This window comes from Leisingera caerulea DSM 24564, assembly GCF_000473325.1.
Taxonomy (GTDB): domain Bacteria; phylum Pseudomonadota; class Alphaproteobacteria; order Rhodobacterales; family Rhodobacteraceae; genus Leisingera; species Leisingera caerulea.
Genome location: NZ_KI421513.1, coordinates 283482 through 341152 on the forward strand (window position 1 = coordinate 283482; position 57671 = coordinate 341152).

The following is a 57671-nucleotide window of genomic DNA, read 5'->3' on the forward strand; positions in this document are numbered from 1 at the left end:
TCGACAGCCCAACACCTAAATCAGAAGCCACCTGCTTACGCGTAAGCCCGCTCGTTAATGCGATCCGCACAGCATCTTGGCGGAATTCATCCGTCCGCTTCAGTCCCATAGTTCATCTCCTTTGCTGCAATAAATGCTATCAAAGGAGCGGCATCAAACCGGGACAGGTCCACTGCCCGCATCGACAGTGGGCGTGCTTTACATGACCTACCCGGTTTTCACGCTGGTCATTGCCTGGGCTTTCTTCTCCGATGCACCTACGAAGCGCGCTTTGCTCGCCTCAGGCCTCATTGCGGTAGCGGCCATTATAGCAGGCTCGCCTGCATCGGTGCCCCTGCAGCACATTCCTATGCTTTTGCTGTCGTTGGCAGCCCCCTTCGGCTTTGGCTTCGGTATTTGTGATTTGGTCCACAGGCTGTCCCGCATCCCGCCGCTTGCACGCATTGCCTCCGTTTCCTTGGGATCGGTTCTTGGGCTTTTGCCGCTGATGGCGGGTGCGGACATCGCAGAGTTGCTCCCGGCGGGGCAGTCCGACTGGGTATTAATTGTCGGAATTGGTTTGATCACGGCACTTGTGCCGCAGCTCGTATACACGATCTGTTCGCCCCTGATCGGCGCTTCCCAAACTGCCGTCGTCGGAAGCATCGAATTACCGACGATGTTTGCGGTTGGAGTTATTGCATTTGATGAAGTGATCACAATGCACCAGGCCGTAGCCTGCACCCTGGTTTTGGGTGCGATAGCGATTACCAGGAGCCGGAAGACGCGTACTGTAACAACAGTTATTGCGAGAAAGCCCGAAAAATAAGTTCGGGCCCGAAACTGACCTCGGATGGGGTGCGGCACGTGCGCGATCGCGGTCGTTATGCGATGCAAGGACGGTCCTCACCTGCCATTTGTCAGGGTTCCCGTCGCCGCAGTGCGGCCTCCCCAATGCGGCCGTTCGCAACCAGGTACAGCATTTCTAAACAACCAATGCCTCGGCCGGGACGAAACACTCTTTGGCCACATGTAAACCAAGGCATTTCAGAGCAATCCATGCTACCTTTCCACGGGTAGCATTCTGGTAGCGGGTATTTGTGATGGGACGAGTGCGGCAAGGTTTGAGTGAAGCGCAGGCGCAAGCTTTGGAAGCAGCCTACAAGGCGGCGAAAACCTATCGCCAGGAACTGCCAAGGGCGCCTGCGCGGCCTGCATTGGGACTTGGCGAAGCTGCGAGCCGTTTTCTGAGCCCTCTTCCTGAAACGGGGGTGCCGGAAAGTGAGGTAATCGGGGACATCGTGCGGCGGTCTGAAGGCGGGCTGCACAAAATGGCGGGGCCGACCTTCTTCGGCTATGTCCTCGGCGCATCGCATCCCGTCGGTGTAGCTGCCGACATTCTGGTATCCGCCTGGGGCCAGAACGCGGGTTCATCTTTTGAAACACCAGCAATAACCGGAATGGAACGCGCTGTTTGCAACTGGGTTATCGAGTTGCTGTCACTGCCGTCCGAAAGCGGAGCCGGTCTTGTGACCGGCGGCACAGTGGCGAACATGGTTGGCGTCATGGCAGCACGCAATGCGCTGCTGGCTTCGCAAGGGTGGGATGTTGAAGCTGACGGGCTGTTTTCGGCACCCGAGATTCCCGTTTTGATCGGGCAAGACGCGCATTCTGCCCCATTCGCAGCCCTGCGTTATGCTGGCTTTGGCGCGAGCCGAACAAACATCGTCGCGACAGACGGCGAAGGCAGGATAAAGCCGGATGCTTTCCGGACTGCCCTGGACAGCTGCAGCGGTCCGCCGCTTGTTATCCTCCAGGCAGGTCAAATAAACACCGGCGCCTTTGATCCGTTTGCCGAGCTCATACCAATGGTGCGCGAGCGGAACGGCTGGGTTCATGTGGATGGTGCTTTCGGGCTCTGGCTCGCCGCCGTGCCTGAATTGGCTAACCGGTTGGAGGGGGTCGGTAAAGCAGACAGTTGGGCGATTGACCTGCACAAGTGGCTCAACGCGCCATTCGATGCAGGCATGGTCATCGTGCGCGACCGGGCGCCGCTTGTTGCATCGATGTCTGCCCGCGGCGCCTATCTCCCGGAAACAACAGAGCATTGGGAACCAAGTGATTCAACGCCGGAGCTATCCCGGCGTGCAAGAGGTGTCCCGAGCTATGCGCTACTTCGGCACCTTGGCCGGACGGGAGTTTGCGAACTGGTAGCACGCCATTGCCGCCTGGCGGAGCGAATTGCCCGAACGGTTTCGAACGAGCCCGGCCTGACAGTTCTGAACCAGATCCACAGCAATCAGGTCGCAATCTGCTGCGGCGAGGGGCCGGATGGCGACGATCTGACCATGCGGGTCCTGCAGCGCATTCAGGACAATGGAAAGGTATACCCCACCCATGGCGAATGGGCGGGCCGGAAGATCATTCGAGCCTCTGTTATCGGATACGGTATGAGGGAAGAGGATGCTGATCTTTTGTCATCCGAGATCATTGAAGCTTATCGTCTTTGTGCTGCTGGCGTTCCCTGAGTTGGCCAGAAGTTTTATTGCTGCAGTCAGGCATTAATGAGCTTCAGTGGGCTCGAATGGACCATTCGGTGTCACTCCTTCGACCCGCCTGGCACCCCCTGCGCAGCCGGGCCATAGTGGCCGTTTTCAAGCTCCTTTTATTGCCAGATCGGGAGCTTTTTCTCAAAGTTAGCACCACCTGCGAAGTTTAATGGCCGCCCCATGAATGAGGCGGCCGCTCCCGCATTACTTTCAATGGGTCAGAGAGCCTATCCGCGGCTCAGGATTTCCTCGCCGAGGATCTGCATGATTTTCTGTCCGGCCTCGCTGGCCCAATTGACCGCAAGTTCTGCAAGCAGCGCGCTGGTTGTGGTGAGCTCGACACCGCCTCGCTCCATTTTGCGGAACGCCATCTCATCCGTCAGCGCAGTGGGAGAACCGGAAGCATCGACAACTGCGGTCACGGCAAAGCCCTCTTCGGCGGCACTGATCGCAGGCGGGGCAAGACACACGTCAGTGGTTATGCCTGCCATGATGAAATGCCTGCGCCCGGTGTTGCGGCAGGCAGCGGCAAAGGCGCTGTCATCCCAGCAGTTCACCACGCCAGGGCGCTTGATCCGCGCGGCGAAGGCATCCGGCGCAATCTCTTCCAGCGCGGGCATCAGCGGCCCCTGCATGTTGTCTTCCATGCTGGAAGTCAGCACCAGCGGCATGCCAAGCGCCGCCGCCGTCCGCGCCAAGGCCCGGGTATTGGCTTCGATCAGATCGCGGTCAACGGACTTCGCCCAGTTCATGGTGCCAACCTGATGGTCGATCAGAACAGTGGCTGCGTTTTCGGGGGGCACTTTTTTGGAGGTCATGTTGATGTCCTTTCCTGGTTAAGAGATTTCGGATGCAGGCAGTTCGAAGATCAGGAGCTCAGCGCCGGCTGCAGCCTCAACCGCCACGTCCCCGGCACGGAGCAGTCCCAGCCCATCCCCTTTCCTGAGGGCGCGGCCGGCAGCAGTTGCCTCGCCTTCGATCATAAAGATGTAGAGGCTGCGGTCAGGGCTGGACGGGCTGAAGTTCAGCACGCTGCGGCGGTCGAAGCTGCCGTAACTCAGGCGCACCTCCTGCTGCACGACAAGTGAGCCACCGGCGCCGTCTGGCGACAGCACCAGCTGGAACCGGTTGCTGTGGTCCGCGGTTTCCAGCTCCTTGCTGGAATAAGCCGGCGCCAGGCCTCTGGCCCGCGGCTCGAACCAGATTTGCAGCGCACGCATCGGCTTCGTCCGCGAGTTGTTCACCTCGTTGTGCAGGATGCCTGTACCGGCGGTGATCAGCTGAAGGCCTTTCGACTTCACAGTACCGTTGTGAACGGGCACCACCGGATCGATATGCGACACCTCTCCGCTCACCATGAAGGTGACGACTTCGACATCCCGGTGCGGATGCAGGCCAAAGCCTTGGGCGTCCGGTGCAAGCGTGCCGTCGTCAATTGTGATCAGCGGGCCGAACCGCCGGCGCCCTTCTGCAAGGTGCGGCTTGAACGACAGATGCGCCTGCATGAAGCCGAAGTCCTTGAACTCACGGGTCGCGGCGGGGTGATAGACCATCTCTGTCTGCATTTCTCATCTCCTGGCCTGTTCGCTGAAATAGAATTTAGGGATCTCATTTGTTCTGGAAAATGACCCGTTTGTTAACTATCGTTCGGATTTATGAACGATAGATTCTATTCCTGCGCCAAGGCCCTGGTGGCCACTGTGCGCGCCGGGTCGATGAGCGCGGCAGCGGCGGAGCTGAACACCACGAAGTCGGCGATCAGCCAAAAGCTTGCGCTGTTTGAAGCCGAATTGGGGCTGGTCCTGCTGGACCGGTCTGGGCGGGCGGTGGCCCCGACCGCGGCTGGGCGCAGGATTTTCGAGATTTGCGTCGGCCCGGTGGATGCAGCGCTTGAGGCCGAGGCGCAGCTTGGCTTCGCCCGAAGCGGGAAGATTGCAGGGCGGGTGTCAGTCTCAGGACCCAACAGTCTTCTTTGCACCGCGCTTGTCCCGCTTCTGGCAAGCCTTCGGTCCCGCTACCCGGCTATCGAACTTGAATTGCATGCCGATGATTCAAAATCGGATTTTGCGGTAGAGGACATAGATCTGTCCTTCAGAACCGGTCCTGCAGACAAAGGGCGGTTTATTTCGGCTGCCCTGCCGTCCGCGCAGCGCGCGCCTCTTGCCAGCCCGGCCTTTGCAGAAAGGATGCCCCGTCTCTCCCGGCCTGCTGATTTGGCCAGGTTGCCCTGTGTATTGCGCACACAAGAATCCGGCAAATGGGCGTTTCGAAATATGGAAGGGCATCAGGAGATCATCGAGCCGACGATCGGCCTGCGCGTTAATTCGATGGAGCTTGCATTTGCGGCTGTCCTTGCGGGGCAAGGAGCAGCCCTGCTCCCGTCCTTACTGACAGAGGTGCATATTCAAGCTGGCAATCTCGTGCGCCTGGTCCCTGACTGGTCTGCCGATCCAGTGGCACTGACTTTGCTTTGCCGTCCTGAACGTTTGGCTGCTCCCCAGGTTGCGGCGGTACGGCGCCATATCCTGGATGCATGCGGCAACAGCGGCTTCCTGGGGGGAGAGCTTCAATACGAGAAAGTCTAACAGCTAACCAAAGCCCGGTTTGGCACCGTGGCGATTAGGCCTGCCTCCCTACAAGTCAGCGAAGGAGAACGGCCCGAACCTGCCAATTGCTGAAGTTCCTTACGCCGCTGTGCAGCGTCTCCAAAACGGACTTTGCTGCTGCTTGCCGCGAGACCCGGGTCAGTGCCCAAACTTACCGATGCGCGTAAGGCAAACACCAAGTCAAGTTGCCCCCGTACGAGGCCAACTTTCACCAATTTTGCCCGACAGCGCCTTATGGAGCAGCCAAAGCACCGGCAGGCTGCTGCTGTGTGATGCAGCCGATACCGCCGCCATCGAGCGCGATAAAGGTGCTGTCCACGCCCACGATTCTGCGGCCGGGGAACAGCTCTTCCAATTCGGCGCACGCCTGTTCGTCATCTGCTCCTCCAATCATCGGGGTGATCAACGCACTATTGACGGCGTAGGCATTCACATAGGGCACCGGCATGGGCTCCCCATGGGCAGGATCGGTGTAGGGCAAGCGCGGCATCTCGATCACTTCGAGCTTGCGCCCCTTTGCGTCCGTTGCGTCTTTGAGGCGGCGCAGGTTTTCCTGGCACAGTTCATAGTTCGGGTTCGACGGATCTGTCACCGTCTGGGCCAGCACAACACCGGGCGCGAGGTATTCCACCACGTTGTCGGCATGACCGTCGGTGCCGGCGTCCTCGACCAGCCCCAGCCCCAGCCAGATAACCTTCTCAATGCCGAGGTAATCCCGCAGCATCCCTTCGAGATCGTCCCGCGACACACCGTTATACCGGTCGGCATTGCGCATCACCTGTTCGGTGGTGATCAGCGTGCCTTCGCCGTCGACAGTGATGCCGCCGCCCTCGCAAATGAACGGCGCATGATAGAGCCTGATGCCGAGATGGTCGGTAAGGTGTTCGGCAACGCGCATGTCTTTGTCGCAGGCGTATTTTCCGCCCCAGCCGTTAAACTGGAATTGGACCAGTGCGACTTCGCCGTCATCGTTCTTGACGAAGATCCAGCCGCTGTCGCGCAGCCAGGCGTCGTTGATCGGGATTTCCAGGATCTCGGCATTGCTGCAGCCGGCAAGCTCGGCCCGCGCGCCGGCCGCGTCACTGGGGTCGGCGATCACTGTCACCGGTTCAAATTCCGCCACCGCGCGGACGACACCGGCATATTCCACCCGGGTCCGCACCAGGTCACTTCGGTAGTTCAGCTCGGTCGGCCAGCCGATGTAGGTACGGGCGTGGGGTGCAAACCGGGCAGGCATACGGAAACCGTCAGCGTAGGGTGTTTTTACCATGGATCTCTCATGTGGTGGCAGGGTTGCGGCGGCGCTGGCGCCGCCATTGGGTGATCTGCGGGCGGATCAGAAACCGGCTTTGATCCGCTCGAATTCCTTCAGCATCTTCGCGGCCATCTCGTTGGAGACGCGGAAACCGAACAGGCTTTCAGCCATGAAGCCTTCGGGGTCGGAATAGCCGTAAGCTCTCACAGCCTCCTGATCGGCGATCCCATAGGAACCAGCGTTGGCGTGTGCATAGCCCCAAGCCTCGATCAGGTACTTTCCGCTCTCGGCATCCGACAGCGCGTTCAGGAAGTCATACACGTCCTCATCGCTGCCTTCGCCGTCCTTGAGATGCACATAGCCGCAAGCCCAGCTGGCAACGCCCACTTCAGGGTCACGCACCATTTTCACCGGAACATTATCGAAGATCAGCGCCAGTTCGGTCGCATTCCAGGCCCAGGCGGCGTGGATCTCTCCTGACTTGATGGCCGCATCCAACTGCCCTTGATCGCTCCAGTAGAAACGCACGTTTTTATGGACTGCCCGCAGGAAGTCCGACGCCTCCTGGAATTTCTCATCCGTCATTTCGCTCCAGTCGTTGACGCCAACAGCCAGCGCTGCAAACCCGTAGGCATCTTCGACCACGTCCGGCAGTGAAACCTTGCCGGCCAGCGCCGGGTCCGCCAGCATCTTCAGGTCGATATCGCCTGCGACGAGATCTGTCCGGTAGACGAGACCGGTATTTCCCCAATCAAAAGGCACCATCCAGACTTGGCCGTCCGACGACACTTCCGGCAGTTGAGCCAATGTGGGAAGCAGTTCGCCCCAGGCATCCAAGCGCGCGGTGTCAATCGGCTTGATCAGGTCGGCAGCGCGCATCTTACCGATCAACCCACTGCAGGGATGGGCCAGATCGGCCTTGAAACCGGAACGCAGCTTGTTGAAGCCCTCGTGGTCATCCGCAAAAAACGAGAAGTCGGGGGCGCTTCCATGTTTTTCGACATAGGCGTTAAAGAAGCCTGGATCGTCGTAGCCGGACCAGTCAAACACGGTGATCTGGCCTGCACTGGCGCCAAAGGCGGCCAGCGCTCCCAGGGCCAGCCCGGCAGAAAGAGATTTGATCTTCATGAGTATTCCTCCTCTCAGGACATTCAGTTCATTTCTGGGGAAGGGCGACGGCCGCACCGCCGCGAAAGCCTGACCACACGGCATCACCAATCTCAAAATGGTCAGCCCGTTCGAAATTTGTCACCGAGGCGATCAGCGGATCAGTCCGGCCCTCAAGCTCCAGGTAGTAGTGGATTGTTTCGCCATAGAAGGCCCGGTCGATCACGCGCGCTGGAACGGCCACATCGGCCCCTTCAGGGCGGCCGCTGCCGATATGAACGCGCTCGGGCCGCAGGCCGATCGTGACTGCGGCTCCAATGCCATCCGAAACGCCATGCGCATCGACCGAAAGCTGCCCGAACCGAGGCAATTCAACTTCAAGCCGATTGCCGCCATTGGCCTTGATACTGCCATCGAAGAAGTTCATTCCGCCGATGAAATCCGCGACCTGTTTGGTGTTGGGCTTCTGATAGAGCTCGTGCGGCGTGGCAACCTGTGCGAGCTTGCCCTCGAACATCACGCCGCAGCGGTCCGAGATCGTCATCGCCTCATGCTGGTCATGGGTTACCATCAGGAAGGTGATCCCAACCGAGCGCTGTAATGCCCGCAGCTCCATCTGCATCTGTTCGCGCAGCTTCTTGTCGAGCGCCGACATCGGCTCGTCCAGCAGCAGGACCTTGGGTTCCAGTACCAGGGCCCGGGCCAGGGCCACCCGCTGGCGCTGGCCGCCGGACAGCTCATGCGCGCCGCGCCGGCCCAGCCCCTCCAGGCCGACCTTGGCCAGCATGTCTTCCGCCCTGGCCCGCTTTTCTGATCGACTCAGACCGGAGCGCGCCAGGCCGAAGATGATGTTCTCCTCGACGTTCAAATGCGGAAAGATGGCGTAGCTCTGAAAGACCATATTCGTTGGCCGGTGGTTGGCATCAATCCCGGCCATAGGCAGACCGCCGATGGAGATGGTGCCTTCCGACGGTTCCTCGAAGCCTGCGATCATTCTGAGCAGCGTGGACTTGCCGCAGCCCGAGGGGCCGAGAAGAGAGAAGAACTCCCCCTCCTTCAGCTGCAGGTTCACGTTCCTGACAGCCTGGAAGCTTCCGAAGGACTTGCTGACATTGGCGATATTGACGGCGATCTTATGGTCCATGCCGGTAGGTCCTACTCAGGTTGCTGTGTGAAACGTTCGCTGCGGCGGCGGAAGCGTTCGGCCACCAGCAGGAACAGAATGGAAATAAGGATAAGGAGCGAGCCGAGCGCGATCACGTTCGGCAGCTTCGCCGGGAAGCGCACCTGGCTCCAGATATAGACCGGCAGCGTCGGGCTGTTGCCGGACAGGAAGAAGGCCAAGATGAACTCATCGAAGGAGACCGTAAAGCTGATCAGCAGGCTGGAAATGATCCCCGGCGAGACAACCGGCAGCGTCACCCGCCGCAGTGCGCCCCAGGAGGTTTCGCCGAGGTCAACTGCGGCCTCTTCCAGAGCATCATCGAACTGGCCGAAGGCTGATGTCATGATCGACACGCAGAACGGAATGGTCAGCAGCGAATGGGCCAGGATCACGGTGAACAGCGTGGTGCCGATCCCGATGCCGAGGAACACGATCAGCAGCGAAATGGCGATGATGATTTCGGGCATCACGAGCGGTGCCATGACGATGGTCTGGCTGGTCCGGCGCAGCGGGTAGCGGTGCTTGGTGATCGCGCGTGAGATCAGCGTGCCCAGGCTGGTGGCCACCACTGCAGAAACAACGGCCACGATCAGGCTGTTCTTGAGTGCGTCAAACAACGCCGTCTGTTCAGCCAGGCTCACGTACCATTTTGTTGTGAAACCCGTCAGCGGAAAGCCGAGTACCTTGGAGTCGTTGAAGGAAAACAGCGGCAGCAGCAGGATCGGCAGGTACAGGAACCCGATATAGAGCACAGCATAAGTGGGCAGCAGCCTGCCAATCCGCGAAAGGACAGCAACAACGCGGTTCATTTAAGGCTCCTTTCGATCAGTTTCAGACCCAGCACAAGCAGGCAGGCTGCCGACGTGACGCAGACCACTGCCGACAACGCCAGCGCCGCCCCCAGCGGCCAGTTGTTGGCCTTGCCGAACTGGACCTGGATCATGTTGGCGACCATCGCACCGTCTGAGCCGCCGACCAGCGCCGGGGTGACGTAGTCGCCAACGGTGGGAATAAAGATGATCATGCTGGCGCCGATGATGCCGGGGATCGACAGCGGCAGGGTCACCCGAAGGAAAGTCCGTACCGGGCCTTCGCCCAGATCCTTTGCCGCTTCCAGCAGGCTGCGGTCGATCTTTTCCAGCGATACGAAGATCGGCAGGATAGCAAACGGCGCCCAAGCGTGGGCCAAAGTCACCACCACGGCTTCGGAGTTGTAAAGCAGAGTGTCGATGGGGGTGTCGATGACACCGAGCCAGAGCAGTGCGGAATTGACCACCCCGTTCTGCGCCAGGATCAGCTTCCAGGAAAACACCCGCAGCAGGTAGCTGGTCCAGAAGGGGATGGTTACCAGGAACAGCCACATCGCCTTGTTTTTCTTGACGTTGAACGCGATGTGGTAGGCCACCGGGTAAGCCAGCAGAACTGTCAGCAGCGTCACCATCGCGGCGATCCGGACCGAGCGGAAGATCAGCGTGCGGTACAGCGGGTCGGCAAAGACTTCCTGATAGTTGGACAGGGTGAAGTCGCGCGACACGTCCACAAATTCCTGGGTCCAGAAGGAGTAGGCAACCGTCATCGCCACCGGCGCTGCAATCAGCAGCAGCACATACAGCGTGGTCGGCGTGGCCAGCAGCAGCCCCAGCCTGGCATTCTTGTCCAAAGTCACCGTGCTTCCTCCCTCCGGCTGTCAGCCCGTGCGCCCATCATAGGTGCAGATCGCGCCATAGAGGTCCGGTCGGCGGTCGCGGAAGATCCCCCAGTAACGGCGCATTTCAGCCACCGCATCCAGGTCGAACTCTGCGGTCAAAACCACACCGTCCTCGCGCCCGGCCTCGGCCACTTTCTGGCCAAAGTGGTCGGCAATGAACGATCCGCCGAAGAAAGCCATGCGCAGATTGCCGTCCTCAGTGGCGACTTCCTCGCCCACCCGGTTGCTGGCCAAGACCGGCACCAGGTTGGCCCCGGCGTGGCCGCGCATCACGGTCTGCCAATGGGGAATGCAATCGGCATCCGGGCGGGTCGGCTCGGACCCAATCGCAGTGGGGTAAAGCAGCATTTCGGCGCCCTGCAGCACCATGCAGCGGGCGGCTTCGGGGAACCACTGGTCCCAGCAGATCGCCGCGCCCACGCGCCCGAAGGCGGTGTCCCAAACCTTGAACCCGGTATCGCCGGGGCTGAAGAACTGTTTCTCCTGATAAGCGACGTCATTGGGGATATGCGACTTGCGGTAGATCCCCATGACCGTTCCATCGGCGTCAATCATGGCCAGAGAGTTGAAATAGCTCTGCCCGGCACGCTCAAAGAAGGAAACTGGCAGGACCACCCCCAGCTCCCTCGCCAAGGAGGAGAAATGCCGGATTGCCGTGTTTTCCTCCACCGTGGTGGCCAGCGCGAAATGCTTGTGCGCCTGCTCGATGCAAAAATAGGGTGTCTCGAACAGCTCCTGGATCAGGATCACATTGGCACCGCGGCCGGCTGCGTCGCGCACCAGCGCTTCAGCCGTGGCAATATTGTCTTCCTTGTCCCAGGAACAGCTCATCTGGGTGGCAGCGAGGGTTACGTTACGCATGGGCGGGGGCTCCGGCTTTGGGTTGCTGCTGGGTGATGCAATGGATATTGCCCCCGCCATCAGCGATCGCGTTGGTCAGCACGCCGACTACGATGCGGTCCGGGAACAGGCTCGACAGGACGTCCAGTGCTTCCTGGTCGTGCTCGGGGAAACCGTATTGCGGGACGATCACTCCGCCGTTGACCAGGTAGAAATTGACGTACGACAGGAAGCGACGGCTGCCGTCCGGCTTGCGGTCTACAGGCGGCGAGGTCACCTGGAAAATCGTCAGCGGCTGGCCTGCGGCATCAGTCTCCGCTTCCAGAATGGCGCGGTTGTCCAGCAGGTTCTGATAGTCGGAATCCTCCGGATCGGCGCTGACCTGGCAGAGGACGCCGCCGGGCACAAATGCCGCAACGACATCGACGTGGCCATTGGTCGAGTCATTCTCCAGCGTGCGGTTCAGCCAAATGATCTTGGACAGGCCCAGCTGCTTGCACAGTTCTGCTTCGAATTCTTCCGGGCTTGGCCCGCCATTGCGGGTGCGGTGTTCATAGCATTGCCGCGTGACCACACACGTCCCTTTGCCGTCAATATTGAGCGCACCGCCCTCATAGATCATGGCAGATGGGTTCCGCTTTGCCCCCGCCAGCTCAATGACGCGGGAGGCAACCTTGGCATCTTTCTCGTGGGGCCAATCACCGCCCCAGCCGTCAAAGGTCCAGTCCACACCAGCAAGCGAGCCATCGTCGCCCAGCACGAAGGTCGGCCCGTTGTCGCGCAGCCAACTGTCATCCAGCGGGCAAGAGACCAGCTCAATATTGGCTTGGCCTTCAAGCGCTTCGAGCCCATCGCCGTTTTCCGGGTCATAGAGCATGGCCACAGGTTCGAACTGCGCTATGGCCTTGGCGACATCAGCATATTCGCGTCTCACTTGCGGCAGGCTGTCGCCAAAGGTTCCTTCGGCACAAGGCCAGGCCATCCAGGTGCGCTCATGCGGGACCCACTCGGGAGGCATGCGGTACTGTGTCATGCGAGGTTCACCCCCTGTTTGATGAGATCGTCGGTTGTTTTGCGGATGCCGTCCTCCAGGATGTCGAACATCTGGTCGATCTGGCCATCCGTGATCACCAGCGGCGGCGAGAATACGCACATGTTGATGATCGGGCGCAGGATGAGACCGTTTTCCTGGCAATGTGCATCAATCATCGCACCCACGGTTTTGTCGAGCGCGAGCACATCGTCGGCCGACGCATCTGCTACACACTCGACACAGCCGAGCAGCCCCTTGCCGCGCGCATCTCCGACAAGCGGGAGGTCAGCGAGAGCTCCAAGCCGTGCTTCGAAATGGGGAGTGACATTTCGCACGTGCTCAAGGATGCCCTCGCGTTCGATGATCTCGATATTCTTGAGCGCAGCGGCTGCGCTGACCGGATGGCCCGAGTAAGTGAAGCCGTTCGAAAAGGTCGCGTCCCGGGACTTGTCACCGGAAACGTCGGCAATCAGCCGGTCCGAGATGATGCAGGCCCCCATCGGCACATAGCCTGAGGTCATGCCCTTGGCGCAGGTGATGATGTCAGGAACGATATCGAACACCGCTTCCGAAGCGAACCAGTGGCCCATGCGGCCAAAACCGGTGACAACTTCGTCAGAGATGTAAAGCACATCGTGCCGACGGCACACCTCGAGGCAGCGCTTGTGGTAGCCCGCCGGCGGGACAATCACCCCACCCGAACAAAGGATTGGCTCTGCAATTAATGCCGCCACCTTTTCGGCGCCGATCTGCAGAATGGCGTTCTCCAGATCCGCCACCTTTTCATCCAGAAAGGCCTCGATGCTCTGGCCTTCGGCGCGGACATAAGGGTTCACGTTGGGCAGGAAGTGAGCCAGATGCTCCGCCTGATCCAGCCAGCCCTTGTCGCGCTCCTTGCCGCTCAACGAGGCCGCCAGATAGGTCGAGCCGTGATAGGCCTTCTGACGCGAGATGACGATTTTCTTTTCCGGCCGTCCCAGAATGTTGTTACGGAACTGGATGAACCGCAGCGCGCTGTCCACGGCGGTCGAACCGCCGGTCGTGAAGAACACGTGGTTCAGATCCCCCGGCGTACGTTTGGCTATTTCGTGGGCCAGGCGTGCGGAGGTAGAGTTCGCGTTGTTGAATGGCGAGAAATAAGCCAGCTCGCGCGCCTGTTCCGCCATCGCATCGACGATCTCAGTGTTTCCGTAACCGATCTGCACGCACCACATGCCTGCCGGTCCGTCGATCAGGCGCTCGCCCGTTTCCGTCGTGACATAGATGCCTTCACCGCCTTCGGTGAAGGTCCTGTCATTCTGGCCGATATAGGCCATCCCCTCCCACGGATGAACAAAATGCCCGTTGTCCCAATCGCGGACGGTGTCGAAGTCGGTATTCAGCAGCGTCATGATCTCACCTGCGTTGTAACATTTATCACAAACTGAACATACATACATTCAAAGTCAAGAAAAGCTTTTGCCTTTGAGCCTTGGTTGTGTGAAGTCATTGGAAACTCAAGGTCATTCACTCAATGCAGAGAGGTTCAAAGGAGACGTGCGCGATACCGGCCAGCATGAGGAAGGGCTAAACGCCAGGGAATTCAGCAAGTCGAAGAATCGGCGCCACCTGTTGGATTCCGCCGCGGAAGCCATTTTCAAACACGGCTTCCGGGGCGCAACCATTGCCGCAATCCAGGAGATTTCAGGCCTGTCGCGGGGCATGATCAACCTGCACTTCAAGACCAAGGAAAACCTTCTGCTGGCTGTCGCCGAAGACTTGTCGAACAGTTACTCCGAACGCTGGAACAAGGTGGCCCTGGACCCGGGCTTGCCCGCTGCAGAAAAACTGAGGAGGATCATCCAGCTGGATCTTTCCCCGGACTTTCTGAACCGGCGTGACGTCGCTGTTTGGTTCTCCTTCCGCTCCGAGGTTTACTCGAACCCGGAATACCGCAAGTCTATCGATTCCAGGGATGCGAGCCTGCGGGATGTAATGATTGAGCTCTGCCAAACTCTTATTGACGAGGGGAATTACCTTGATGCCGACGCAGAACTCGCAACTGACGGCCTGATAGCGCTCCTTGAGGGAACGTGGACTGACTTCCACCTGCATGCAGAAGAATTCGACCGCAGCAAGGCAGAGCGCACCTGCCTTTACATTGCAAAGAGCTTATTCCCAGATCATTTTTGATCTCATTCAAGTATGACTGCCACGATCAGTTTCCGGTTGCCGAAGTGCTGAAGGAAAACTCAAACGAATTGGCTGACACGGTCCGATTGGAGACTCTCCCATTCAGTACGCCAGTTCAGCCATTTCGAAGTCAGTGAACCTCTTTTGTTGCACAAATGGCCAATCGCCAGGTTCCATTCATCTTTTCAGTTGATCAGATCGGGGAGTTTTAGCCGGTCGGTCAGGTATGGCAACCGGGATTGGGCCATTGGAACCGCGCCTTTTCCCATGCGTGCCTTCAACAATTCTTCGCCCGTCCCTGCTCTGGCCAAGTCCTGCCCATTGGGCGCGACGACACAGCTGCCCCCGAAATAGTCCATGCCATTTTCATGCCCGCAGGAATTTGCGTAGCAAACGAACACCCCGTTTTCGAACGCGCGCGCAGGGATGACGGTGTTTGCCACCACACCCCATTGCGCGCCCAAAGCGGTGGGAACCAGAACCAGCTCTGCCCCGGCTTGGGCAACCGCCCGGAAGGTTTCAGGGAACTCGGCGTCATAGCAGATCAGTGTGGCAGCTTTGAACCCTTCCAGCTCGAACAGCGTGTAGGTTTCGCCAGGGCTGAAATGGTCCCCTTCAAAGCCAGGAGGCAGCAGCAGTTTGCGGTGGGTTGCCAGCAGGTTTCCATCCTTGCCGATGCACGAGGCTGAGTTAAACAGGTCACCGCCAGATTGCTCCGCAAATCCGTAGTGGATCGCCACCTGGTGCTCCCGGGCGAGTTCCGCGACCACCTGCGCCGATGGACCGTCTGCTGGTTCCGCCCAGTCCGAAACCCGGCTGCCGATGTTATATCCGGTCAGAAACAGCTCAGGCAGCACCAGCAGATCGGTGTGCTGCCCTTGCAGCCGGGTCAGACAGCTGCCAAGCCACGCCAGCCGCGCCTGCGGACCGTCAAGGTCCGCAGGGCTTTGGGCAACTGCGATATTCAGGTTGCCTGTCATGGCTCAGCCCTTGCTCAGCAGGATTTCACGGGGATAGCTGGTGATGTATTCGATACCGGTTTCTGTCACCACAACCGAGTCGCCGATCCGGCCCGCGGTCACGCCGTCCACCGAAATGCCGCCATCGACCGCAAAGGTCATGCCCGGCTGCAGAACAGTCTTGTCGCCTTCCTTCAGCTCCGGGGCTTCCAGATAGGCAACGCCGATGGAACGGCCGGTGCGGTAGCCGGTCTCGTAACCGCGAGTGCGGTAGACTTCGTTGGCGGCAGCGGCCACATCCTCGGCCAAAACGCCCGGGCGCATGGCAGCAATCGCGGCTTGCTGCGCTTCAATGGCAGCTTCCTGCACATCACGTGCCTGGTCGGTCACATCGCCGATGTGGAACATCCGGTCGAAGCCCAGCTTGTACTGCTTGAACTGCGCCATGTTGCAGAAACAGAAATAGACCGGGTCGAATTTCTCGTAGGCTTTGACGCTGGCACGGCGATGCACCATCGAGGCATCGGTGCCGCTCTGCAGGATCTGCAGGTTGTGGATCATCGGCGAGACGAAACGATCCCAGCCCTTGTCCGTCAAGAAGGAGGCCGCCTTGTGCGAGCCTGCTTCGATCACCGCCAGCGCGGATTCGTACTCGCGCGCTCCTTCGCGCAGGCTGTCATGAGCGGCGGCCATCATGGCACCGGCAATCTGTCCTGCTTCCTTCATGACGCTGATTTCAAACGGTGTCTTGATGGTGCGCATGGCGCCAAGCACCGGCGAGATATCCTTGAGCGGCACGCCGGGATAGGTGTCATCAAGGTGGTTGCGCACGATTGCAGGAATGGTGCTTCGTTCGATCCAGATCTCCTTGGGACTTTCGCCCAAGGCATTGGCCAGGGCGCGGCCCCAGCTGCGCGGGCCGATGTCTTCCCAGGTCTGCACATCCTCGACCCAGGTCATTTCCGCCACCATCTCGGATTCCATCAGCGGGGTGATGACAACCGGCGCGTCCTGCGCATCGACCACCAGCATCGAGGGACGGCCGAATTCGATCCCGAGATAGCCCCAGAAGCCCGCCAGGTAGGCGATAGAGCTTTCATCGGTGAACACCGCTTTGCCGATACCTGCCTGGCGCATGCGGTCCTGCAGGATGAGGGTGCGTTTCTTGGCTTCTTCCAGCATGTGCTGACTTCCTTCTGTTAGGTGGATTGAGTGGCGGACAGCGGGCAAATCAGCCCAGCAGCCCGGGCAGGAAAAGGGCTACCGGCGGCACGAAGGTCACGATCAGGACCATCGGCAAATGCCCCAGCAGCAGGAACTTCATCGTCGGGCCGACATAGACCGACAGCGATTGGCGGGTCACACCGCCAGCCATGTAGAGCAGCGGTGCGCAGGGCGGAGAGATGTTGCCCAGGCCAAGGTTGGTGCCGACGATGGCAGCAAAGTGGATCGGGTCCAGGCCGATTTTCTGAGTGACGGGCAGCAGGATGATGGCTGCCAGCACGCCGCCGGACACGTCGTCGATAATCATGCCCATGATCAGCAGTAGCAGGTTGATCAGCAGCAGGATGACAATCTTGTTGTCGGAAATCGTCAGCAGCAGATCGGCAAACTGGGTCGGCACCTTGGCCAGAACCATGCCGCGGCTCATCACGAACAGGAAGAACAGCACCATCAGGATCGCGCCAGTCAGCCGCGCGGCTTCAACCGTGGAGTTGAACAGCGACTGCATCGGCAGCGAGCGGTAGATCGCAATGCCCACGATCAGCGTGTAGACCAGCGCAACCGCACCCGCCTCGGTCGGGGTGGCGATACCGCTGTAGATCCCGCCCAGCACAATCACCGGCATGATGATTGCCAAGCTGGCCTTCTTGCCGGTGCCTGCGGCCTCGGCCAGGGTTTCGCGCAAGGGCAGCTTGGGAGCGGTTGTGATGGTCTGGTTGTTGCGCAGGAAGAAGAAGTTCAGCCCGCAATAAATCAGTGCCAGCAGCACGCCCGGCCCCATCGTGGCGAGGAAGCACTTGGCGACGGACTCCCTGATTGCAATGGCGAAAACGATCATCGGGATCGAAGGCGGGATCATCAGCGCCAGCACCGAGGACACAGCAACAAGCGCGGTGGCATGGCCGGGCGGGTAGCCCTCCTTGATCATCCGCGGCACCATGATCTTGCCAATGGCGGCGATGGCGGCCGAAGCACTGCCCGAAATTGCTCCGAACAGGGCGCAGGTCAGCACGGTCACCGCGCCCAAGCCCCCCTTGGTGCGGCCGACAAAGGAATTGACGAAGTTCAACAGCCGCTCGGAGATGCCGGAGGCGCCCATCAGCGTGCCCGACAGGATGAACAGCGGGATTGCCAGCAGCGAGAAAGCGCTGACCTGAGAATAGCCGTAGCCGGCATGGAAGGAGATATTGGTGCCGGACATCAGCCCGTAGCCAAGCGCCCCGGCGCCGAAGGCGAACCCGACCGGAACCTCGATCAGCAACAGGAAGATGATGGCCAGGAAGGCAATGAGGAAGAAGGTCATGAGGTCAGTCTCCGCCCTGTCCGGTCACAAGCGCGCGCGCTTCGAGAAAAAATTGCAGAACCAGGTAGAGGATCATCAGCGCAAAGCCGGAGACCATGCTGAAATCCCAGATGTACTTGGGCAGCCGCATGTAGGTGCTCTTGCGGTTCAGCGAGAGGTTGTAGGCAGCGAAATCCCAGGCGAACCAGGCAAAGACCAGAACCGTCACCAGACAAGCCAGGGTGCCGAACAGGCGCACCGCCAGCAGGGTCTTGCGGCTCTGCGTCAGCAGGGTCAGCACGCCGCCCTCGATGTGGTCGCGCTCGCGGGTGCAATAGGCCATGCCGATAAAGTAGATCCAAAGGGCCAGCATCGGCGCCAGTTCCTCGATCCCCAGAAAGGGCGAGGAGATCACGTACCGCATGAACACCTGCGCCGCCATCAGCAGCCCCAGCGAGATCATCGCACCGAACAGCATCACCCGCATCAGCAGGGCAACCCTGTCTTCAGCCGCATAGAAAACGCCGAGCCCGCGGTAAACCGGTGCCGCAGCATCGCTGCCTGCCGGCATGATCGGCTCAGGTGTCAGGACGTTGTCCAGGCTGTCCGTGTGCAAAAGTTCTTTGGTCATGCGCCGTCCTCCTCAGCCGGTGCAGTGCCCGGGGCAGCCCCCCGGGCACGGGAAAGCGGGGATCAGTTGGTGCCCGCGGCAGCCTTGATCTGGCCCATCACGTCGGCGCCGATGATCTGCTCCATGTAGGGGTATTCCACTGCGGTCACCTGCTGGCGGTAGGACTCCAGCTGCTCAGGTGTCAGCTCGACAACCTCGATGCCGGCCTCCTTCATCTGGGCAAACCACTTGGGGCTTTCGGCCTCAGCGTTTTCCCAGGCCCAGTTCACCGCCTCATCCGCGGCGGTGCGAATCCAGCCCTGCTGCTCTTCACTCAGGCTGTCGAACCAGCGCTTGTTGGCTGTCCAGAAAGTGTGCTCGAAGTTCTCGCGGGTGAAGACATAGGCGCTGACCACATCCTTGAACAGCAGCACCTCGGACGGCGGTGAATAGGCGCGGCCATCGATGGCTCCGGTCTGCAGGGCTGTATGCACCTCGCTGAAGGCCATAGGGACCGGGGCAAAGCCGGTTGCCTTGTAACGCTCGATCGCCATCGGCATGCCCGGCACCCGCATCTTGAAGCCTTGTGCCTCTTCCGGGAAACTGGTGGGCACATCGACGCCCTTGCGCACCACAAAGCCGGTGAAATCGGTCGGGATCGTGCCCAGCAGCACCATGCCCAGATCGTTCATGATGCCGTCATAGACGGAGTTCATGACCGAGCCCGGCCCATAGACTTCGCGCCCGGTTTCCCAGTCGCTGGCGACATAGCCCAGCACTGACACATCCCACCGCGGGTCCAGCTCAGAATGGTTCCAGGACATGGTCATTTGCACCGCGCCCTGCGACACCTGCTCGACGATCGAGGTCCAATCCCCCAGGTCGCCGCCTGGATGGTAGTCAACGTTCAGCGTGCCGCCGGACAGTTCCTCCAGCCGTGCCGAGAAGCGCTCGGACACCTGATGGAAGATGTGCTGGGTGTCCATCACATGGCCCAGAATGAAGTCTTCAGCCCGCGCCGCAGGCAGCGTGGCAGCCAGAACGCCAGCCGCCGCGGCACCCGCTTTTATCAGTGTTGCGATCCCCACGAAGGTTTCCTCCCTGTTCGTGTTTCAGTCGCGGCTCGAATCGAAACTCCAGCCTTGCAATTTGCTAAGCTGTGTACAGATATTGCGTCAATACTTGATTTTTTCCAAATTTTGGCCTTCAAATTGATATGCTGCATGCACCACCCTCAAGTCACGGAGAGAAAATGTTTGATAAGGGCCGCCACCACCGGGCCAAGATCGGCTTTGTCCTGCTGGCCACGGAACAAACGATTGAGGACGACATGTTCCTCCTGCGCCCCGACGGGGTTGGAGTGCATTTCGCCCGCGCCTGGATCGGGGACAGCATCACGGTCGACAGCCTCAGCCGCCATGCCGGGGATCTGGCCCGCGCTGCCTCAACGCTGCTGCCGGATGGCAGCCTGGATGTGATCTGCTACGGCTGCACTTCCGGCAGCCTGGTTATCGGAGAAGACCGGGTTGCTGAGGAATTGAACAAGGGCGCGCCGCAGGCCAAGGCCACCAGCCTGATAACCGCCGTCCTGGAGGCCCTGCGCGCTGTCGGCGCCAAACGGGTTGCGGTTGCCACGCCCTACCTGGACGAGATCAACGATCAGGAAGTCCAGTACCTGAAACAGGCAGGATTTCAGGTGACGCAGATCCAGGGGCTTCAGCTGGAGAGGGACAGCGACATGGTCCGCGTCAACCCTAAGTATCTGGCCGAGTTTGCCAAGGAGGCAGACACGCCAGACAGCGATGCGTTGTTCATCAGCTGCGGTGCATTGCGGTCATTGGAGATCGCCGACCAACTGGAGCAGCGCCTGGGCAAGCCGGTGATCTGCTCCAACCAGGCGATGATATGGCACGTTCTGCGACTGGCCGGCATCCAGGACCGCATTTCCGGGTACGGCCGACTGTTGCGGGATCACTGAATTTATGTCCTTCTGCGCCGCAGGCTGCCTTGGTATGACACCAGCAACCGCAGCTGCGCAGAAAGGGAAGATTGCTTGGCATCTGGTGAGACATCTATGACCCCTCCCGGATGGGGCGGCCGCAAACCGGGTGTTGAGGATATTCAGCACCTGATCCTGAAACGGATTTGCTTTCTGGACTACACGCCCGGCGACCGGTTGAAAGAGGCGGAACTGGCTGACGAATTCGGCGTCAGCCGCACGCCTGTCCGCGACGCCATTAGCCGGATCAACCACCTGGGGCTGGTGGAAACCATCAACGGTGTCGGTAATGTGGTCATGGAACTGCCGCGGGAGAAGATCACACACGTTTATGACATGCGCCTGCATCTGGCGGGATTGATCGGGGCAACAGCACCTGCGCAAATCGAGGGGAGCCATCTCGAGCGCGCCCGCGGTCTGCTGGCCCAGGCGCATCAGCTCAGCGGGAAAGTCGATTCACGGCAGTATGTCGTCGTGAATGATCAGCTCAACACTCTTATCAGCGATTTGATCGGAAACTCAGTCCTGCGCTCGTTCTGGACGCAGGCCTATTACCAGGCCGCCAGCACGTGGCACAGGGTCGTGGACGGTGCCGGACCGGAAGTTGCCGATGCCCTGGTTGCAGAACTTGTGGACCTCGAAACGGCTTTGGCTGAGCAGGACATTCAGGCTGTCGGTTTCGTGCAGCGGATCCACATTGGTTACGGGTATGCCCGCATCAAGAAGTACCTGTTCAAGGAAACCATTGATCAGATCTAACGTGTTCGCTCGGTTTAAGACAGGCAGCCAGCCCCTCCGGGAAACGCCAATTTGCCCCAATACACCGGCTTGTTTTGCCCAAACGGTCAGTTCACTACTAAAGTAAACATGCGTCGAGTTCTTGCTGCCGTGAAGGTCGGGTATTGCGAGACGTGGCTATCAGTTTTGCTGTTGCGGCGAAATTCCGGTTTCCGCCCCTCCCTGCGGGAGCTGACGAGGGCGAACGGCGGTAGCGGTAGCGGCCGCTTTGGGCTGGGCTTGAGCCGATCACAACTGGCCTGGGGCAGGCTGGTGCTGGATCCTCGGTGCTGTGCCACCGCATGGCGGCAGAGAGCCCTTTGCGGTCACCGACACCCTGTCTGGGAACTGTATACGCATCAGTCCGGTGTCAGCCCTAAGCTGACGGTCGAGCCAGGCGCAGCGAACCGAGCCTGCCAGCCTAGAGAAGGCGACCGATGCGGCCCAGAAACCTTGATGCCAGGACATTGATTTCAGTCGCATCCTAACAGTCGTTGACAAGCTGTCGCCCTCGCGGGAATGTTCCAACGAGCGCATGCTAGGCATTTTCGCAGCCAATTGGCCTAAAGCGCCACAAGTGCCTGTATCGCTTGCGGCTCTCCAATAAGGTTGAGGGCCAACGAGGGGCGCATCAGGACCTAGTTCATTTTGACTGAGTGCGCATCAACGACCTATGGAAGCCATATTGAATCTGAGATCTAAATGAATTGGAAGGTTGTCAGATTCCATAGGCGTGCCACAAGTGGTAGAGCTCGACCTCCAATGGTAACGCTAAGCAACCGTTCAGGTATTCTTGTTGAAGCATACCTGAAGTCACCAGCGTTTCATGACAAAAAATCACCTGCCTGCCTAGAGCGCGAGTGGTTTGCCTCTCATCTGGCACGAGATCTACATCTACCATGTGCCAAAATCGTACCTGTTGAGGTCACCTCGGAACTCATCAGGATGTCTGCTGAAATTTTCGAAGATGATGACGCTTTGTCAATGGGGGCAATTCCAATCTCGCAATCGCTACAGAACGGGCCGGACCTACTGATCGGATCGATTTCCTTGGGAACCGGATGGTCTGAATGGACGCCAGCAGCACCCGCTTCAATTATTCAATTGAGGACCGCCGCCGAAATCTACTTTTTCGACACTCTCGTCCAGAACTGGGATCGCGTGATACCCAATCCGAACCTGTTGATAAAAAACAACTTATATGGCATGATAGACCATGAAGAAAGCTTCGTCGAAGCAGCAGGGCTTGAAAAGGAGCGCAACTATTTGCCCAAACCTTGGATGGAGGATGGTGTGGCCAACCACAGTGGAGAGTTCGAGGAGCATCCGCTCTGGCAAAAAATCAAGAAACGTCGAGCTATTTCATTTGATGGAATAGTGCGAAAGTTTAAGCGCTTACCTCAAGAGAGAATTGAAGCGTACTCCTCGGGAGGAGAGTTCGACACTTGGTCCCGCAGCATCGGAGACAAAATTTCGGAATATCTCCTTGAGGCAATTGAGAACGCTGAAGTGGTTCAAGAAGCAATTGAGGCCAACCGAAGATCATGAACGAAGTTCACTACACATTCTCCGTATTGCAGTATCGCCATGATACGTGGGCTGGTGAAGCCCTGAATGTGGGCGTATTATTGGTGGCTCAGGACGTTAAGTTTTTGGGGATGAAAGTAGCTGCGACTGACGCACGGATCGAGAAGGCCTATCCAGACGTGGATGCATTTAGGGTTCGCAAACTGCTGGAAGCAATTGAACTGCGGATCCAATCAATTGCGAGCCGCACTCAGCGAGGCTTGGTCCCCAAGCATGAGTTGAGTGCTTCAGTGGTTGCGAGCAAATTGCTGCCAGATGATGATAGTTCTTTTCGCTGGCTTGAAGCAGGAGCTGGAGTGGCGTCTTCACCTAGTGAAGAGCTCGATCTTTTATTTTCAAGGTATGTTGCTCGATGGGACCCACAATCAACAGCCTCCGCAGGCTTTGAGGACGAACTGCTCAAACTTCGCAATCACAAACTTAGCATTGAGTACAAGTGGATTTTGCGAGCGTTGTATTATCGACAATCATTTCCGAACGCTTTGCGCGTGGAAGGTCGCCTTGCGATAGAAAGGCGAATGGACTTGCTTGAGCTGGCAGGCCTAGTCGAAAAAACTCCTGAAAGACCTCGACTAACCAGCGAAGGTGTGCGAGCACTAAAGAAAGCATACGGAGCGAGCAAGCCCCCCTTGATCGACTTCAAACAAGACGCCCGTCTACCAGACAAGGGTGATAGCAAGGAGTTCATTGTAGGAAGCTCTCTCGCGAGCTCTTTGGCTCGGGAGGTTAGTGGTGGTGAGTAGTTTAACACTGCAAGCCGGGATGGCGAGTCGCCATCCATTGACCGGACGTACAACAAGCCATTACCGTCACAATTTTCTCGCGGAGCTGCGAAAACTGTGACGGTAATTCGGACAAGTCCTCATTAGGAAAATTTATGCAAATATTTCCTATGATTTTCGGTAACTTCCAGAGCTTCCTACTATGAACTTCTCTGACTTAAAGATCAAATTTGATGATGGCGTAGAAGATGGTCATAAAGATCTTGTTCACCAGTACATTTCTAGGCTTGAAAGCCAGGGCCTTTCGGTAATTTTGTCTCCAGAACATTTTGGACATCTTCTTCAAATTCGATTGGAGCACATCTACGCCATATCCAATTCCCCGCGGCACTTTTACAGAGAGCACCAAGCAAAGAAAAAGGGCGGAGGTACCCGGAAAATATCAGCGCCACTCCCTTTGCTCCTCTTTATTCAAAGATGGGTTCTAAAGAATATTCTCGAGCCTCAGGCCATCCATCCTGCCGCCAAGGCGTATCTGAAGAAGTCTTCCATAAAGCACAATGCACGCTTCCATCGAGGACAGGCGCATCTTTTTAAGAGCGACGTCAAAGACTTCTTCGGCTCCATAAGTAGCGGGTGGGTATATAATCATTTTTTGGGCCTAGGGTATTCCCGTGCCGTCTCGATGCTTCTAACTGCTATTTGCTGTAAAGAAAACTGCCTTCCTCAAGGAGCCCCAACTAGCGGGTACCTAAGCAATATTTACATGACAAATTTCGATCAGGTGGTTTTTTCTCATTGCTTAAAGCGAAAATTTCGCTTTACGCGTTATGCCGATGATATATCCATCTCGGGAAGTGAAATAAACTTTAAAGAACTGTCTACATTTATCGACCGGGAACTTCGAAATATCGATCTCAAAATGCACACCGGTAAAACTCGACTGATCCGATCGCATCAGAGGCAAAAGGTCACAGGCGTCGTTGTGAACGAAAAACTCGGGCCAGGGCGAGACTTTATGCGTAAGCTTCGGCAGGAGTATTACTATATTTCAAAGTTTGGGGTTAACGAGCAAGCGCGGGTTTCCGGGTGGAATAGTTCGACAGCATATCTTAACAATTTCCATGGCCGGGTCACTCACGCCCTCTTCCTCACTGGGCATGACGAGAAGCTATCGGAAATAAAAAACGCGGTAGAGAACCTGCTGCAAAGATCTGAGTACATTCTCGGATAAACACCTGTACAATTAAAGTAGATCCGCTCCCTGCGCTTGGCGGACTTCCGAGGGCAGCTCGACCGAGGTCCGCTTTCTGCGCGAAGCGACGGCGCGGGAAGCACAGGCTGCACCTGCAGCGAATGACCGCAAGGTCCCGCACTGTGTGAGTTCACCGGCTCCAGAACCTCGCGGCCGCAGCGTACGGCAGAAACGGCGGGCTGCACCGCAGCACAAAACCTCGGCTGGCTACGTCACACGGCCGAGTTTGCAAAGGGCGCTATCTGCGCAACGCACTAAATCGCTCCGCGATAGGGGCTCTGCGTGGCAGGCGTTGGGCTGAAGCGGTATTTGTTTCGCGGTTTAGGAGGTCGGGTGTGTGCTGTTGGCCGAGGTGATTTTGCCTCGGTTGATAGAGGGTTTTCCCATGACCAATCAGCACCCTGCACCGGCGACACCCCTTCGGGCGCGCATGATCGCGGATATGTCCGCACGCAATCTCGGACCTGCGTCGCAGACCAGCCACCTGCGGGCCTGCAAGCGGTTTGCCTCCTGGCTCGGGCGATCTCCGGAGACAGCTTCACCGGATGACGTGAAGCATTTCCAGCTGCATCTGATCGAGAGCGGGACCAGTATCTGCACCCGCAACCAGACCATGACCGGGCTGAAGTTCCTGTTCCGGGTCACCCTGCGCCGGCATGACCTTGCGGCCGAAGTGTTCCACCTCAAAAAGCCCGTGAAGGTTCCCCTCGTGCTGAGCCGCAACGAGGTCAGGCGCATTCTCGCCATGGCCCCCGGCCTGAAAGCGCGTGTTATGCTGTCACTCGCCTATGGATGCGGCCTGCGGGCAAGCGAGGTCGTCCGGCTGAAGGTCGGCGACATCGACGGGGAACAGAACATTATCCGCATTGTGCAGTCGAAGGGACGCAAGGACCGCAACGTGATGCTGCCCGTTGATATTCTGAGCCTGTTGCGAGTCTGGTGGACCGAACGCCCGACCGTCAACGACAGGGGGGTGTCCGGGCCTGATCGCGCGCTCTTTCCCGGCTATTGCGGGCGGCATCTTTCGGCCAGACAGATCTCGCGGCTGTTCAAGCAGGCAGTGCTGGCCGCCGGGATCACCAAGCCGGTCACTCTGCACACCTTGCGTCACAGCTTCGCGACGCACCTGCTGGAACGCGGCGTGGATATCCGGATCATTCAGGCGCTGCTCGGGCATGCCAAACTCACCACGACGGCGCACTATGCCAGCGTTGCCACCGGCATGATCTCGGCGGTGGAGAGCCCGCTGGACGGCCTGACCGCGGCGAAGCGCAGGAAAGGCGCCTCATAGACTGCGTTGTCCCGGCCGAAGCTGGAGGTTGCGGATATCTTCCGGGTCCATGGTTCTGCCTGGCGGGCGGCCAATGCAGGCCATATCAGCCTCGACCAGTTGAAAGTGATGCACGCCATCACGCGCTGCCGCACGGCAGCGCTCGGCGGCCATGCCGCGCGGTGTGAAGACTGCGGGCATGAACACATCGCCTATAATTCCTGCCGCAATCGCCATTGTCCCAAATGTCAGGCGGGTGCGGCAAAGGTCTGGCTGGCGGCGCGCGAGGCCGAACTGCTGCCCGTGCGGTATTTCCATCTGGTCTTCACCCTACCGAAGCCGATCGCCGACATCGCGCGCACCAACAAGCGGGAGATCTACAACCTGCTTATGCGGGCGAGCGCGGATACGGTGATCCGGGTCGCCGCCGACCCCAAGCACCTCGGCGCCCGGGTCGGCATCACGTCCGTGCTGCACACCTGGGGCTCAGCAATGACGCACCACCCGCATGTCCACATGATCGTGCCCGGCGGCGGCTTGTCTGCGGACGGGGCGCGGTGGATCGACTGCCGCAGGAACTTCTTTTTGTCCGTCCGGGTTCTGTCCCGCCTGTACCGGCGGCTTATTCTGGACGGACTTGCCCGGCTGCACGATGCCGGAACGCTTCAGTTCTTCGGCGATCACGCCGAGCTCGTCGATCGCGCGGTCTTCAACGCCTTCCTGCGACCGCTGCGCAAGATCGACTGGGTCGTCTATGCCAAGGAACCGTTCGCCGGGCCAAAAGCCGTGTTGGCGTACCTATCGCGCTACACGCACAGGATCGCGATCTCAAACAGCCGACTGATCCGGTTCGATGCACACAGCGTGACATTCAAGGTCAAGGATTACCGCGTCAACGGTCCCGGGAGGCATACCACCATTACCCTGAAGACCGGCGAGTTCATTCGGCGCTTCCTGATCCATGTCCTGCCCAAGGGGCAGCATCGCATCCGCCACTACGGCTTCTTCCGGAATGGCAACCGTGCGGCCAATATCGCCAGGATCAGGGAACTGCTCGGGAACGGACAGCCAGGTCCGGATCTCGGGCACGGCGGCACGGCCGGTGACACCGATGCACCCGCCCGCGTCCTCGCGCTGCCATGCCCCTGCTGTGGCGGGCGGTTGATCATCTCCGAAACCATTGCGCCAGAACGGTACCCCAGAGCGCCGCCAGGAGCAGCGAGGGCCGCTGCATGACACGCGCGCCAAAGACCGGAAGTCCAATTGCCGCTGCTCACGTTACCGCTTGCGGCCAAGCCGGAATGCCTGCAACCCGGATAGCAGTGGTGCGAAGGTTGTCGGCCCCCGCAAGACGCGGCGCATGCCCATCAAAGCTCGCAGAATCCGTACCGAAGCTGCCTGCAACGAGCGCGCTTGGGCCAACCTGCAGAGCAATAACCAAGGCAATCAACCCCTTCAAATCCCCATAGACCCAGCTGGTCTGCCCAATTCCAACACCGCGATTTCCCGCTTGCGCGCTTCTCCGACGCCAGGCAATGCCGCGCATCATTCAAACGTCGCGCGTGGCGTCCGAGAAACCTGCAGCATAGCCGTCGCTCGGTCAACGCCCGAGAAATGACCGCAATCCGCCTAGCTAGCTTAGGAACAATCTGCCTACGGCTTTTCGTGAAAGTAGACCCAGTATCGGCCAAGCCCAAAATACATGTGCCTGAGTGGCTTCCAAAAGGCTGGGCAATGGCTGCATCTTGGCGTCCCGATTGAAAGCCCACTGACAAACTTGTCATTATTGGCAAGCACGACGTGTAGGGAGGCATTGAATGGCCACAACCGGCATAAATCGCAAAGCGGATGCTCAGGGTCCGGCGGAGGGTCAGAATGACGTTATGCGCGTCTGCAATCTGCTTGGCGAAAGCAAGGTCATTAAACGTCCAGTCCGCACCTCATTGGAGGCGCACGACCTGATCGCAGATGGGCTACCGCTTCAGGCTCTCTTATTTTTGATAGACGGGGTGCAGGTGCTTACGACAGGTGACGCACTTCACAAGGCTGTGGGGCTCAGTCATCGCAAGCTTATGCGGCGGAAACCGGGAGCCCAAAGAAAGACGCTTTCAATGGAACTTGGCAGCCGGATCTGGCGCTTTGCCGACATCCTTTCCAAGGCTTCGGACGTTTTGGGAGACCAGAAGCTGGCAAAGGCGTGGCTTCTGGAACCTGCATTCGGTCTCGACCGGCGAAGGCCCATCGACCTTCTGGGGACAGCTGCTGGAACCAAAGCAATTGAAGACCACATCGCCAGAATGGACTATGGGGTTTACTCTTAATCCCATCTTGCCGTTCGTTCTGTCGCCTTGATCATAAACGTGGTGCGCCGCTCATGCTCAATGACGGACGTCTGCCACCTCAATCGCTTCAGTGAAGGCTAGCTTCCGATCGAGACACGCAGGTTCAGCCTGCGCTTGCGTCAACCGACGCCTGTCGCCCTCAACGCGGACAAAAAGTTCCGAAATGCCCTTTGTTTTGGGGGTGGAACACGGCCCAGCCGAGAAACAAAGAGCTGGCGGAGCAATGCTCCGCCAGCTCAATAAGTTCAAAAAGGTGGCCAGAGCTGAGGGCCGAAAGGGCATTCATTTACCCCCTTGACACCCCTTGCGCAGACTTTTGCTTTCGTTTGCGCATTCATTTGCCTTCTCTGACTCTATAACTGCCCGGCCTTCACCCGCACTTCGAATGGCCGCAGCTGCGGCAGGTCATGCAGCCTTCGACCATTTGCATGTCGAACTGGCCGCAACTGGGGCACGCCTTGCCGCGCGGTGCGTTCAGGTTCACCACCTGCGCCTGCGGGTCGGATTTCAGCCCCATGCCCTCGCCTTCCAGGAAGCCGGTCTTGATCATGTGGGTCTCGATCACACCGCCGATCGCCGCCAGGATCGAGGGGATGTATTTGCCCTGCACCCAGGCGCCGCCGCGCGGGTCGAATACCGCTTTCAGCTCCTCAACCACGAACGACACGTCGCCGCCGCGTCGGAACACTGCCGAAATCATCCGGGTCAGCGCCAGGGTCCAGGCGTAGTGCTCCATATTCTTGGAGTTGATGAACACCTCGAACGGGCGGCGGTGGCCGTTGATGATGATATCGTTGATGGTCAGGTAGATCGCGTGCTCGGAATCCGGCCATTTCAGCTTGTAGGTATGGCCCTCCAGCGACTGCGGACGGTCCAGCGGCTCGGACATATAGACGACCTCGGCCCCGTTCTCGTCCACGTCGCTTTCATGCGGCGCCTTGGCGGTCTCGCCCGGCGCGGTGTCGGCACTTTCGCTCACCGACAGGACCGATCCGGTCACGTCGTTCGGGCGGTAGGTGGTACAGCCCTTGCAGCCCTGATCCCAGGCTTGCATGTAGACATCCTTGAAGTCGTCAAAGGAAATGTCTTCCGGGCAGTTGATGGTCTTGGAGATCGACGAGTCGATCCATTTCTGCGCCGCCGCCTGCATCTTGACGTGGGCCGCGGGGCTCAGCGTCTGGGCGTTGACGAAGTAATCGGGCAGCTTCGCGCCGGCGCCGAACTTCTCGCGGTACATCTGCACCGCGTAATCGACCACTTCCTCCTCGGTGCGGCTGCCGTCCTTCTGCAGCACCTTGCGGGTATAAGCATAGGCAAACACCGGCTCAATGCCCGAGGACACGTTGCCCGCGTAAAGGGAAATGGTGCCGGTCGGCGCAATCGAGGTCAGCAGCGCATTGCGGATGCCGTGCTCGCGGATGGCATCGCGCACGTCCTCGTCCATGTTCAGCATGTTGCCGGAGTTCAAATAGGCCTCCGCGTCGAACAGCGGGAACGCGCCCTTTTCCTTGGCCAATTCCACCGACGCCAGATACGCGGCGCGGGCAATTGCGTGCAGCCAGCGGTCGGTCTGACGCGCCGCTTCGTCGGAGCCATACTCCAGACCCAGCATCAAGAGCGCATCCGCCAGGCCGGTGACGCCCAGGCCGATCCGGCGCTTGTTCTTGGCCTCTTCCGCTTGCGCGTCCAGCGGGAACTTGGAGACGTCCACCACATTGTCCATCATCCGCACGGCGGTGGCGACCAGCTCCTGCATCATCTCCTGGTCCAGGTGCGCGTCTTTCTCAAACGGATTAGCTACCAGCCGCGCCATGTTGATCGAGCCCAGCAGGCAGGCACCGTAGGGCGGCAGCGGCTGCTCGCCGCAGGGGTTGGTGGCGCAGATGTTCTCGATGTAGTTGAGGTTGTTGGCCTTGTTGATGCGGTCGATGAAGATCACGCCCGGCTCGGCGTAATCATAAGTCGCCTGCATGATCTTGTTCCACAGATCGCGTGCTTCGACCGTGTGATAGACCTTGCCGTCGAACACCAGCTCCCAGGAGCCATCTGCCTTCACCGCTTCCATGAAGGCATCGGTGACCAGCACCGACATGTTGAACATGCGCAGGCGCGCCGGGTCGGATTTGGCGGTAATGAACTGCTCGATATCCGGGTGGTCGCAGCGCATGGTCGCCATCATCGCGCCGCGGCGGCTGCCGGCCGACATGATGGTGCGGCACATCGCGTCCCACACATCCATGAACGACAGCGGGCCGGAGGCATCCGCCGCCACGCCCTTCACATCGGCGCCGCGCGGCCGGATGGTCGAGAAGTCATAGCCGATGCCGCCGCCCTGCTGCATCGTCAGCGCTGCCTCTTTCAGCATGTCGAAGATGCCCGACATGCTGTCCGGGATGGTGCCCATCACAAAGCAGTTGAACAAGGTCACCTGGCGCGCGGTGCCGGCGCCTGCGGTGATCCGGCCCGCCGGCAGGTATTTGAAGTCTTCCAGCGCGCCGAAAAACTTCTCTTCCCACGCTTCCGGCTCTTTTTCCGCCCGCGCCAGATCCCGCGCAATCCGCCGCCAGGTATCCTCGACGGTCACGTCGATCGGCGCGCCATCGGCCTGCTTGAAACGGTATTTCATATCCCAGATCTGCTCGGCAATGGGGGCGGCAAAGCGGCTCATGTGTCGGTCCTTTGAGTCGTGTGGCGTCTAAGCGTCGGAAAAAGCGGCTCCGGCGCGGGAAATTACCCCCGGCGGCGAATCCGCATATTGTTAATGCTTTCTTGCAGCAAAAGCGTGGAGGAACACAATACCTTGAAGGCAGCGATCAGTAAACTACTATATACTGTCAGAACTCTGGACGACTCTGTGGGGAACCTGTGGATAAACGCGTGAATCTTGTGAAGCTTTCGGTGGGCACCGAAAGCGTCGAAAGCCTGATGGCCTGGCAAGCGATGCGCCGCAAGGATTTGCCCGGCGGCCTGCCCCGCCATGTCACCCGCATGTGGCCCAAGCGCGAGGCCGAAATCCTCAACGGCGGTTCGATTTACTGGGTGATCAAGGGGCTGATCCAATGCCGCCAGCGCATTCTGCGGCTGGATGAGGTGACGGGCGAGGACGGCATCCGCCGCTGCGCTATCGTGCTTGACCCGGAACTGCACCGCACTCACACGGCGCAAAAACGCCCGTTTCAGGGCTGGCGCTACCTGAAGCCCGAAGAATCGCCCGCCGACCTGCCCGCAGGCAAAAGCCAGGAAGAGCCGCTGCCGCCGGAGCTGTCGCAGGCGCTGGCCGAGATTGGCGTGATCTGATCCGGCCGCTGCGGCGGCCTGGGCAGGCGGCAACCCGCCTGCCCCGCCTGCCCCGCCTGCACTGTCAGATTATTTCAGCAGTGCCAGCAGCTCTTTTGCAGCGGCTTCCGACGACGCCGGGTTCTGGCCGGTGACCAGCTTGCCGTCGACCTCGACGTAAGAGGCCCAGTCATCGCCCTTGCGGTAGTCGGCGCCTTTGTCCTTCAGCATGTCCTCGACCAGGAAGGGCACCACATCGGTCAGGCCCACGCCCTCTTCCTCGCCATTGGTAAAGCCGGTCACGCGGCGGCCCTTGACCAGCGGCGCGCCATCGCTGCTCTTCACGTGGCGGAAAACCCCCGGCGCGTGGCAGACGGCCCCGATCGGCCGGTCTGCGGCGGCAAAGCTTTCCAGCAGCTTACGGCTGTCCGCACTCTCGGCCAGATCCCACAGCGGGCCGTGGCCGCCGGGATAAAAGACCGCATCAAACTCGTCCGCTTCGACGCCGGACAGTTTCACCGTATTGGCCAGCGCCTGCTGGGCGGCATCATCCTGCTTGAACCGGCGGGTGGCATCGGTCTGGGCGTCCTCAGAGTCCGACTTCGGGTCCAGCGGCGGCTGGCCGCCCTCGGGCGAGGCCAGAGTGATCTCGGCGCCGGCATCGCGCAGCACGTAATAAGGCGCGGCGAATTCCTCCAGCCAGAACCCGGTTTTTTCCCCGGTGTCCCCCAGCTGATCGTGCGACGTCAAAACCATTAGAATCTTCATAGCCTGTCCTTTCAGTTGGAGTGTACCCACCCCAGCTAAGGCCGGCGCCGCGGATTTAAACCCGGGCGCCGGAGAAAGGCATCACGCGGTGATCACGGTTTCTTGAGCGTGCGGCACCGGCCGTGAAGACACGGCCGCCGCGCTCAGACGCGCTTTTCCAGGAAATCCAGCAGCGTATTCAGCGCCGCCTTGTCCTCGGCCGCGTATTTCGCCACCCGGCTGCGCCACAGGGTTGCCTGCGACTTCAGCACCAGCCCGTCGCTCAAGAGCTTCAGGTGGTTGGCCCGCAGGGTTTCGCCGGTGGATGTGATATCTGCCACCATCTCGGCGGTTTCATTCTTCACCGTGCCTTCGGTCGCGCCCTGGCTGTCCACCAGCTTGTAATCCGCAACCCCGGCATCGGTCAGGAATTCCCGCACCAGCCGGTGGTACTTGGTGGCAATCCGCAGCCGGTGGCCATGCTGGGTGCGGAAGGCCGAAGCCACCGCATCAAGGTCATCCAGCGTATCCACGTCGATCCAGAACTGCGGCACTGCCAGCACCAGGTCGGCGTGGCCGAACCCCAGCTCCGCCAGGCTCTCCACCTGCTGCTCGAACCGCGGCAGCTTCTCCTGCACCAGATCGGTGCCGGTGACGCCCAGGTGAATGCGCCCCGCCGCCAGCTCGCGCGGGATCTCGCCCGCCGACAGCAGCACCAGCTCCATATTCGACACACCCTCGACAGCGCCGGCGTACTCCCGGTCGGATCCGGTCCGCGACAAGGTCACGCCGCGCTTGGCGAACCAGTCAAAGGTTTTTTCCATCAGCCGCCCCTTGGACGGCACCCCCAGCTTCAAGGTCATGCGCGTGCCTCCTCCAGCTGCAGCATCAGGTCCGGGCGCAGCACGCCGCCCACTGCCGGGATCTCCTCGCCGCCACCCAGCTGCCGGGTCAGCGCGTCATAGCGCCCGCCGCTGGCCACCGGCGGCAGATCAGGCCGCGCCTCGGCATAGAAGCCAAAGACAAACCCGTCGTAATATTCCATCGAGGTGCGCCCGTAAGAGGCCTCGAAATCGAGGTTCTCCACATCCACCCCGCGCGCCTTCATCGCCGCGGTGCGCCCGTCCAGCCGGTCCAGCGCCGCATTGATCTGCGGCAGGTCCACGGCAATGTCGCGCATCTGCTCAGTGGCAAAGGGCACCGTCTCCCGCACCGCCATCAGCGCCTCCAGCGCCAGCAGCTCATGCTCAGCAATCGGCGGCGCCTTGGCATCCTCGCGCAGCGCATCGACCCGCGCCTGGACTTCGGCCGCGCGGCGCTTGCCCAGCTCCACAGCCGAACCGGTCAGATCGCCCTCGGTTTCCAGCAGCTTTTTGCGGCTTTCCGGCACCGGGGCGCGGCCCGCAAAACGGTCCAGCAAGGAGCGGAACCGGCGCGGCCGCCAGATGTGGCGCATCAGCGCTGCCTTGCGTTTCTCCGTGGTGTTCAGCCCCTGCACAGCGGCCATCAGAATTCCGATGTCACCGGTTGCCGCCCGCAAGGGCAACCCGCGCACCTGCAGCGCAAACAGCGAAAACACCTCCGCATCCGCAGCCGCCGCATCGTTGCGCTCAAACACCTCATAACCGACCTGCAGGTATTCGTTGGGCCGGTCCGGAAAATGCTCCTGACGGCGGAAAACCTCGCCCGAATAGGTATAGCGCGCAGGCTCGGCACCGTGGCGCATATGCGCTTCTACCACCGGCACGGTGAAATCCGGGCGCAGCATCTGCTCGCCGCGCAGCGCGTCCGAAGTCACATAGGCGCGCGCCCGGATGTCCTCGCCGTAAAGATCCAGCAATGTGCCGGCCGGCTGCAGCAGCGGCGTATCCACCACCTGCGCGCCAGCGGCCTCGAAGCGGACCCGCAGCTGCGCTGCGCGCGCCTGAATGTCAGAACGAACCGCCATGATCAGCCCTGCCCGTCCAGGATTTCACGCACCTTGGCAACCAGCTCCGTGCGCGGCACTTCAAACTGGCTCGGGCGTTCCTTCCATTCTTCCAAGGTGGCGCTTTCGGCGATCTTGGCGCCCAGGATCAGGTCCTTGATCTGCACAACGCCATTGGCCTTCTCATCACCGCCTTCGATCACGGCGACCGGGGAGTTCCGCTTGTCCGCATATTTCAGCTGGTTGCCGAAGTTCTTGGGATTGCCCAGGTAAACCTCGGCCCGGATCCCCGCATTGCGCAGCTCCGCCACCATCGCCTGGTAATCCGCCATCCGGTCACGGTCCATCACGGTGACGACCACCGGTCCGGTGGCCTCCGCCGTCAGCCGCCCCTTGGCGTGCAGCGCCGCCAACAGCCTGTCGACACCAACCGAGACCCCCACCGCAGGCACTTCCTGCCCGGTGAAGCGTTTGACCAGACCGTCATAGCGCCCGCCGCCCGAGACCGAACCGAACTGCCGCTTGCGGCCCTTTTCATCCAGGATCTCAAAGGTCAGCTCTGCCTCGAACACAGTACCAGTGTAGTAGCCAAGACCGCGCACCACAGATGGGTCGATCACAATTCGGTCAGCTCCATACCCCTGCGCAGAAAGCAGCTCAGCAATCTCTCCAAGCTCCTTAATCCCCTGGGCACCGATTTCTGACGAACCAATGGCAGCTTCAAGATTGCCCAAAGTGTCTTTGTCTGTCGCGCCCTTCGCCAAAAGGAATGAGACAATGGGTTCTATTGCGTGTTCAGTAAGACCAACGCCTTCGATGAACGCACCAGAGGCATCCTCCCGCCCTTCTCCCAGCAACTCTATAACGCCTTCAATGCCGACCTTATCAAACTTATCAATAGTTCTCAAAATGTTGGCGCGCCACTCTCCAAGATCGTCCCAATGACCTGGAGCCTCGCCTTCTGGCCGAGGCATTGCAGCCTCTGCAGCCTCCAGCACGCCGTTCAGAACCTTGCGGTTGTTGACCCGCACCAGGTAATCGCCGCGCGGAATGCCGACGGTTTCCAGCGTGTCGGACAGCATCGCGCAGATCTCGGCGTCAGCGGCCATAGAGGCGCTGCCCACGGTATCCGCATCGCACTGATAGAACTGGCGGAAGCGGCCCGGCCCAGGCTTTTCATTGCGCCAGACCGGCCCCATCGCATAGCGGCGGTAAGGCGTCGGCAGGTCGTTGCGGTGCTGGGCATAAACACGCGCCAAAGGCGCCGTCAGGTCATAGCGCAGCGCCATCCAGTCGCCGTTTCCTTCGTCCTCGGTCTCCTGCCAGGCAAAAACACCCTCGTTCGGACGGTCCACGTCCGGCAGGAATTTGCCCAGCGCCTCAACGGTTTCCACCGCCGAGGACTCCAGCGCTTCAAACCCGTAATGATGATACACACCCGCGATGGCCCGCAGCATCTCGCTGCGCTGGGTCACCTCCGCACCGAAATAGTCACGGAACCCCTTCGGCGTCTGCGCCTTGGGGCGGGGCTGTTTCTTCACTTTGGCCATATCAGGCCTCCTCACGGGTAGCGGTTTCACTCGCCCGGCGGTCTAGCGGAAGCAGGCCGCAACAGCAAGACGAAGGCGGCGGAGGCAGTTCCGCAGCTCATTATTAAGGCATAGGGGCTGTGCCGCCCCGTGGGGGCGGACTGGCGCGGCCCGGCCTCACGTCCGGGCGGGACTTTGCATTTGAACGTTGCTCCTTTAAGAGCCCCATCAGACCTAAGGAGACACCTCATGCAGCATCTGGAAGAGCAAATCGCCCATCTGACCCGCAGCGTGGAGGAAATGAGCGACGTGATCGCCCGCCAGCAGAAGGAGATCGACGTGCTGACCCGCCGCGTTGCGATGCTGATGCAGCGCGAAGCCACCCGCGAGCAGGACGGCACCGGCGGCGTGGTCTTCGGCGACGAACGCCCGCCGCATTACTGAGGCAGCTCAGGGTCGCGACGCCGTCGGCAGGACGCGCCCCCTGCACTAGCCCGGCTCAGGCGCGGCTACCGGTCGGCAGGTGCTGCGCAGCTTTGCGGCCTACGCAAAACCAAAGTCCTGCCCCACGATGCGCGACGCAAGTTTCACATGTTCGGCCTGCCCCTCAGCCTCGGCAAGGGCAGCAAGCGGAACGTCCAGCTCATAGACAAGCTTTTCGCCGTCCACCGTCCGGCGGGCCGTTCCCTGCAGCATTGACGGGACAATCTGCGTCAGGAGACGGGTGCCAAATCCGGTCCGCCCGGTGCCGGCCCCGTCCAGAGCCTCCTCCGGCAGCCGGGGCACGTCTTCCTCCCAGCGCAGCTGCAGCCGTTTCTCACCGGCGCTGTCTCCGCTGAGCGACCATGAAACGCGGATACGTGCGTCTTCGGCGTTCAAGGAGCCGTACTTTTGCGCATTGGTTGCCAATTCGTGCAGCGCCAGGCTGATCTGCTGCGCCGCCTCCTGGCCTGTGGCCACTTCGGGGCCTTCAACCGACATCCTGTCGCCGAAGGTCAGCAGCACCGGCTCCAGCTGTGACCGCACAATGTCAGCCAGATCAGCCGACGCGCCGGTCGGCTCTTTCATGACAGTCTGTGTTGCAGAGGCAAGCGCATTGAGCCGCCCCGTGAAGGTATCAATGAATTGGCTCACGTCCGACACGCCGCGGGCGCTCTGCCGTGCCATCGAGGAGACCACAGCAATCATGTTGTGGCTCCGGTGGACAGCTTCCCGCGCCGTCACGGCAAGCTTCGCGTTGACGTTCCTGAGCTCGGCCGTTCTTTCTTCGACCTGAACTTCAAGCTCATGCCGGGCCTGCCGCAGGACGTTAAGGGTCGCCTCATGTGCAGCCACTTCGTCCAACAGCTTGCTGTTGGCAAGTTCCAGCTCGCGGCGGCTCGGTATCGCGACGAGGACCGGAATCAGCTTGAACAGCACCACCGCGGTGGATGCCGATACCAGCGCCGTGGCGAGCTTGACAAAGCCATGCACCGGATAAATCGGCCACCACAGCGTCACAATGGACAGCGCATGTGTCAGGCCGCAAAGCAGGATGAAGGAGGCGAAAAGCCAGACCAGCCCGCGGTGCTTCAGATCGGTGCGCTGCCGAAGAACTTTGAGCAGGGCCAGCGGAATGGCGAAATACGCAAGGAAAATCAGCATATCCGACCCGGCCCAGAGGATCAGCAGCCAAGGTTCCCAAAGCAGGCACATGCCGTGCGGCATATATTGCGTGAAATCCAACAACGTCTGCAACGCGGCAATCTCCAGTCCTGCAGGGGAACCGATGTCGGCCGGAACCATTTATGCGTTTATTGCGGTCAGACCGTGATACTTTGTTATTTGAATTCCACAAGGCAAATCGCACCGCAGGCTGGGGCGCTCCACCGCGGTCAGACAGAGTGATACCCCGCCCTCAAATCTCCTCCACATCCATCACCCCGTCCAGCGATTTCAGCGCGCCCTTGATCTGCGGGTTGATCGGAAACGGTTGGCCCAGATCCATCTCCACATCGCCGGGCAGGCCGGGGTCCTGCAGGTACATATAGACCTCGCCGCGGGCGGCATTGCGGGCCGCTGCCTTGGCGTCCTCCAGCACCTGCGCCACGGTGCCCACGGCAGCCGCATCGCTCAAGTACACCCGCAGGGAGCTGCGGCCGGCATCGGCAATCGCGCTGTCCACCGGCCCGACTGAGCGCACCAGCAGCTTCAGCTGGTCGCTCTCCATCGTCGCCTCGGCGGTGATCACCACCTTGGCGCCGGTCTCCAGAAACTCGCGGGACTTCTCCAGCACCTCGGAAAACAGCGTGACTTCAAAAGCGCCGGAAGGGTCCGACAGCTGGGCAAAGGCAAAGCGGTTGCCGCGCGCCGACTTGCGCTCCTGCCGCCCGGCCACCACACCGGCCATCTTGGCCATAAACGGGCCGCGCTCGGCCTTGGCGGTCACTTCGTCCAGCGTCATCACATCCTTGCGTTTCAGCGCCGGCATGTAGTCGTCCAGCGGATGTCCCGACAGGTAAAAGCCGATCGCCTTGAACTCCTCGCTCAACCGCTCGGCGGGCAGCCAGTCCGGCACATTGGGCAGCCGCGGCTCCGGCAGGTCCTCGCCCGCCTCGCCGAACAGCGACACCTGGCTGGAGTTGCGCTGATCATGCACGGCGGCGGAGTAATCGACCAGCGCACCCAGGCTTTCAAACACCCTGCGGCGGTTGGAGTCCAGCTGGTCGAAGGCCCCCGCCCGCGCCAGCATTTCCAAGGGCCGCTTGCCGACCTTTTTCAGGTTCACCCGGCGGGCAAAGTCGAAGACATTGACAAAGGGTTTTTCCCGCCCGTCCTCGTTGCGCGCCTCGGCAACCAGCCGCATCACGTCCAGACCGACGTTCTTCAGCGCGCCCAGCGCATAGACCAGCTCACCGTTGACCACGTTGAACGTCGCCAGCGAGCGGTTGACGCAAGGCGGCACATATTTCAGCCCCAGCCCCTTCTTCACTTCCTCGAAGTAGATCGCCAGCTTGTCGGTCAGATGGATATCGCAGTTCATGACGCCCGCCATGAACTCCACCGGGTGGTTCGCCTTCAGCCAGCCGGTCTGATACGACACCACCGCATAGGCCGCCGCGTGCGACTTGTTGAAGCCGTAGTTGGCGAATTTCTCCAGAAGGTCGAAGACCTCAGACGCCTTCTTCTTGTCGACCCCGTTCTCCGCCGCGCCCTTTTCGAACTTCGGGCGTTCGGCGTCCATCGCCTCCTTGATCTTCTTACCCATCGCCCGGCGCAACAGGTCGGCGCCGCCAAGCGTATAGTTCGCCATCACCTGGGCGATTTGCATCACCTGCTCCTGATAAACGATGATGCCCTGGGTTTCCTCCAGGATATGGTCGATCAGCGGGTGGACCGAGGTGATCTCGCGCTGGCCGTTCTTCACCTCGCAGTAGACCGGGATGTTCTCCATCGGACCCGGGCGGTACAGCGCCACCAGCGCCACGATGTCCTCGATACAAGTAGGCTTCATGCGCTTCAGCGCATCCATCATGCCGGTGGATTCCACCTGGAACACGGCGACCGTCTTGGCGCGTGAATAAAGGTCATAGGTGACCTTGTCGTCCAGCGGGATGGCGTTGATCTGGTTCTCCGCGCCCTCGGGCGGGTCATAGAGCTGGGTGCCATCGGCGGCGATATGCAGGTCGCGGCCCGATTGGAAAATCAGGTCCATCGCGTTCTGAATGACGGTCAGGGTTTTCAGGCCGAGGAAGTCGAACTTCACCAGCCCCGCCTGCTCCACCCATTTCATGTTGAACTGGGTTGCCGGCATGTCGGAGCGCGGATCGCGGTAAAGCGGCACCAGCGCGTCCAGCGGCCTATCACCAATCACCACACCCGCTGCGTGGGTACCGGCGGACCGCAACAGGCCTTCCACCTGCTGCCCATAGGTCAGCAGACGGTCCACCACCGGCTCGTTCCGCGCCTCCTCGCTCAGCCGCGGCTCTTCCTTCAGCGCGTCGGCGATGGACATCGGCTTCACGCCCTCGACCGGGATCAGCTTGGACAGCCGGTCCACCTGGCCATAGGGCATCTGCAAGACCCGCCCCATATCGCGCACCGCCGCCTTGGACAGAAGCGCGCCAAAGGTGATGATCTGCCCCACCTTGTCGCGGCCGTATTTCTCCTGCACGTATTTGATCACCTCTTCCCGGCGGTCCATGCAGAAGTCGATGTCGAAGTCAGGCATCGACACCCGTTCCGGGTTCAGGAAGCGTTCGAACAGCAGTGAATACCGCAGCGGGTCAAGGTCGGTAATCGTCAGCGCATAGGCCACCAAAGAGCCCGCACCGGAGCCCCGCCCCGGCCCCACCGGAATATCGTGATCCTTGGCCCATTGGATGAAGTCGGCAACGATCAGGAAGTAACCGGGAAACCCCATGCCCTCAATGATGCCCAGCTCGAAATCGAGCCGCTCCTGGTATTCCTCGACGCTCACCGCGTGCGGGATCACCGCCAGGCGTTTCTGCAAGCCCTCGTTAGCGATGCGGCGCAGCTCGGCCACCTCGTCGTCGGCGAACTTCGGCAGGATCGGGTCGCGCCTATAGGCCATGAAGGCGCAGCGCTTGGCGATCTCCACCGTGTTTTCAACCGCCTCGGGCAGGTCGGCAAACAGCGCAACCATCTCCTCCTGGCTCTTGAAGTAATGCTGCGCGGTCAGGCGGCGGCGCGGCTCGGCCTGATCGACATAGGCGCCCTCGGCGATACAGATCATCGCGTCGTGCGCTTCATACATCTCCGTGTTCGGGAAATAGACGTCATTCGTCGCAACCAGCGGCAGGTCCATGGCATAGGCCATCTCCACATGGCCACGCTCGGTCTGCTTCTCCGACTCCGGCTGGCCGTGCTCGCCTGGGTGGCGCTGCAGCTCGACATAGAGCCTATCCGGGAAAATCGCCTTGAGCTGCTGCATCAGCGCTTCCGCCGCCGGGCGCTGGCCCATCTGCAAAAGCCGCCCCACCGGCCCGTCCGGCCCGCCGCTGAGGCAGATCACACCGCCGGAGTTCGCCTCAAGCTCCTCCAGCGTCACATGCGGCAGCTCGCCCCCCTGCCGCAGGTACAGGCAGGAGTTCAGCTTCATCAGATGCTCATATCCCGCCTCGCTCTGGGCCAGCAGCACCAGCGGTGCGGGCGGCTTGGGCCGCTCGCCGGGCGCCGGTTCGGTGAACCGCAGATCCACCTGGCAGCCGATGATCGGCTGCACCCCGGCGCCGCTCGCTGACACGGAAAATTCCAGCGCCGAGAACAGGTTGTTGGTATCGGTCACCGCAATCGCGGGCATACCGTGCTTCTTGCACAGGTCCGGCAGCTTTTTCAGCCGCAGGGCGCCTTCCAGCAGCGAGTATTCGGTATGGGTGCGCAGATGAATGAATCGGGGAGAGCTTGTCATGCCGCCACGCTACCGTATTGCCGCAACGGGGTGAAAGAGTGAACTGCGCGGCCTGCCTCCCGGAATAGCGGAACGAACCACAGGCATTTTCAGGATTTTTTTGAAGCTGTTTCGCACCGCAGCCGGTCCGTCCGTAAAGGTACAGCTAAAAAGCATAAAAAATAACAACATAACCCTAAATGCCGCAATTTTCTTGCGCCGCAAAATACTGCACCGCAGCGGCGGTTTTCCTTGCTTTGACAAAGGGATGCTCCCTAGGCTGGTATCAGCAAGCAAAAAACAGCCCGCCTCTCCTTCTACGCCGCATCGAAGGGAGGCACACCGGGTCAACGGGGTAACGCGGCGGGTCTCGGGAAGATGGCACTCACCTTTCGTCTGAACGGTGAAACGGTCCGCATCACGGACGCAAGCCCATCAGTAACGCTGCTGGACTGGCTGCGCGAAGAAAAGGGCCTCACCGGCACCAAAGAAGGCTGCAACGAAGGCGATTGCGGCGCCTGCACTGTCATGGTCACCGATTCACGTGGATCCAAGGCCTTGAACGCCTGCATCCTGTTCCTGCCGCAGCTGCAGGGCAAGTCGGTGCGCACCGTCGAAGGTGCCTCCGGCCCGGACGGCAGCCTGCACCCGGTGCAGCAGGCCATGGTCGATCACCACGGCAGCCAATGCGGCTTCTGCACCCCCGGTTTCATCATGTCGATGGTCACCGCCCACGCCAACGGCGCCACGGATTTCGACGACCAGCTGGCAGGCAACCTCTGCCGCTGCACCGGCTACGCTCCGATCATCCGCGCCGCCGAGGCCGCAAAAGACGACCCCGTTCCCGACTGGATCGCCCAAGAAGGATCCTTCATCTGGCCGGAAATATCCCGGGGGGAGGCCGCAGGCCGGGGGGCAGAGCCCCCTTCCGGCAAACAGGCGGCAGCGCCCCCGCTCCTGCCAGCCTCATCCGACGAACTCGCCGAACTCTACAGCGCCCACCCCGAGGCCACCCTGATTGCAGGCGCCACCGATGTGGGCCTCTGGGTCACCAAGCAGCTCCGCCACCTGCCGCAGATGATCTTCCTCGGCGGCTGCGATGACCTGAAGGGCATTGAGGTCACGGACAGCGCCGTCCGCATCGGCGCCATGGCCGACATGAACGCCCTGCGCGACGCGATGGATCCGCTGCACCCGTCTTTCGCCGAAATGCTGCGCCGCTTTGCCTCCCAGCAGATCCGCGCCGCCGCCACCATCGGCGGCAATATCGCCAACGGTTCCCCCATCGGCGACACCCCGCCCGCGCTGATTGCCCTCGGCGCAACCCTGCATCTGCGCAAGGGCGGCGACCGCCGGGAACTGCCGCTGGAGGATTTCTTCCTCGACTACGGCAAGCAGGACCGCCAGCCGGGTGAGTTCGTCGAGGCCGTCAGTTTCCCGCGCCAGCCCGACGCCCTGAAGGTCTACAAGCTGTCGAAACGCTTTGACCAGGATATCTCCGCCGTCCTCGGCGCCTTCAACGTGACCCTGATGAACGGCAAGGTCTCCGCCGCCCGCATCGCCTTTGGCGGCATGGCCGGCATTCCGAAACGCGCCGCACACGTCGAGGCGGCCCTGGCTGGCCAGCCCTGGACCGAAGCCACGATCGGTGCCGCCGCCAAGGCCTTTGATCAGGACTTCACCCCGATGTCCGACATGCGCGCCTCTGCCGAATACCGGCTGGAAACCGCGCGCAATATGCTGACCCGCTATTTCGCCGACCTGAACGGCCAGCCGGTCTCGGTGCTGGAGGTGCGGCCATGAGTGTCAGCAAACCCCTCCCCCATGACTCCGCCCGGCTGCATGTAACCGGCGCGGCCCGTTATACCGATGACATCCCCAGCCCCCACGGCACGCTGCATCTGGCCTTCGGCGTTTCCCCTATTGCCCGCGGCCATATCACTGGCATGGACCTGAGCGAAGTGCAGAACAGCCCCGGCGTGGTGGCGGTGCTGACTGCCAAGGGGCTGCCTTTTGCCAATGACGTCTCCCCCTCGATCCATGACGAGCCGCTGCTGGCGGCGGGTACCGTCAACTATGTTGGCCAGCCGGTGTTTGTGGTGGTGGCCGACAGCCATCTGAATGCCCGCATCGCCGCCCGCAAGGGCAAGGTCGACTATCAGGAAGAACCTGCCCTCCTAACCCTTGACGCCGCGCTGGCCGCCGACAGCCGTTTCGAGGAAGGCCCGCGCATCTACCGCAAAGGCGACGCTGCTGCCGCCATTGATGCCGCCCCGCACACCGTCGAGGGCACGTTTGAACTGGGCGGGCAGGAGCACTTCTATCTCGAAGGCCAGGCGGCCATGGCGCTGCCGCAGGAGGATGGCGGCATGCACGTCCACTCCTCCACCCAGCACCCGACCGAGATTCAGCACAAGGTGGCAGAGGCGATCGGCCTGCTGATGCACGCCGTCCGGGTCGAGACCCGCCGCATGGGCGGCGGCTTTGGCGGCAAGGAAAGCCAGGGCAACGCGCTGGCCGTCGCCTGCGCCGTCGCTGCCCGGCTGACCGGCAAGCCCTGCAAGATGCGCTATGACCGCGACGACGACATGGTGATCACCGGCAAGCGCCACGCCTTCCGCATCTCCTACCGTGCGGGATTCGGCGAGGACGGCCGCCTGCAAGGCGTCGAGTTCCTGCATCTGGTGGATTGCGGCTGGGCGCAGGACCTGTCGCTGCCGGTCGCTGACCGCGCCATGCTGCACGCCGACAACGCTTACCTCATCCCCAATATCCGCATCGAAAGCCACCGCCTGCGCACCAACCGGCAAAGCGCCACCGCCTACCGCGGCTTTGGCGGCCCGCAGGGCATGGTGGGGATCGAACGGGTGATGGACCATATCGCGCATGACCTGGGGATGGACCCGGCTGAGCTGCGGCAGCGCAACTACTACGCGCCGATGCAATCACCAGACGCGCCCGCAGGCGAACCGCAGGACACCTCCGGCCAGCCGCTGGACCCGGACGCCGATCTCGCCTCCCGCGGCGCACCAGTGCAGCCCGCCAAAACCAGCCTGCCGCCCAAGGACGTGCAGACCACGCCCTACCACATGCCGGTCGAGGACTTTATCCTGCACGATCTGACCGCGCAGCTGCTGAAATCCTCGGACTACGCGGCGCGCAAGGCGGACATTGCCAAGTGGAACCAAGGCCAGACCCACCTGAAGCGGGGCATCGCCTTTTCGCCGGTGAAGTTCGGGATTTCTTTCACCCTGACACATCTCAACCAGGCCGGCGCGCTGGTGCATGTCTACCAGGACGGCTCGGTGCATCTGAACCATGGCGGCACCGAGATGGGCCAGGGGCTGTTCCAGAAGGTGGCGCAGGTCGCCGCCAGCCGCTTTGGCATCCCGCTGGAGAAGGTGAATATCACTGCCAGCGACACCGGCAAGGTGCCCAACACCTCGGCCACCGCCGCCTCCTCCGGCTCGGACCTGAACGGCATGGCAGTCAAGGCCGCCTGCGACACCCTGCGCAGCCGCATGGCCGAGCATCTGGCACTGCAGCATCAGGCAAGCCCCGGCGACGTGGTTTTTGATAACGGCATGGTGCGGATCGGCCAGGATGAGATGACATTCGAAAAGGCCGCCATGACCTGCTACCAGGGCCGCGTCAGCCTGTCGGCCACCGGGTTCTACAAGACGCCCAAGGTCGAATGGGACCGGATCAAGGGCCAGGGCCGCCCGTTCTACTACTTCGCCTACGGCGCCGCGGTGACAGAGGTGGCGGTGGATGCGCTCACCGGCGAGAACCGCATCCTGCGCGCCGACATCCTGCATGACGCCGGCGCCTCGCTGAACCCGGGCATCGACATCGGCCAGATCGAGGGCGGCTATGTCCAGGGCGCGGGCTGGCTGACGACCGAAGAACTGGTCTGGGACGATACAGGCCGCCTGCGCACACATGCGCCCTCCACCTACAAGATCCCCGCCTGCTCCGACCGGCCGGATGTGTTCAACGTGAATCTTTTCGACGGCCAGAACCGCGAGGACACGATCTACCGCTCCAAGGCAGTGGGGGAGCCGCCGTTCATGCTGGGCATCTCCGCCTGGCTGGCCCTCAGCGATGCGGTCGCGGCCTTTGGCGAGGCCTACCCGGCGCTTAACGCGCCTGCCACCGCCGAAGAGGTCTGGCGCGCGGTCCGGAGAGTGCGCGATGGGATTTGATGTCGAGGAGCTGCGCCGGGCGGTTGCCGCGCATGGCCGCGTGGTGCGGGTGGTAATTGCCGCCATCCGCGGCTCCTCCCCGCGCGAGGCGGGCACCGCGATGCTGGTCTGGCAGGACGGCCAGTCCGGCACCATCGGCGGCGGCACCCTGGAGTATGAGGCGGCAGAGGCCGCCCGCGGGCAAGTGGCCCCCAAGCAGATCAGCACCCACGCGCTGGGGCCGGATCTGGGCCAGTGCTGCGGCGGTGCGGTGACGCTTTTCAGCGAAGTCTACGAGGCCGCAGACCTGGCCGCGCTGGACGCGGACATCATTGCCCGCCCGGCCAGCCCGGCGATGATGCCGATGGCGGTGAAGCGGCTCCTAGCGGACGCCCGCAGCCAGGGGCTGGCGCCGGCGCCGCAGCTGGTGGATGGCTGGATGATTGAACCGGTGCACCAGCCGCAGCTACCAGTCTGGATCTGGGGCGCGGGCCATGTCGGCCGGGCGCTGGTCAATGTGCTGGCGCCGCTGCCGGACCTGCAGATCACCTGGGTGGACACCGACGCCGCGCGGTTCCCGGCAGAGATCCCCGCCGGCGTCACCGCGGTTCCGGCAGCTGACGTTGCGCTCCTTGTGCGCCATGCGCCTGAAAACGCTGCGCATTTGGTGCTGACCTATTCCCATGCGCTGGATCTGGCGCTATGCCACGCGCTGTTGAGTCATGGCTTTGCCTTTACCGGGCTGATCGGCTCCAAAACCAAATGGGCGCGGTTCCGCTCGCGTCTTGCCGCCTTGGGGCACTCTCCCGGGGCAATCGCAAGGATCACCTGCCCGATCGGCGATCCGGAACTTGGAAAACATCCGCAGATGATTGCGGTCGGTGTTGCGGCGCAGCTGCTGCGGCATGGAAAAGAAGACGAACAGAGAGAGGACCGGCGCGCGTGAGTGTACCACTGTTGAGCCTGCAAGGCCTGACCAAGGCCTACCCCGGGGTTGTGGCCAATGACACCGTTTCCTTTGACATCGGCGAGGGAGAGGTTCACGCCCTGCTCGGCGAAAACGGCGCCGGGAAATCGACGCTGGTCAAGATGATCTATGGGCTGGTGAAGCCCGACAGCGGCCAGATGCTCTTGCGCGGGGAGCCCTTTGCCCCGGCTGAGCCGCGCGCGGCACGCGCTGACGGCATCGCCATGGTATTCCAGCATTTCTCCCTGTTCGACGCTCTGAACGTGGCCGAGAACATTGCGCTCGGCATGGAGAACCCGCCGGAGATGCGCGACCTCGCCGCCCGGATCCGCGAGGTGTCGGAAACCTATGGCCTGCCGCTGGACCCGTTCCGCACCGTCGGCGACCTGTCCGCGGGCGAACGCCAGCGGGTCGAGATCATCCGCTGCCTGCTGCAGGACCCGAAACTGCTGATCATGGACGAGCCGACCTCGGTGCTGACGCCGCAGGAAGTCGATATCCTGTTCGAAACCCTGCAGAAACTGCGCTCCGAAGGCACCTCGATCCTTTATATCTCGCACAAGCTGGAGGAAATCCGCACCCTGTGCGACCACGCCACCATCCTGCGGCTGGGCAAGAATGTGGGCGAATGCACCCCGGCTGACACCTCGGCCCGCGATATGGCGGAAATGATGGTCGGCAGCACCCTGCAAACACCCCAGCGCGAAGCCCGCGAGTTCGGCCCCGTCGCGATGGATATTTCGGGACTGTCGGTGCCGGCGCCATCCGCCTTCGGCACCGCGCTGAAGAACGTGCATCTGACCGTGCGCAAGGGCGAGATCCTCGGCATCGGCGGCGTTGCCGGCAACGGCCAGGACGAATTGCTGGGCGTCCTCTCCGGCGAAACCCTGACCGAGGCGGATGCGGTGAAGCTGCATGGGCAGCCCATCGGCAAGCTGGGCCCCACGGCCCGGCGCAAGCTCGGCGTGCTGGCAGCACCCGAGGAACGCCTCGGCCACGCCGCCGCGCCTGATATGAGCCTGACGGAAAACGCCATGCTCACCGGCTCGGTGCGCGAGGGGCTGGAGAAGAACGGTTTTCTGGATTGGGGCAAGACCAAAGACTTCGCCGAGCGCATCATCAAGGCGTTTGACGTGCGCACCCCCGGCCCCGGCAATGCGGCGCGGTCGCTGTCGGGCGGCAACCTGCAGAAATACGTGATCGGCCGCGAGGTGCTGCAGAACCCCGAGGTGCTGGTGGTCAACCAGCCGACCTGGGGCGTCGATGCCGCCGCCGCCGCCGCGATCCGCCAGTCGCTGCTGGATCTGGCCGCCAAGGGCGCCGCAGTGATCTGCATCAGCCAGGACCTGGATGAGCTGATGGAAATCTCCGACAGCTTTGCCGCCCTGAACGAAGGCCGCCTCAGCGCGCCGCGCAAGGCTGCGGGGCTGACGGTGGACGAGATCGGCCTGATGATGGGCGGCGCGCATGGGATGGAGGTGGCGCATGTCTGAGAGTTTGCGACGCCTCCCCGCCCGGCGGCCAAGCCGCCTGCCGGGCAGCGGGCGGGAGTATTTTTGGAAAGATGAAAAGGGAGCCGCTTGAATGATCCGGCTTGAGAAAAGGCCGCAGCCGTCGCGGGCCTGGTCGATGGCGACGCCGCTGGTGGCGGTGCTGGCGACGATGTTTTTCGGCGGGCTGCTGTTTGCCGCGCTTGGCAAACCGCCGGTTGAGGCGATCCGCACCATCTTTTGGGAGCCGCTGTTTGGCGAGTTCGCCTTCTACTACCGCCCGCAGCTGCTGGTGAAAGGCGCGCCGCTGGTGCTGATTGCCATCGGCCTGTCGCTGGGCTTTCGCGCAGGCATCTGGAACATCGGCGCCGAGGGCCAGTACATCATGGGCGCCATCTTCGGCGCCGGGGCCGGCCTTGCCTTCTACCCCTCCGAGTCGTTCCTGATCTTCCCCTTCATGGTCCTTGCCGGCGCATTCGGCGGCTGGATCTGGGCGATGATCCCGGCGATCCTCAAGACACGCTTTGGCACCAACGAAATCCTGGTCTCCTTGATGCTGGTCTATGTGGCCGAACAGTTCCTCGCCTCGGTCTCCTTGGGCCTGTTGAAGAACCCCGAGGGTTTCGGCTTCCCCGGCTCACGCAACCTGCAAGCCTGGGACAGCGCCCATAACGCCGAGCTGATCGCGGGCACCGGCATGCACTGGGGCGTGGTGGCGGCGCTGATTGCAGTGATCTTTGCCTATGTGCTGCTGAACCGCCACATGACCGGCTACCACATCCGCCTCACCGGCGAAGCGCCGCGCGCCGCCAGGTTCGCCGGCGTGAACCCAACCCGGCTGGTGCTGTTCTGCCTTGGCACTTCTGGTGCTCTGGCAGGTCTTGCCGGCATGTTCGAGGTCTCCGGCCCCTCCGGCCAGATCAGCATCGACTTCAACGTCGGCTATGGCTTTACCGCGATCATTGTGGCCTTCCTGGGCCGCCTGCATCCGGTGGGCATCCTGCTGGCAGGCGGGCTGATGGCGCTGACCTACATTGGCGGCGATATCGCGCAGTCGAACCTGCAGCTGCCGGCCGCAGCCATTCAGGTTTTCCAGGGGATGCTTCTGTTCTTCCTGCTGGCCTTTGACCTGCTGACCAATTTCCGGATCGCAATCGGCAAGCCGGAGGTGGCGTAACATGGATCTTTCTGCAATCAACCCGGTCCTGCTCATCGCCTCGCTGATGGTGGCGGCAACCCCGCTCCTGCTGGCGGCCATCGGTGAATTGGTGGTCGAGAAATCCGGCGTGCTGAACCTTGGGGTCGAGGGGATGATGATCGTTGGCGCCATCGCGGGCTTTGCCACCGCAGTGGAAAGCGGCTCGCCCCTCCTGGGCTTCATTGCCGCTGCCATCGCAGGCGCGGCGCTGTCGGTCCTGTTTGCGATCCTCACCCAGTTTGCCCAGGCCAACCAGGTGGCCTCCGGCCTGTCGCTGACACTGTTCGGGCTGGGCCTGTCGGCGCTGATGGGGCAGTCCTATGTCGGTGTGAAGCCGCCGCAGATGGGCGATGTTCACATCCCGGTGCTCAGCGACCTGCCCGTCGTTGGCCCGATCCTGTTCGGCCACGACATCATCCTCTACTTCGGCATCGTCCTGACCGCTGCCGTCTGGTGGGTGCTGAAATACTCGCGCCTCGGCCTGGTGCTGCGCGCGGTGGGCGAGAACCACGATGCTGCCCATGCGCTGGGCTACAAGGTGATCAAGATCCGTCTGATGGCGATCATGTTCGGCGGCGCCTGTGCGGGCCTCGGCGGCGCCTACATCAGCCTGATCCGGGTGCCGCAGTGGACCGAGGGCATGACCGCCGGCATCGGCTGGATTGCGCTCGCCCTTGTGGTCTTTGCCAGCTGGAAACCCTGGCGCGCGCTGCTGGGTGCCTATCTGTTTGGCGGGGTCACCGTGGTGCAGCTTAATCTGCAGGCGGCAGGCGTTGCCATCCCGGTCGAGTATCTGGCAATGTCGCCCTATCTGATTACCATCCTGGTGCTTGTTATCCTTTCCGCGGACAAAAGCGGCGCACCCGCTGCGCTTGGCCGCAATTTCCACGCCTCCCGCTAGTGCGGGGGGCCTCATTGACCGCCCCGGCTGCCGGGGCCAACCAAAACCAACTGGGGAGTCCCTTTGATGAAACTGACCAACCTCCTGACCAGCGCCGCCGTGGCGCTTGGCCTGGCCGCGGGCGCGGCGCTGGCCGAAGACAAGACCAAAGTGGGCTTTGTCTATGTCGGCCCCGTCGGCGACGGCGGCTGGACCTATGAGCACGACCAGGGCCGCAAGGCGGTTGAGGCCGAATTCGGCGACAAGGTCGAAACCGTCTATGTGGAAAACGTGGCCGAAGGCCCGGATGCCGAGCGGGTGATGACCCAGATGGCGCTGGAAGGCGCCGACCTGATCTTCACCACCTCCTTTGGCTACATGGACCCGACCATCAACGTCGCCAAGAAATTCCCGAACGTGAAGTTCGAGCACGCCACCGGCTACAAGCGCGCGGACAACGTCTCGACCTATTCCGCCCGCTTCTATGAGGGCCGCGCGGTGCAGGGCACCATCGCGGGCCACATGACCGAGAGCAACATCATCGGCTACATCGGCTCCTACCCGATCCCGGAAGTGATCCGCGGCATCAACTCAGCCTATATCCACGCCAAGAAAGTGAACCCCGACGTCGAGTTCAAGATCGTCTGGGCCTTCACCTGGTTCGACCCGGCCAAGGAAGCGGACGCCGCCAAGGTGCTGATCGAACAGGGTGCCGATGTGATCCTGCAGCACACCGACTCCACCGCGCCGCAGGCGGCTGCACAGGCCGCGGGCAACGTGATCACCTTCGGCCAGGCGTCCGACATGTCGGAATATGCGCCTAAGCCGCGCGTCTCCTCGATCATTGATGACTGGGCACCTTATTACATTGCCCGCACCAAGGCTGTGATGGACGGCACCTGGGAGTCGGTTGACACCTGGGACGGCATCGGCGCCGGCATGGTGGGCATCGGCGAAATTTCTGACGCTGTTCCGGCGGACGTGAAAGAGGCTGCTCTGGCTATCAAGGACTCGATCGCGGACGGCTCCTACCACCCCTTCACCGGCCCGCTGAAAAAGCAGGACGGCAGCGACTGGCTGGCAGAGGGTGAGACCGCCGACGACGGCACCCTGGCTGGCATGAACTTCTATGTCGAAGGCCTCGAAGGCGACATTCCGCAGTAAGCGGCCCCCTTACGAGACTCACAAAGGCCCGCCACCCGGCGGGCCTGTTCTGTTGCGGCAGGGTGTCGGATGCCAGCAAAGCCTGCTGACACGCCCTGTCACTCTCCTGTTGTAGACCCCGCTCCACCGGCCGCCCGCCAGCATACCTGGCCCGGCCAACCGGGAAGCTGTGAAGCACATTGGAGAGAACCATTGAAACTGAACTACGCCGTTGTTGGCACCAACGACATGGACGCGTCGGTCAAATTCTACGACGCCCTGTTCGAACACTCGGACCTTGCGAAGATCCGTCCGAGCGAGAGAATGACCTACTGGCTGATGGACGATTTTGCCTTTGCCGCCGCCCTGCCTTTCGACGGCGAACCGGCCACCAATGGCAATGGAACCATGGTGGGGTTCAGCCTCGGCTCTGCCGCCGAAGTCACCAGGCTGCACAGCAAGGCGATTGAGCTGGGCGGCACTTGCGAGGGCGCGCCAAAGCAGCGCGGACCGCGGTTTTCCGCATATGTGCGGGACCTGGACAGAAACAAAATCTGTTTCGCCGACTAGGGTCAGGAGCAGACAACCGGCGCCGCCAGCTTTTGCGCGGCGCCGTCGACCCGCCGCACCAGCGCCGGACCGGTCACCGTGCAGCCGGCCAGCTGCGCCGCATATTCGGTCAGCTTCTCCAGCTGCTCCCTGTCGGAGGCAAAGAGATGCTTCAGCGGCAACCGGATCTTGTTCAGCACGGCAAAACTGCTGCCATCCACAGTCACGATCCGGAAACGGGTCCTGGCCTCCCCCAAACCGGTCTGAGCCGCATAGGGGGATTTCCATTTCGAGCTGGAATAAGCCATGGCTGACTGCGCTGCAGCCCGGCCGGCCTGCGGCTGGCCACCGCCCTGGTAGCTTGCGGAATGAAAGACCAGCCAGGGCGCGCCGGTGCGGGTCTTGTGCAGGCCCGGGCGCATGGCGCTGGTATAGTATCCCGCCTCTGCCAGGGCCGCTGTCCGGTAATCCGGCCCGCCGGTCTCAACCCCGGCCGCCGGCTGCGCGCCATAGCCGGTGCGGGTTGCCGACCAGTAATCCGGCTTTTCCGGCGCCGCGCAGGCTGCCAGCAGGGCCGCTGCCCCGATCATCAGAAACTGTTTCACTTTCCCTCTCCGTTCCGCTGCACCGGCTATCATGGCAAGGAAACCGGGCCGGATTATGGCACTGCTCACGGGTTGCGGCAGACCGCGGAAACCGCCTTTCCCTGCTTGCCCCCCTGTGCCAAGCTCCGCGCCATGACCCAGACCGCACGCAAGATTCTGACCGCCCCCGACGGCGCCCCGGCCAGCCGTTTCGCCTTTGGCACCATGCAGTTCGGCGGCCGCGCCGATGAGACGCAATCGGCCCGGATGTATGCCGCCTGCCGCGCCGCCGGGATCAATCACTTCGACACCGCCTGGGTCTATACCGATGGCCGGTCGGAACAGATCCTGGGCCGCCTGATCAAGGACGACCGCGACCAGCTGCTGATCGCCACCAAGGCGGGCTACACCGGCGGCGCGGGGGCTGCCAACCTGCGCGCCCAGCTGGATGAAAGCCGCCGCCGTCTGGGGCTTGATACGGTCGACGTGTTTTATCTGCACCGGTTCGACCCGGACACCGACCTGCGCGAAACCACGGACTGTTTCGCCGCGCTCAAGGACGAGGGGGTGATCCGCTACGTTGGCCTGTCAAACTTTGCCGCCTGGCAGGTGATGAAGGCGCAGATGGCGGCGCTGGCCTCCGGCACCGGCGTGGACATCCTGCAGCCGATGTATTCGCTGGTGAAACGCCAGGCTGAGGTCGAGATCCTGCCGATGTGCGCCGACCAGGGCATCGCCGTGGCCCCCTACTCCCCCTTGGGCGGCGGGCTCCTGACCGGCAAATATGCCGGCGGCGGCAGCGGCCGCATCACAGAAGACGACCGCTACCGCGCCCGCTACGGCGCTGAGTACATGCATGCAGCCGCCCAGCGCCTGTCGGCCCTCGCGGCGGAGCGCGGCACCGATCCGGCCACACTGGCCGTGGCCTGGGCCGCGGCGCACCCTGCGTTTCCGATGCCGATCATCTCCGCCCGCAGCGTGCAGCAGCTGCAGCCCTCGCTGGCAGCGCTGGATTTTGAAATGGACGCAGAGCTTTATAATATAATCGAAGCCTTCAGCCCGCGGCCTGCGCCCGCGACTGACCGGCTGGAAGAACAGGATTAGACCCATGCAGGATTTCATCGTCATCGGCGGCGGTATGGCCGGCATCAGCGCCGCCGCCCGGCTTGCGGACCTGGGCAGCGTCACCCTCCTGGAGATGGAGGACGCGCTTGGCTACCATTCCTCCGGCCGCTCTGCCGCGCTGTTTGAGGAAAATTACGGCCACGGCCCCACCATCGACCTGAACCGCGCCAGCGCCGCCTACCTGCGCGAGAACGGCTACCTGTCGCCGCGCGGGCTGATGCTGGTCGGGGCCAAGGACGATGGCGCCGGTTTTGCCCGCGATGTGGATGAACTGGGCATGGCCACGCTGGAGCTGGAGGAGGCCCTGGCCATGGTGCCGATCCTGAACCCCGGGACCGTCGGCTATACCGCCATAAGCGGCGCGGCAGAGGATATCGACACCGACCGGATGCTGCAGGATTTCGCCAAGGCCTTGCGCGCCGCGGACGGCCGGACCGTGACCAAGGCGCCGGTGACAGCCATCACCCGTATCCAAGACGGCTGGGAGGTCACCGCGGGCGGCCAGACCTATCAGGCCCGTCAGCTTGTCAACGCCGCGGGCGCCTGGGCGGATCAGGTCGCGGCGCTGGCCGGGGTGGCAGCGATCGGCCTGCAGCCCAAACGGCGTTCGATGGCGCGGCTGCCGGCGCCTGGCGGCCATGATGTCAGCGGCTGGCCGATGCTGCTGGGCGTGGGCGAGACTTGGTACGCCAAGCCCGATGCAGGCAAGCTGCTGGTTTCCCCCGCGGACACCGGCCTGGTGGACCCGCATGACGCCTATGCCGACGACATGGTGCTGGCCGAGGGGCTGGCGCGCTATGAGGAAATGGTGACCGAGCCGGTCACCCGGGTCGAAAGCAACTTTGCCGGGCTGCGCAGCTTTGTCCGCGACGGCACCCTGGTGCTGGGTCCGGATCCGGATCAGCCCGATTTCATCTGGTGCGCAGGCCAGGGCGGCTATGGCATCATGACCGCACCCGCCGCCTCGCAGCTGATTGCCGACCTGGTGGCGGGCCGCGCGCCGGTGCTGGATGCGGACACGGTGGCGGCCCTGTCGCCCGCCCGGCTGCGCTGATGCCGGTGCGCCCGGTTCCCGGTGCGGCCTCGGTGGCGGCACCGGAGGACGGCAAGCTGTTTGCCCCCGCCGCCGCCCGCAACAGCGGCGTGCTGTGCGATCTGCTGGCAGAGGTGGCCCCCGCCACGGGCCGCGCGCTGGAACTGGCCAGCGGCACTGGCCAGCACGCGGCGGCCTATGCCGCCCGGCTGCCCGGCCTGACATGGCAGCCCAGCGAGGTGGAGGAGGTCCGGCTTGACAGCATCCGGGCCTATGCCGAAGAGAGCGGCCTCAGGAACATCCTTCCGCCGGTGCAGCTCGACGCCACCGCCCCCGGCTGGGGCGCAGCGCATCCCGGCCAGGATCTGATTGTGCTGGTGAACCTGCTGCACCTGATCAGCGAAGACGAGGCCCGCGCCCTGATCCGCGAGGCCGCCGCCGCCCTCGCCCCCGGCGGACGCTTCGTGCTCTACGGCCCCTTCTTGCGCGGCGGTGAGCTGACCAGCGACGGCGACCGGGCGTTTCACGCGGCGCTCTCCGCCCATGACCCAGAGATCGGCTACAAGGACGACTTCGACGTCATCGATTGGCTGCACGGCGCCGGGCTGGAGCTGCTGCACGCGGTGGAGATGCCCGCTAACAACCTGGCGCTAATCGCGGAAAAACCGGCCATCTGACCTGGATCAAAGCTGCGCGACCCCGCCGCCCATACACCTTCAATAATCCGAATGTATTATTGAGGGAACAGCAGATGGACTGGCACGAGAAACTGGACGGGACCCGCAAGGGCCTGCGCAATCTGAACGGGGCGATCCCGGAAACCGCCCAGGCATTTGGCGCGCTTGGCAAGGCGGTGAAACAGGGCGGTGTCCTGGAATTCAAGCAGAAAGAATTCGTTGCCCTGGGCATCGCGGTGGCGCTGCGCTGCGAGGATTGCATCGGCCTGCATGTGGAGGCGCTGGTCAAGGCAGGCGCCAGCCGCGCCGAGGTCGGGGATGTGCTGGCGATGTCGATCCAGATGGGCGGCGGCCCGGCGATGATGTATGCGGCCAAGGCGATGGAGTGTTTCGACCAGCTGACCCGCTGAAGCCCGGCGCGGACTTCGGGCCGGTAAACACGCTTTTTCCAGCTAAAATTCCGGGTTGGAATTTTGCCCCTATCCGGCAGCCCGCACCGCATGCAGCCCCTGCAGCGCCTGGCGGATATGGGGCAGGCCCGGATTGTCCGGCAGGTACAGTGCCTTGCAGCCCAGGTTGATCTCTGGCGCTGCCTCCACAGCGTGGATCTGCCCCGCCGCCAGCGCCTCTGCCGCCATATAGGCTGGAAAATACCCCATGCCGCCCCGCTTCATCAGGTAGCGCAGACCCATCAGCGCATTGCCCAGAACGATGTGCTGACGGCTGCGGCGGGGCAGAACATCACGCAGCTGGGCGTCGTACTCGCTGCCGAATTCCAGGTTGATGAACAAGGGCAGCGCATCGCGGCCCAGCCGCAGCGGCTGGTCTGACACCAGCACCAGCCGCTCCGGCGGCAGCTCCTCCGCCGCCAGACCGCTGCCCGCGGGCACCTCGTTGACGATCGCCAGGTCCAGCAGCCGCCGCGCCACCGCCTCGCCCATATTCATCGCGTGGTCATAGTTCAGCGTGAACGGCACCGTGCCCTGCTCCGCCTCCAGCCAGACCGCAACATCCACCAGCACCGGATCCCAGACCGACAGCTGCGCCCCCAGCCGCAAAGGCACCCGCCCGGCCAGGCTCGCCTTCAGATCGCCGGAGACGAACTCCCAGGTCCGCACCATCTGCTCAGCATATGGCATGAACTGACGCCCCGCCTCGCTGAGCCGGGTGCCGCCGGGCCCGCGCTCAAACAGCGCCACGCCCAGGCGGTCCTCCAGCGCCTTGATGCGGGCGCTGACCGTGGTCTGGGCGACATTCAGCACCCGCGCCGCGCCGTGAAAGCTGCCGGTGACCTCAATCGCCAGGAAGGTCTCGAAAGAATTGATCTGCATGTTGATCAATATTCCCAATCAGTCTGAGCAAATCAATTCGTTTTCCTGCTCACCCGGGACTCGTTAGTCTGCCAGCAGATCAACCAAAGGACCGCGCCAATGCTGGACAAAAGCCACAAGCCCACCTGGACCAGTTTCACCGAAGCCACGCCCGAAGACTGGGCCGCGGTGGAAAAATACGAGGAGGCCTATAACGCCGCCCTGCCCGACCGGATCCTCGATGCCATCCGCTCACTGGACGAGGACTGGACCCCGTACCCGGTGAACCGCTACCAGCACAGCCTGCAGGCTGCGACCCGCGCCTGGGAGGACGGCGCCGATGACGAGATCATCGTGGCGGCGCTGGTGCATGACACCGGCGACATCCTGTCGCCCTACAATCACGGCGAGCTGTCGGCGGCGATGATGAAGCCCTATGTCAGCGAGAAGACCTATTGGATCCTCAAGCATCACTGCGTGTTTCAGGGCTTCTATTACAACCACCACTTCGGCGGCGACCGCAACGCGCGGGACAAATACCGCGACAGCCCCTATTGGGAGGACTGCCGGTATTTCTGCGAAAAGTACGACCAATGCGCCTTTGACCCGGAGTATCCCACCAAGCCGCTGGAATTCTTCGAACCGATCCTGCGCCAGGTGCTGTCGCGCGGCTGGGGGCATATGGAACTGGCGGAAACGGCGAAAGACTGACCCGCGTACACCGGGACAGCCTTCCGCAAAGAAAATGAGGGGCCTGATGGCCCCTCAATAAAACAATGGTGCGGTTAGTCCCACCAGCCTTCGTCGACCGACGGCAGTTCTTCCAGCTGCTCTTCGGTATAGCGGGTGACGATCACGTAGCGCTTGTCATCGACCGGGGCCAGACGCATGTCTTCCACCGGGATCATCACGTGCTTGTCGCCGACATCCAGGAAGCCGCCAACCTCGGCCACAACGCCCTTCATCATGCCATTGCGGTCCAGGATGATGTCTTCGATTTCACCGATGTCGTTCCAGTCCGGGCCAACGCCGTCAGCTTCCCAGTTGCCCCAGGTGTCTTCGTCCATCGGGCCGTTCAGGGTGTAAATGTCACCGCCGGTGATATCGCGGGTGCGGATCAGATCCTTGGTGTCCATAGCGGTTTCTGCAAGAGCGGGCGCAGCGGCCATACCAGCAGCCAGGGCGATCATTGCGATGCGTTTCATGGTGCATTCTCCTTTTC

At 61.7% G+C, this 57671-nt stretch carries 53 protein-coding genes (1 of these 53 only partly in view); 27 read left to right on the forward strand and 26 right to left on the reverse strand.

Annotated features, from left to right (window positions below; all coding sequences use genetic code 11):
• Positions 1-109, reverse strand: a protein-coding gene (locus CAER_RS0108560) for an IS3 family transposase (protein WP_154667758.1) (it extends 1021 nt beyond the left edge of the window). Within the gene, positions 1-109 belong to an annotated coding region that runs on past the window's edge; the region does not span the whole gene.
• A gap of 93 nt (positions 110-202) precedes the next feature.
• Here CAER_RS0108560 and CAER_RS27825 point away from each other — a divergent pair.
• Complete coding sequence (locus CAER_RS27825; protein ID WP_245597340.1) at positions 203-808, forward strand: DMT family transporter; 606 nt, start codon at positions 203-205, stop codon at positions 806-808.
• A gap of 274 nt (positions 809-1082) precedes the next feature.
• A complete protein-coding gene (locus CAER_RS0108575) occupies positions 1083-2507 on the forward strand; it encodes a pyridoxal phosphate-dependent decarboxylase family protein (protein ID WP_084299504.1) in 1425 nt (474 codons plus the stop codon).
• Positions 2508-2755: 248 nt separating this feature from the next.
• Here the strand turns inward: CAER_RS0108575 and CAER_RS0108580 are convergent, their stop codons facing one another.
• Together CAER_RS0108580 and CAER_RS0108585 are read right to left on the reverse strand one after the other, a co-directional pair.
• Entirely contained in the window at positions 2756-3346 is a 591-nt protein-coding gene (locus CAER_RS0108580; RefSeq protein ID WP_027234962.1) for an isochorismatase family protein, read from the reverse strand.
• An 18-nt stretch (positions 3347-3364) separates the two neighbouring features.
• Entirely contained in the window at positions 3365-4093 is a 729-nt protein-coding gene (locus tag CAER_RS0108585) for a pirin family protein (protein WP_027234963.1), read from the reverse strand.
• A gap of 90 nt (positions 4094-4183) precedes the next feature.
• Between CAER_RS0108585 and CAER_RS0108590 the strand changes: the two genes are divergently transcribed.
• Positions 4184-5113 carry a LysR family transcriptional regulator gene (locus CAER_RS0108590; RefSeq protein WP_027234964.1) on the forward strand — a complete coding sequence of 310 codons (930 nt, stop codon included), beginning with the start codon at positions 4184-4186 and terminating at the stop codon, positions 5111-5113.
• A 253-nt stretch (positions 5114-5366) separates the two neighbouring features.
• Here the strand turns inward: CAER_RS0108590 and CAER_RS0108595 are convergent, their stop codons facing one another.
• The 8 genes from CAER_RS0108595 to CAER_RS0108630 form a co-directional block, all read right to left on the reverse strand.
• The gene (locus CAER_RS0108595; RefSeq protein WP_027234965.1) at positions 5367-6404 is read right to left on the reverse strand and encodes an agmatine deiminase family protein; all 1038 of its coding nucleotides are present in this window, start codon (positions 6402-6404) and stop codon (positions 5367-5369) included.
• 66 nt (positions 6405-6470) lie between these two features.
• Positions 6471-7517: an extracellular solute-binding protein gene (locus tag CAER_RS0108600; RefSeq protein WP_027234966.1), complete on the reverse strand. Its 1047-nt coding sequence runs from the start codon at positions 7515-7517 to the stop codon at positions 6471-6473.
• A gap of 28 nt (positions 7518-7545) precedes the next feature.
• On the reverse strand, positions 7546-8640 hold the full coding sequence (locus tag CAER_RS30625) for an ABC transporter ATP-binding protein (RefSeq protein ID WP_027234967.1): 1095 nt from the start codon (positions 8638-8640) through the stop codon (positions 7546-7548).
• 11 nt (positions 8641-8651) lie between these two features.
• Positions 8652-9470, reverse strand: a complete 819-nt coding sequence (locus CAER_RS0108610; RefSeq protein ID WP_027234968.1) for an ABC transporter permease — start codon at positions 9468-9470, stop codon at positions 8652-8654.
• Entirely contained in the window at positions 9467-10321 is an 855-nt protein-coding gene (locus tag CAER_RS0108615; protein ID WP_027234969.1) for an ABC transporter permease, read from the reverse strand. The genes CAER_RS0108610 and CAER_RS0108615 overlap by 4 nt, the downstream gene beginning before the upstream one ends.
• A gap of 27 nt (positions 10322-10348) precedes the next feature.
• Positions 10349-11230, reverse strand: a complete 882-nt coding sequence (aguB, locus tag CAER_RS0108620) for an N-carbamoylputrescine amidase (protein ID WP_027234970.1) — start codon at positions 11228-11230, stop codon at positions 10349-10351.
• Complete coding sequence (locus CAER_RS0108625; RefSeq protein WP_027234971.1) at positions 11223-12242, reverse strand: agmatine deiminase family protein; 1020 nt, start codon at positions 12240-12242, stop codon at positions 11223-11225. The genes aguB and CAER_RS0108625 overlap by 8 nt, the downstream gene beginning before the upstream one ends.
• Positions 12239-13633 carry an aminotransferase gene (locus CAER_RS0108630; protein ID WP_027234972.1) on the reverse strand — a complete coding sequence of 465 codons (1395 nt, stop codon included), beginning with the start codon at positions 13631-13633 and terminating at the stop codon, positions 12239-12241. The genes CAER_RS0108625 and CAER_RS0108630 overlap by 4 nt, the downstream gene beginning before the upstream one ends.
• Positions 13634-13778: 145 nt before the next feature.
• On the opposite strand from CAER_RS0108630, the gene CAER_RS0108635 reads away from it, so the two are divergent.
• Complete coding sequence (locus tag CAER_RS0108635) at positions 13779-14414, forward strand: TetR/AcrR family transcriptional regulator (protein ID WP_027234973.1); 636 nt, start codon at positions 13779-13781, stop codon at positions 14412-14414.
• A gap of 185 nt (positions 14415-14599) precedes the next feature.
• On the opposite strand, the gene CAER_RS0108640 is transcribed toward CAER_RS0108635, so the two are convergent.
• The 5 genes from CAER_RS0108640 to dctP form a co-directional block, all read right to left on the reverse strand.
• Complete coding sequence (locus CAER_RS0108640; protein ID WP_027234974.1) at positions 14600-15394, reverse strand: carbon-nitrogen hydrolase family protein; 795 nt, start codon at positions 15392-15394, stop codon at positions 14600-14602.
• 3 nt (positions 15395-15397) lie between these two features.
• The gene (locus CAER_RS0108645; protein WP_027234975.1) at positions 15398-16555 is read right to left on the reverse strand and encodes a M24 family metallopeptidase; all 1158 of its coding nucleotides are present in this window, start codon (positions 16553-16555) and stop codon (positions 15398-15400) included.
• A 49-nt stretch (positions 16556-16604) separates the two neighbouring features.
• Positions 16605-17900, reverse strand: a complete 1296-nt coding sequence (locus CAER_RS0108650; protein ID WP_027234976.1) for a TRAP transporter large permease — start codon at positions 17898-17900, stop codon at positions 16605-16607.
• 4 nt (positions 17901-17904) lie between these two features.
• Positions 17905-18510, reverse strand: a complete 606-nt coding sequence (locus CAER_RS0108655) for a TRAP transporter small permease (protein WP_027234977.1) — start codon at positions 18508-18510, stop codon at positions 17905-17907.
• Positions 18511-18572: 62 nt separating this feature from the next.
• Positions 18573-19577 (reverse strand): TRAP transporter substrate-binding protein DctP, encoded by a 1005-nt coding sequence (gene dctP, locus CAER_RS0108660; protein ID WP_027234978.1) that lies wholly within the window; start codon positions 19575-19577, stop codon positions 18573-18575.
• A 164-nt stretch (positions 19578-19741) separates the two neighbouring features.
• On the opposite strand from dctP, the gene CAER_RS0108665 reads away from it, so the two are divergent.
• The 8 genes from CAER_RS0108665 (at position 19742) to CAER_RS0108700 (ending at position 28420) form a co-directional block, all read left to right on the forward strand.
• Positions 19742-20467 (forward strand): maleate cis-trans isomerase family protein, encoded by a 726-nt coding sequence (locus tag CAER_RS0108665; RefSeq protein ID WP_027234979.1) that lies wholly within the window; start codon positions 19742-19744, stop codon positions 20465-20467.
• A gap of 96 nt (positions 20468-20563) precedes the next feature.
• The gene (locus tag CAER_RS0108670; RefSeq protein WP_245597341.1) at positions 20564-21247 is read left to right on the forward strand and encodes a GntR family transcriptional regulator; all 684 of its coding nucleotides are present in this window, start codon (positions 20564-20566) and stop codon (positions 21245-21247) included.
• Between the two features lie 780 nt (positions 21248-22027).
• A complete protein-coding gene (locus CAER_RS0108675) occupies positions 22028-22813 on the forward strand; it encodes a HipA family kinase (RefSeq protein ID WP_027234981.1) in 786 nt (261 codons plus the stop codon).
• Positions 22810-23595, forward strand: coding sequence for a DUF3037 domain-containing protein (locus CAER_RS29220; protein WP_084299506.1), 786 nt, complete (start codon positions 22810-22812; stop codon positions 23593-23595). The genes CAER_RS0108675 and CAER_RS29220 overlap by 4 nt, the downstream gene beginning before the upstream one ends.
• A gap of 181 nt (positions 23596-23776) precedes the next feature.
• The gene (locus CAER_RS27830; RefSeq protein WP_084299507.1) at positions 23777-24808 is read left to right on the forward strand and encodes a reverse transcriptase family protein; all 1032 of its coding nucleotides are present in this window, start codon (positions 23777-23779) and stop codon (positions 24806-24808) included.
• Between the two features lie 406 nt (positions 24809-25214).
• A complete protein-coding gene (locus CAER_RS0108690; protein WP_027234983.1) occupies positions 25215-26120 on the forward strand; it encodes a tyrosine-type recombinase/integrase in 906 nt (301 codons plus the stop codon).
• Between the two features lie 6 nt (positions 26121-26126).
• Positions 26127-27335, forward strand: a complete 1209-nt coding sequence (locus tag CAER_RS0108695) for an IS91 family transposase (protein ID WP_027234984.1) — start codon at positions 26127-26129, stop codon at positions 27333-27335.
• 581 nt (positions 27336-27916) lie between these two features.
• Entirely contained in the window at positions 27917-28420 is a 504-nt protein-coding gene (locus CAER_RS0108700; RefSeq protein ID WP_036797184.1) for an antitoxin Xre/MbcA/ParS toxin-binding domain-containing protein, read from the forward strand.
• A gap of 391 nt (positions 28421-28811) precedes the next feature.
• Here CAER_RS0108700 and CAER_RS0108705 read toward each other — a convergent pair whose 3' ends face one another.
• Positions 28812-31109, reverse strand: coding sequence for an adenosylcobalamin-dependent ribonucleoside-diphosphate reductase (locus CAER_RS0108705; protein ID WP_027234986.1), 2298 nt, complete (start codon positions 31107-31109; stop codon positions 28812-28814).
• Between the two features lie 197 nt (positions 31110-31306).
• Between CAER_RS0108705 and CAER_RS0108710 the strand changes: the two genes are divergently transcribed.
• The gene (locus CAER_RS0108710; RefSeq protein ID WP_027234987.1) at positions 31307-31738 is read left to right on the forward strand and encodes a DUF1489 family protein; all 432 of its coding nucleotides are present in this window, start codon (positions 31307-31309) and stop codon (positions 31736-31738) included.
• A gap of 69 nt (positions 31739-31807) precedes the next feature.
• On the opposite strand, the gene CAER_RS0108715 is transcribed toward CAER_RS0108710, so the two are convergent.
• From CAER_RS0108715 to hisS, 4 genes are all read right to left on the reverse strand, one after another.
• Positions 31808-32485 (reverse strand): type 1 glutamine amidotransferase domain-containing protein, encoded by a 678-nt coding sequence (locus tag CAER_RS0108715; RefSeq protein ID WP_027234988.1) that lies wholly within the window; start codon positions 32483-32485, stop codon positions 31808-31810.
• 143 nt (positions 32486-32628) lie between these two features.
• Positions 32629-33327 (reverse strand): ATP phosphoribosyltransferase, encoded by a 699-nt coding sequence (hisG, locus tag CAER_RS0108720; protein ID WP_027234989.1) that lies wholly within the window; start codon positions 33325-33327, stop codon positions 32629-32631.
• Complete coding sequence (locus CAER_RS0108725; protein ID WP_027234990.1) at positions 33324-34412, reverse strand: ATP phosphoribosyltransferase regulatory subunit; 1089 nt, start codon at positions 34410-34412, stop codon at positions 33324-33326. Before CAER_RS0108725 ends, hisG begins: the two co-directional genes overlap by 4 nt.
• Positions 34413-34414: 2 nt before the next feature.
• Complete coding sequence (gene hisS / locus CAER_RS0108730) at positions 34415-35941, reverse strand: histidine--tRNA ligase (protein ID WP_027234991.1); 1527 nt, start codon at positions 35939-35941, stop codon at positions 34415-34417.
• Between the two features lie 228 nt (positions 35942-36169).
• Here hisS and CAER_RS0108735 point away from each other — a divergent pair, with 228 nt between their 5' ends.
• Positions 36170-36364: a SlyX family protein gene (locus CAER_RS0108735; RefSeq protein WP_027234992.1), complete on the forward strand. Its 195-nt coding sequence runs from the start codon at positions 36170-36172 to the stop codon at positions 36362-36364.
• Positions 36365-36463: 99 nt separating this feature from the next.
• Here CAER_RS0108735 and CAER_RS28890 read toward each other — a convergent pair whose 3' ends face one another.
• Positions 36464-37645, reverse strand: coding sequence for a sensor histidine kinase (locus CAER_RS28890; RefSeq protein ID WP_161631085.1), 1182 nt, complete (start codon positions 37643-37645; stop codon positions 36464-36466).
• Between the two features lie 172 nt (positions 37646-37817).
• Complete coding sequence (dnaE, locus tag CAER_RS0108745; protein WP_027234994.1) at positions 37818-41330, reverse strand: DNA polymerase III subunit alpha; 3513 nt, start codon at positions 41328-41330, stop codon at positions 37818-37820.
• Positions 41331-41687: 357 nt separating this feature from the next.
• Here dnaE and xdhA point away from each other — a divergent pair, with 357 nt between their 5' ends.
• From xdhA to CAER_RS0108785, 8 genes are all read left to right on the forward strand, one after another.
• Positions 41688-43112, forward strand: coding sequence for a xanthine dehydrogenase small subunit (xdhA, locus tag CAER_RS0108750; protein WP_027234995.1), 1425 nt, complete (start codon positions 41688-41690; stop codon positions 43110-43112).
• Entirely contained in the window at positions 43109-45514 is a 2406-nt protein-coding gene (gene xdhB / locus CAER_RS0108755) for a xanthine dehydrogenase molybdopterin binding subunit (protein ID WP_027234996.1), read from the forward strand. Before xdhA ends, xdhB begins: the two co-directional genes overlap by 4 nt.
• Positions 45504-46439 (forward strand): xanthine dehydrogenase accessory protein XdhC, encoded by a 936-nt coding sequence (gene xdhC, locus CAER_RS0108760; protein ID WP_027234997.1) that lies wholly within the window; start codon positions 45504-45506, stop codon positions 46437-46439. Before xdhB ends, xdhC begins: the two co-directional genes overlap by 11 nt.
• Entirely contained in the window at positions 46436-47953 is a 1518-nt protein-coding gene (locus tag CAER_RS0108765; protein ID WP_027234998.1) for an ABC transporter ATP-binding protein, read from the forward strand. The genes xdhC and CAER_RS0108765 overlap by 4 nt, the downstream gene beginning before the upstream one ends.
• 91 nt (positions 47954-48044) lie before the next feature.
• Entirely contained in the window at positions 48045-49127 is a 1083-nt protein-coding gene (locus CAER_RS0108770; RefSeq protein ID WP_027234999.1) for an ABC transporter permease, read from the forward strand.
• Between the two features lies 1 nt (position 49128).
• Positions 49129-50049, forward strand: coding sequence for an ABC transporter permease (locus CAER_RS0108775; RefSeq protein WP_027235000.1), 921 nt, complete (start codon positions 49129-49131; stop codon positions 50047-50049).
• 66 nt (positions 50050-50115) lie between these two features.
• Positions 50116-51192: a BMP family ABC transporter substrate-binding protein gene (locus CAER_RS0108780; protein WP_027235001.1), complete on the forward strand. Its 1077-nt coding sequence runs from the start codon at positions 50116-50118 to the stop codon at positions 51190-51192.
• A gap of 192 nt (positions 51193-51384) precedes the next feature.
• Positions 51385-51741, forward strand: a complete 357-nt coding sequence (locus CAER_RS0108785) for a VOC family protein (protein ID WP_027235002.1) — start codon at positions 51385-51387, stop codon at positions 51739-51741.
• Between the two features lie 2 nt (positions 51742-51743).
• Here the strand turns inward: CAER_RS0108785 and CAER_RS0108790 are convergent, their stop codons facing one another.
• Positions 51744-52325, reverse strand: coding sequence for a hypothetical protein (locus tag CAER_RS0108790; protein ID WP_027235003.1), 582 nt, complete (start codon positions 52323-52325; stop codon positions 51744-51746).
• A gap of 132 nt (positions 52326-52457) precedes the next feature.
• Between CAER_RS0108790 and CAER_RS0108795 the strand changes: the two genes are divergently transcribed.
• From CAER_RS0108795 to CAER_RS0108810, 4 genes are all read left to right on the forward strand, one after another.
• Positions 52458-53408 (forward strand): aldo/keto reductase, encoded by a 951-nt coding sequence (locus CAER_RS0108795; protein ID WP_027235004.1) that lies wholly within the window; start codon positions 52458-52460, stop codon positions 53406-53408.
• Between the two features lie 4 nt (positions 53409-53412).
• Positions 53413-54483 (forward strand): NAD(P)/FAD-dependent oxidoreductase, encoded by a 1071-nt coding sequence (locus CAER_RS0108800; protein ID WP_027235005.1) that lies wholly within the window; start codon positions 53413-53415, stop codon positions 54481-54483.
• Complete coding sequence (locus tag CAER_RS0108805) at positions 54483-55139, forward strand: DUF938 domain-containing protein (RefSeq protein ID WP_027235006.1); 657 nt, start codon at positions 54483-54485, stop codon at positions 55137-55139. The genes CAER_RS0108800 and CAER_RS0108805 overlap by 1 nt, the downstream gene beginning before the upstream one ends.
• Before the next feature lie 74 nt (positions 55140-55213).
• Positions 55214-55549, forward strand: a complete 336-nt coding sequence (locus tag CAER_RS0108810; protein ID WP_027235007.1) for a carboxymuconolactone decarboxylase family protein — start codon at positions 55214-55216, stop codon at positions 55547-55549.
• 69 nt (positions 55550-55618) lie between these two features.
• Here CAER_RS0108810 and CAER_RS0108815 read toward each other — a convergent pair whose 3' ends face one another.
• The gene (locus tag CAER_RS0108815) at positions 55619-56470 is read right to left on the reverse strand and encodes a LysR family transcriptional regulator (protein ID WP_245597343.1); all 852 of its coding nucleotides are present in this window, start codon (positions 56468-56470) and stop codon (positions 55619-55621) included.
• A 99-nt stretch (positions 56471-56569) separates the two neighbouring features.
• Here CAER_RS0108815 and CAER_RS0108820 point away from each other — a divergent pair, with 99 nt between their 5' ends.
• Positions 56570-57160, forward strand: coding sequence for an HD domain-containing protein (locus tag CAER_RS0108820; protein WP_027235009.1), 591 nt, complete (start codon positions 56570-56572; stop codon positions 57158-57160).
• A 74-nt stretch (positions 57161-57234) separates the two neighbouring features.
• Here CAER_RS0108820 and CAER_RS0108825 read toward each other — a convergent pair whose 3' ends face one another.
• Positions 57235-57654 carry a PRC-barrel domain-containing protein gene (locus CAER_RS0108825; RefSeq protein ID WP_027235010.1) on the reverse strand — a complete coding sequence of 140 codons (420 nt, stop codon included), beginning with the start codon at positions 57652-57654 and terminating at the stop codon, positions 57235-57237.
• Between the last annotated feature and the right edge of the window lie 17 nt (positions 57655-57671).

What these genes read in the sequence shown, in the direction of transcription:
- CAER_RS0108795 (WP_027235004.1), top strand. Translation starts at nt 52,458, where the DNA reads ATGACCCAGACCGCACGCAAGATTCTGACCGCCCCCGACGGCGCCCCG.
- CAER_RS0108670 (WP_245597341.1), top strand. Translation starts at nt 20,564, where the DNA reads ATGACCCCTCCCGGATGGGGCGGCCGCAAACCGGGTGTTGAGGATATT.
- CAER_RS0108715 (WP_027234988.1), bottom strand. Translation starts at nt 32,485, where the DNA reads ATGAAGATTCTAATGGTTTTGACGTCGCACGATCAGCTGGGGGACACC.
- CAER_RS30625 (WP_027234967.1), bottom strand. Translation starts at nt 8,640, where the DNA reads ATGGACCATAAGATCGCCGTCAATATCGCCAATGTCAGCAAGTCCTTC.
- CAER_RS0108770 (WP_027234999.1), top strand. Translation starts at nt 48,045, where the DNA reads ATGATCCGGCTTGAGAAAAGGCCGCAGCCGTCGCGGGCCTGGTCGATG.
- CAER_RS0108805 (WP_027235006.1), top strand. Translation starts at nt 54,483, where the DNA reads ATGCCGGTGCGCCCGGTTCCCGGTGCGGCCTCGGTGGCGGCACCGGAG.
- CAER_RS0108705 (WP_027234986.1), bottom strand. Translation starts at nt 31,109, where the DNA reads ATGAGCCGCTTTGCCGCCCCCATTGCCGAGCAGATCTGGGATATGAAA.
- CAER_RS0108645 (WP_027234975.1), bottom strand. Translation starts at nt 16,555, where the DNA reads ATGCTGGAAGAAGCCAAGAAACGCACCCTCATCCTGCAGGACCGCATG.
- CAER_RS0108630 (WP_027234972.1), bottom strand. Translation starts at nt 13,633, where the DNA reads ATGACGCTGCTGAATACCGACTTCGACACCGTCCGCGATTGGGACAAC.
- CAER_RS0108800 (WP_027235005.1), top strand. Translation starts at nt 53,413, where the DNA reads ATGCAGGATTTCATCGTCATCGGCGGCGGTATGGCCGGCATCAGCGCC.
- CAER_RS0108815 (WP_245597343.1), bottom strand. Translation starts at nt 56,470, where the DNA reads ATGCAGATCAATTCTTTCGAGACCTTCCTGGCGATTGAGGTCACCGGC.
- CAER_RS0108585 (WP_027234963.1), bottom strand. Translation starts at nt 4,093, where the DNA reads ATGCAGACAGAGATGGTCTATCACCCCGCCGCGACCCGTGAGTTCAAG.
- CAER_RS0108725 (WP_027234990.1), bottom strand. Translation starts at nt 34,412, where the DNA reads ATGGCGGTTCGTTCTGACATTCAGGCGCGCGCAGCGCAGCTGCGGGTC.
- CAER_RS0108655 (WP_027234977.1), bottom strand. Translation starts at nt 18,510, where the DNA reads ATGACCAAAGAACTTTTGCACACGGACAGCCTGGACAACGTCCTGACA.
- xdhB (WP_027234996.1), top strand. Translation starts at nt 43,109, where the DNA reads ATGAGTGTCAGCAAACCCCTCCCCCATGACTCCGCCCGGCTGCATGTA.
- hisG (WP_027234989.1), bottom strand. Translation starts at nt 33,327, where the DNA reads ATGACCTTGAAGCTGGGGGTGCCGTCCAAGGGGCGGCTGATGGAAAAA.
- CAER_RS0108665 (WP_027234979.1), top strand. Translation starts at nt 19,742, where the DNA reads ATGTTTGATAAGGGCCGCCACCACCGGGCCAAGATCGGCTTTGTCCTG.
- CAER_RS29220 (WP_084299506.1), top strand. Translation starts at nt 22,810, where the DNA reads ATGAACGAAGTTCACTACACATTCTCCGTATTGCAGTATCGCCATGAT.
- CAER_RS0108580 (WP_027234962.1), bottom strand. Translation starts at nt 3,346, where the DNA reads ATGACCTCCAAAAAAGTGCCCCCCGAAAACGCAGCCACTGTTCTGATC.
- CAER_RS27830 (WP_084299507.1), top strand. Translation starts at nt 23,777, where the DNA reads ATGAACTTCTCTGACTTAAAGATCAAATTTGATGATGGCGTAGAAGAT.
- CAER_RS0108700 (WP_036797184.1), top strand. Translation starts at nt 27,917, where the DNA reads ATGGCCACAACCGGCATAAATCGCAAAGCGGATGCTCAGGGTCCGGCG.
- CAER_RS0108825 (WP_027235010.1), bottom strand. Translation starts at nt 57,654, where the DNA reads ATGAAACGCATCGCAATGATCGCCCTGGCTGCTGGTATGGCCGCTGCG.
- dnaE (WP_027234994.1), bottom strand. Translation starts at nt 41,330, where the DNA reads ATGACAAGCTCTCCCCGATTCATTCATCTGCGCACCCATACCGAATAC.
- CAER_RS0108820 (WP_027235009.1), top strand. Translation starts at nt 56,570, where the DNA reads ATGCTGGACAAAAGCCACAAGCCCACCTGGACCAGTTTCACCGAAGCC.
- CAER_RS0108780 (WP_027235001.1), top strand. Translation starts at nt 50,116, where the DNA reads ATGAAACTGACCAACCTCCTGACCAGCGCCGCCGTGGCGCTTGGCCTG.
- CAER_RS0108595 (WP_027234965.1), bottom strand. Translation starts at nt 6,404, where the DNA reads ATGGTAAAAACACCCTACGCTGACGGTTTCCGTATGCCTGCCCGGTTT.
- xdhC (WP_027234997.1), top strand. Translation starts at nt 45,504, where the DNA reads ATGGGATTTGATGTCGAGGAGCTGCGCCGGGCGGTTGCCGCGCATGGC.
- CAER_RS0108650 (WP_027234976.1), bottom strand. Translation starts at nt 17,900, where the DNA reads ATGACCTTCTTCCTCATTGCCTTCCTGGCCATCATCTTCCTGTTGCTG.
- aguB (WP_027234970.1), bottom strand. Translation starts at nt 11,230, where the DNA reads ATGCGTAACGTAACCCTCGCTGCCACCCAGATGAGCTGTTCCTGGGAC.
- CAER_RS0108640 (WP_027234974.1), bottom strand. Translation starts at nt 15,394, where the DNA reads ATGACAGGCAACCTGAATATCGCAGTTGCCCAAAGCCCTGCGGACCTT.
- CAER_RS0108610 (WP_027234968.1), bottom strand. Translation starts at nt 9,470, where the DNA reads ATGAACCGCGTTGTTGCTGTCCTTTCGCGGATTGGCAGGCTGCTGCCC.
- CAER_RS0108810 (WP_027235007.1), top strand. Translation starts at nt 55,214, where the DNA reads ATGGACTGGCACGAGAAACTGGACGGGACCCGCAAGGGCCTGCGCAAT.
- hisS (WP_027234991.1), bottom strand. Translation starts at nt 35,941, where the DNA reads ATGGCCAAAGTGAAGAAACAGCCCCGCCCCAAGGCGCAGACGCCGAAG.
- CAER_RS0108590 (WP_027234964.1), top strand. Translation starts at nt 4,184, where the DNA reads ATGAACGATAGATTCTATTCCTGCGCCAAGGCCCTGGTGGCCACTGTG.
- xdhA (WP_027234995.1), top strand. Translation starts at nt 41,688, where the DNA reads ATGGCACTCACCTTTCGTCTGAACGGTGAAACGGTCCGCATCACGGAC.
- CAER_RS0108775 (WP_027235000.1), top strand. Translation starts at nt 49,129, where the DNA reads ATGGATCTTTCTGCAATCAACCCGGTCCTGCTCATCGCCTCGCTGATG.
- CAER_RS0108625 (WP_027234971.1), bottom strand. Translation starts at nt 12,242, where the DNA reads ATGACACAGTACCGCATGCCTCCCGAGTGGGTCCCGCATGAGCGCACC.
- CAER_RS0108675 (WP_027234981.1), top strand. Translation starts at nt 22,028, where the DNA reads ATGGTAACGCTAAGCAACCGTTCAGGTATTCTTGTTGAAGCATACCTG.
- CAER_RS0108575 (WP_084299504.1), top strand. Translation starts at nt 1,083, where the DNA reads ATGGGACGAGTGCGGCAAGGTTTGAGTGAAGCGCAGGCGCAAGCTTTG.
- CAER_RS27825 (WP_245597340.1), top strand. Translation starts at nt 203, where the DNA reads ATGACCTACCCGGTTTTCACGCTGGTCATTGCCTGGGCTTTCTTCTCC.
- CAER_RS0108690 (WP_027234983.1), top strand. Translation starts at nt 25,215, where the DNA reads ATGACCAATCAGCACCCTGCACCGGCGACACCCCTTCGGGCGCGCATG.
- CAER_RS0108735 (WP_027234992.1), top strand. Translation starts at nt 36,170, where the DNA reads ATGCAGCATCTGGAAGAGCAAATCGCCCATCTGACCCGCAGCGTGGAG.
- CAER_RS0108600 (WP_027234966.1), bottom strand. Translation starts at nt 7,517, where the DNA reads ATGAAGATCAAATCTCTTTCTGCCGGGCTGGCCCTGGGAGCGCTGGCC.